Raw genomic sequence first — 56,200 nt, forward strand, 5'->3', positions numbered from 1 at the left:
GATACGCACGCACTCTCACCGCCTGCCTGACCCTGACCCTGCTCGCCGCCCTCACCTCCTGCACCGGTGGCGAGGAGGACGTCACCCTGCGGGTCCTCGCCAGCCCCGAACTCGCCGACCTGGAACCGCTGTTGGGCCAGTTGAAGGACGACACCGGTGTCGAGCTGGACATGGACTACCGGGCGACGGCCGATCTGGCGGGCACCCGGAGCTCGACGTACGACCTGGCCTGGCCCGCCTCCGACCGCTCCTACCTGCTGCGGCTGGAGGACCAGGGCGAGCGGGCCGAACGGCCCGAGTCGACGCCGATCATGCGCTCGCCGGTGGTGGTCGGCCTCACCCCCGAGGTCGCCGGCACACTGCGGGCGAAGGCCCCCGGCGGGCGCCTGTCGTGGGCGGACATCGCGGACGCGGCCGCCGACGGGACCGTACGGTTCGGCATGGCCGACCCGCGCAACAGCGACACCGGGCGCGCCGCCCTCGTCGGCGTCGCCACCGCGGCCGCCGGAACCGGCAGCGCGCTGCGCGAACAGGACGTCTCCTGCGACCGGTTGCGCGGCTTCCGCTCCGGCCAGACCCTCACCGGCGCCAGCTCACGAGAGCTGGTCGGGACCTACACCGGCCACCAGGACCAGGCCAACGCGCTCATCGCCCACGAGTCGGAACTGCTCTCCCTCAACGCCACCGACAAGCTGCGCGAGCCCCTCCAGATCGTCTACCCCGACGACGGCATGGTCCTGTCCGACTTCCCGCTGCTGCTGCTCGACCCCGGCGAACGGACCGCGTACGGGAAGGTGGTCGACTGGCTGCTCGGGGCCGATGTGCAGCAGACGCTGATGCAGCGCACCTGGCGCCGCCCGGTCAACCAGGACGTCACACCGGCCGAGCCCCTGCGGGCGGCGGTCGGCAACGCCCTGTCCTTCCCCGACCGGCTGTCCATCGTGGAACAACTCGTCGCCGACTACGGCGATCCCGCGAGCGGCACCACCGACCTGGTGGTGTTCCTGCTGGACTTCTCCGGCTCCATGCGCGGCAAACGGATCACCGACCTGCGCGCCGCGTTCGCCGGGCTCAGCGGCGCCGACCCCACCTCCACCGGCAAGTTCGCCCGCTTCTACCGGGGCGAGCACCTCACCGTCGTACGGTTCGGCGGCCGGGTCCTCCAGGAGCGCACGGTGACCGTGCGCGGCGACGGAGACCTCCGCACCCTCGGCAAGGTGGTGGCCACCGACTCCTTCGACGACTCCACCGCCGTCTGGTCGGCCCTCGACCGCGGCTACCGCATCGCCGCGGCCGCCGTGCGGGAGGCACCCGAACGGCCCGTGTCCATCGTGCTGATGACGGACGGAGAGAGCAACGCGGGCCTCACCTACGAGGAGTTCCTCCGCCGCTACAAAGGTCTTGGCGCGAACGCGCGCCAAGTACCCACCTTCCCCGTCCACTTCGGCGAAGCCGACGAGGCCGCTCTCGCCAAGGCCGCCACCGCGACCGGCGGTCGCATGGTCGACGCCGACCTTTCCTCACTGTCCGACGCATTCAAGGAGATCCGTGGGTGTCATTGACAGTCAGTGGTGGAGCATGCGGTGGCCGTGGATGGTCGTCTGGCTCCTGACGGCGACCTGCCTCGCCGTGGTGCTCCAGTACGTGCTGGCGCGCTGGGTGGCCGCCCGGCGCAGACAGCGCCGCGGCGGCGGCCGCATGGTCTCCGGCATGTGCATCTACCTGCACGAGACGCGCGTCGAGGGTGTCGCCGACATCCTCGGCATACCGAAGGCGGACGTGAACGTCTCCCACGAGACCAGCGTCTCCAACGCCTTCGGGCTGTTCGGCAGACTCACCGTCGGCGCCAGGGCGGAGCGCGACTCCAGCACACAGACGCGCAGGGAGTACTGGGAGCCGAACACCCCCATGAAAACCATCCGCCTGATCATGGACAGACTGCGCGAACGGGACATGGTGGTCGACGCCGACCTGGCCACCGGCCAACTCGTCCTCACTCCGACTCTCGCCGACGAACTGCGGGACACCGAGGCCGCCGGCACACCGCTGACCGCGGTCATGAGGACCTACGTCTCGGTCTCCGGCCTCTTCACCGTCCGCAGGGCCGACGGCGGAGACGTCGTGCTGCGCGCCCGCTACGGCGGTGGCGAGCCGCCCGCCCAGGTGAAGATCACCTGCGAGGAGTCCTGGGTCCGCGAGGAGTTCCGCGTCGACAGCTACTCCCAGGACGAGGAGTTCCCGGCGACCTGCCTGGGCAGAGTGCGCACCTGGAACGGCGCGACGGGCGAACTGACGCTGGACCCGGTCTCGATCTTCCAATAGATCTACCAGATCTACGAGTTGAGCTCGGCCAGCACCTGCAAGGAGTGCCGGTCCGGTGACAGCGCCAGCAGATCCGTCACCGGCCCCTTGCGCCACAACTCCAGCCGCTCGGCGATGCGTTCACGCGGCCCGACGAGGGAGATCTCGTCGGCGAAGGCGTCCGGGACGGCGAGCACGGCTTCCTGCCTACGGCCGTGCAGGAAGAGGTCCTGAATCCGCCGCGCCTCCTCCTCGTACCCCATCCGTGCCATCAGGTCGGCATGGAAGTTGCGGGAGGCATGGCCCATGCCGCCGATATAGAAGCCGAGCATCGTCTTGACGGGGAGGAGCCCTTCGGCGACGTCGTCACAGACCTGGACCCGGACCATGGGGGCGACGAGGAAGCCCTCCGGGAGGTCGGACAGGGACGCCTCGTACGCTTCGTACGCCTCGGGGCGGGTCGGCGACCAGTACAGCGGCAGCCAGCCGTCGGCGATACGGGTCGTCTGAGCGACGTTCTTCGGCCCTTCCGCGCCGAGCAGGACGGGGAGGTCGGAGCGGAGGGGATGGGTGATGGGCTTGAGGGGTTTGCCGAGCCCGGTGCCGTCCGCGCCACGGTAGGGGTGGGAGTGGAAACGCCCGTCGAGCTCGACGGGGGCTTCCCGCCTGAGGACCTGCCGCACGACATCGACGTACTCGCGGGTCGCGGTCAGCGGCGACTTCGGGAACGGACGGCCATACCACCCCTCCACCACCTGCGGCCCGGACAGCCCGAGGCCGAGCATCATCCGCCCGCCGGAGAGATGGTCGAGGGTGAGCGCATGCATGGCGGTGGTGGTGGGCGACCGGGCCGCCATCTGCGCAACGGCCGTCCCCAGCTTGATCCTTGAGGTCTGCGCGGCGATCCAGGTGAGCGGCGTGAAGGCGTCGGACCCCCACGACTCCGCCGTCCACACAGACTCATAACCGAGCCGCTCGGCCTCCTGGGCGAGCGGCACATGATCCGCGGAGGGGCCGCGCCCCCAGTAACCGAGTGCGAGACCGAGCCGCATGCCACGCTCCTTCTGACGGTATGTCAGTCACGATTGCGGGCTGCGACTGTACGACAACGGCCCCTCACCGGGAAGGGCGAGGGGCCGTCGTACGACTACCGCGAAGGCTCAGCCGCGCTGAATCCCCGACGTGTCCTGAAGCACGCCCCGCCGACCGTCCTGCGTCTGCGCGACAAGACCCGGCCCGCGCTGCTCGACGGCCAGGTACCACGTCCCCGGCGCCAGTTCGGCGATCGGCGTCTGCGAACCGTCCTCCGCGAACAGCGGCCGCGGCACAGGCACAGCGAACCAGAACGGCGAGAAGTCCCCGGCGGGCTGAGCCTGCGGCGTCTGCGGCTGCTGCGGGGCGCCATAGGCCTGCCCCGGCTGCGGCTGACCACCGTAGGGCTGCCCCGGCTGCCCGGACTGACCCGGCTGCCCCTGCTGCGGGGCGCCCGGGTAGCCGTAGCCGGTGGGGGGCTGGGCGCCGTAGGGCTGGGGCTGCGGCGGCTTGGGGGCCGGGAGGAGGGCGGCCTGGAGGGCGGGGACCAGGGGGGTGGCAACGGCGGCGCCGGCCATGAGCAGGGTCGCGACGAGGGCCAGGATGAGGCCGGTGCCCGGGCTGGGACCGTCGCTCGCACTGCCGACGTTGTCCACGCCGCCGATCGGGTCGAAGATGTTGCCGAGGGCGCTCCACGCGGCGAAGACCGTGAAGGCGGCGCCGAACTGGGCCAGATCGAGCCCCACGATCTTGCGCGGCTGAGGCAGCGCGCGGGTGACGACGACGAGCGCGGCACCGATCAGCCCCGCCAGCACCACACCGAGCATGACCGGCCCGCTCCCCCAGAGGCTCGGGAGGTCGCTGCTGTCGGATGCGCCGTCGATCGAGTAGAGGTCGAGGAACGACGCGATCAACAGCAATACCGCTGCTCCGATCACCACGCCGTCGCCTCGAGTGAGGGAGCGGATATTCACTTCAGGTCCTTCGTCAGTCGTCTCATCATCGGCATCGCTGGAGGCGTCGCTGTCACCATGTCGCCCTGAGGCCTTGGTGTGAAGCGTGGGGGTGGCCCCTCATCGTAGGGATGACACTATCGTCCGTTTGACCGGGGTGTCCGTGGGGATCAACCCGGCGATGACCACCCCCGCAGGAAACTCACGATTCCGTTACTCAAGTCTTAGCGACTCTCAGCATTCCAGGCGTTTCCGTCTGGAAGGTCCGTGGCGGTGTCACCGAAGCGTGGGTTGCGCTTCGGTGTCCTGACGACGGTCTCCCGTTTCCTTCTGCCGCTGGTGCGGCAGGGCTGCGCCACCTGCCCGCCCGTCCCGGCCGGTGTTCCGGCCGGGGCGTTGGCTGCGGGTCTTACGGTCGGCTCCACGGGGTTTGGACACGCGGGGCGTGTCCTGGTCTCCGGCCACTCCGGTACCAGTGGTGCAGGCCGCCGCGAGGGCGACCAGGTTGCGGGCTGCGTTCTCGTCCCGGTCCATCACAAGCGGGCACTCGTCGCAGTCGAAGACTCGGACGTGCAGCGGCAGCTTGGCTTTCACCGCGCCGCAGTTCGAGCAGGTCTTGGAGGAGGGGTACCAGCGGCCGGCCACGATGGTGCGGCAGGCGTTGCGTCGGCCCTTGTAGGTGAGCTGGCGCCGGATCTCCCCGAACCCGGCATCCGATACACGGCGGGCCAGCTGTTTGTTGCGGAGCATTCCGGCGACGTTGAGGTCTTCGACCACCACCGTGCCGTACTCGGCCCTGATGCGAGTGGTGAACTTGTGAAGTGCGTCGGTGCGCAGGTTCGCCACTCGGTGATGGATCCTGTTGCGCTCGGCGTTGGCCTTCTCCCATCGTTTCGACGGTTTCCGGCCGGTCCTGCGGTCGGGTCCCTGTCGCCGGGAGACTCGGCGGGATTGGAACCGCAGCAGCTTGAGGGCGCCGTCCAGATGCTTCGGGTTCGGCTCGTAGCGGATCTCGCCCGAGCTGTCGGCCAGGACCGCCAGGTGTTTCACACCCAGGTCGATTCCGACCACCGTGTCCGGCCGGTCGACGCGGGTGATCTCCCGGGTGGTTTCGACCTGGTAGGAGACGAACCAGCGTTCGCGCTCATGCCGGACGGTCGCGGACAGGATGCGCGCCGTTCCGGCCTGGATGCGGGCCAGGAGCTTGGCCGTGGGTTCGTGGGTACGGATCGTGGCCAGCCGGGGCAGGGTGACGTGCCGGCCGTCCGGCTCGACGCGGATCGTGCCGGTGGTGAACCGGCAGGCCAGGCGCGCTTTCCGCTTCGGCTTCCGGCGCGGGATGCCCACCCTGGCGCCCTTGCGTCTGCCCTGCTTGGACTTGGCGTAGGCCTCGAACGCGGCGGACGCGTTCGCGAGCCCGGTGTTGTAGGCCTCCTTGGAGTTCTCCTGCCACCAGTCGGCGAATCTCGGGTCGGTGGTCTTGATGCGGTTGAACTCCTTGCGCAGCGCGGGCAGCGACCACGGTCGCCAAGGGGTGCCCTCCTCCTCACGAATTCCGTAGGTGGCTTCGGCCTTGCGCTGCCACCACGAGGCGGTCACCCAGGACACGGCCCAGTTGTAGGCGGCGCGCGCGGCACCGCAGTGCGAGCGCAGCGCCTGCTCCTGCCCGGCGTTCGGATCGAGAGCGAACCTGTAGGCCTGCACCACGCGCCCGGGCCGCGCTCTGAACTTCCCGCTCACTCGGCAACCTCACCCCCAGCCTCGAAGATGCCCTCACCGTGCCCAACGAGCATCCCGCGCGATGGTCATGCATTCGACGAGGGAACACCCGTTTCCATGCGCAGACCGAGAGAGGCTGAGACGTACTGACGGGTTGATGAGCGGCCGTTCTCTACCGCGTCAGGAAGCCTGCAATGCCGTCCGAGATTCCCTGCGCCGCTTTCTGCCGCCACGCGCCGCTGGTCAGTAGTGCCTCGTCCTTGCTGTCGCGCATGTTGCCGCACTCGATGAACACCTTGGGAACCGTTGACAGATTGAGACCGCCGAGGTCGTCACGGGTGTCGAGTCCGGTGCCGTCGCCGATGTAGTTGGAGGGTGCGCTGCCGGTGCGGCGTACGAAGTGGCCCGCGATGCGTTCGCCGAGGTCGCGGGAGGGGGCGACGATCGGGCGGGTGTCGGCGGCGCCTTCGTCGACGGAGGCCGGGAGGATCACGTGGAAGCCGCGGTTGCCGGTCGCGGAGCCGTCCGCGTGAACGGAGACGACGGCGTCGGCGTGGGCGTCGTTGCCGATGCGGGCGCGTTCGTCGACGCAGGGGCCGTAGGGCCGGTCGCCGTCCTGGGTGAACTTCACGGTGGCGCCCTGCTTTTCGAGGATCCGCCGCATGCGGTGGGCAACGTCGAGCGTGAACCTGGCTTCCGTATAGCCCGAGTTGGTCGACGTGCCCGTCGTGTCGCATTCCTTCCGGTCCGTCCCGATGTTCACCTGGCGGTTGATCTCGGTCGTGTGCTGGAAGTTGCCGGGGTTGTGGCCCGGGTCGATGACGACGACCTTGCCCTTGAGGGGGCCGGAGGCGGCGGGTGCGGAGGAGGTCGCCGAGGGGGAGGGGTTCGGCTTCTCGTCGTCCGTGCCGGACGCCGCCGTGCTCGACGTCACGGACGCGCGCGGGACGGCCGTATCCGAGCCGTCTCCGTCGCCGCCGGTACCCCCCACCGCCTCGTACAGCAGCCACCCGAGCAGCGCGCCCGGCACGAGGGCGGCGACGGCGATGGTCAGGGGCCCGCGCCTGGGGCGGCGGGGGCGGGGCGGTTCGAAGTCAGGGCCTACGTACGACACGTCTGCGACTCTAACCGGGCCCTCAGATCCCTGCTCCCGTTCGCCGCAGCACGCGCAGCGAGTCGGTCACCGAGACCTCCGTGAAGGCACCGGACGCGAGAGCGCGGAGGTAGACGCGGTAGGGGGCCTGGCCGGTGAACTCGTCGGCCGGGTCCGGGAACACGTCGTGGATGAGGAGGAGGCCGCCGTCGGCCACATGGGGGGCCCAGCCCTCGTAGTCGGCGTTGGCGTGCTCGTCGGTGTGGCCGCCGTCGATGAAGACCAGGGCGAGGGGGGAGTTCCAGATCTTCGCGATCCGGGGGGAGCAGCCGACCAGGGCTACCACGTGCTCCTCCAGCCCGGCGCGGTGCAGGGTGCGGCGGAAGGCGGGCAGCGTGTCCATCACGCCGAGCTCCGGGTCGACCGTATCCGGGTCGTGGTAGTCCCAGCCGGGCTGCTGCTCCTCGCTGCCGCGGTGGTGGTCGACGGTGAGTGCGGTGACACCTGCCTCGCGGGCCGCGTCGGCCAGCAGGATCGTGGAGCGGCCGCAGTAGGTGCCGACCTCCAGGAGGGGGAGGCCGAGGTGCCCGGCTTCTACGGCCGCCGCGTACAGGGCGAGGCCCTCGTCCACCGGCATGAACCCCTTCGCCGCCTCGAACGCGGCGAGGATCTCGGGCTTGGGTGCCGCGGGCATGGGGGTTCCCTCTCGGTCATACGAGCATGGCAAGCATGTGGTGGGCCCCTATGCTGCCGTACCCCCTGGTCGGCGGTGACCAGGGGGTACGGGGTGTGGGTCGGGGTGCCTAGGTGAGGTCCAGCTTGTTCGTCATGATGCGCGTGGTGTCGAACTCCCAAACGACCCAGAACTTGCCCGGCGCGTACTCGTCGCCCATGGCGTAGGTGTCCCAGCCCTTGCCTGTGCCGGCGGGTGTCTCGTCCTCGTCGAGCTCGAAGCCGTCGGCGAAGAACGAGGTCTCGCCCCAGGCCGCCGCCCCGGGGGCCTTCTCCCGGTAGTTGAGGATGTCGCGGTACTCGGGGGCGGTGTTGGGCATGGGGGTATTGAAGATGTACAGGTACTTGCCGTTGCCGTCTTTTGCGAAGAAAGCCTTGGACGTGTTGGCGCTCGGCAGGTCGGGGTCCGCGGTGAAGGGCTCCCAGGTGACACCGCCGTCGGGGCTCGTGGACTTCATGGCCTGCGCGTTCTCGGCGCGGGCCACCATGACCAGCTCGTTCCCGGTCCTGCCTTCCGGGGCGAGGGCGATCTGGTTCTCGCCGGCCTTGACGTCCGGGTCGTTTCCGTTCTTCACGGAGCCGGCCTTCCTCCAGGTCGTCAGGTCGTCGGAGACCAGCACCCCGTTCTCCCGCCCGGTGGCCCAGTACGGGATGGCGTGGTTGCCGTTGGCCAGCTTGAGGGGGCGGCCGGCGAAGACCAGGTTGCCGATGCTCGGGAAGCTGGCGGGGTGGTCCTGCCAGGTGTGGCCCCCGTCGGTGCTGCGCTTGACGACGGTGCCGTTGATCGGCAGGCCGTTGTCGTTCAGGCCGTCCCCGTCCGGCTCGCTGTCATCGGCCATCGGGGTGCGCCCCATGAACGCGTAGATGTCGCTGCCGACCTGGTAGAGGATGACGTAGTGCCAGGCGTACTCGCTGGTCTCCTGAGCCAGCGTCTGGGGCCGGCTCCAGTGGGCGCCGCCGTCGGTGGTGTACGCGTACCGGATGTACCCCATGTCCACGCTGCCGGGCCTGAAGCCCTCGCGCCAGGCCACGACCGCGTCGGTCTCGCTGGTGGCGATGATGTCGGGGGTGCGCGGGCCGTCGCCCCCGGAGACCAGGTTCGTGTAGGCGGTCGACTGGCTCGTGATGTTGCCGGCGGAGGCCTGGCCAGGCAGAAGCAGGCCGGACACCAGAGTGAGGGCGAGTGCGGTCAGGAGGACGGGCCATGCCCGTCTGTGGGTCACCACAGCCATTGCTGGCTCGCGCTCTCCGAGCAGGTCCACTGAATGGCCTCCGTTCCGGCGGTCTGACTGGCACTGGGGATCGCGAGACACAGCCCGCTGTTCTTGTTCTGCAGTCGGTCGGGGCCGTTACGGACCCAGACCTGCTCGTCACCGCTGCCGCACGGCCACTGGATGACCTTGGCGCCGTTCACGGTGGTCGCCCCCGCGAGGGCCAGGCACTTGCCGTTGACCTTGTTGACCACGCGGTAGCCGCCGGTCACGGGCTTGAGCGCCCAGTAGTTGCTGTCGCTGCTGCTGCACGACCACTGGACCATCGCGATGCCGTTGGTGTAGCTGGAGCCGGGGTTGGCCAGGCACTGGCCGGTGCCCATGTTGTAGAGACGGGCGTAGGTGGAGGTGTCCTCGGACCACACCCAGCGCTGGTCCAGGTTCTCCGAGCAGGTCCACTGGATGACCCCGAGGCCGTTGGCCGTGCTGGAGTTGGGGACGGCCAGGCACTTGTCGCTGTTCAGGTTCCGCAGCCGGTTCCAGCTGTCGTGGACCCAGACCTGCTCGTTGCCGGCGGCGTTGCACGGCCACTGAACGGCCTGTGTCCCGTCGGCCAGGCTGGAGTTGGGCATGGCGAGACACTGGCCGCTGTTGCGGTTGCGGACGAGATAGCGGTCTCCGTTGCCGCCCGCCACCTGGGTGAACGTCCAGTCCTGGTCGAAGTTCTCGGTACAGGTCCACTGGACCAGGCCGGTGCCGTTCGCCGTGCTGGAGTTGGGGACGACCAGGCATCTTCCCGCGTTGAGGTTGCGGAGGTTTCGCCAGTCGTCCGCCGCCTTTGCCGGAGTGGAGGAGGACACCGTCCACACCACTGCGGCGGCGACTGCGCACAGTGCGGTGAGGGCGGCCGCGAAAACGCGGGTCATTTTTTTCATATGCATGACATCGAGCAACCTCTCTGTTTCCGTCGAGGGACGGTCCTGCAGCGACTTGATCAGGATGCGATGCGGCTGATGGGGAAGTCGTTAGCGGTGAGTCCACTGAGACTTGGCTGTGGATCTACTCCCGCACGGTGAGTGCCTGGAGCCGGTACTCCTTGGGGGACATCCCGTATGCGCCGCGGAAGGTCCGGGTGAAGTCGGAGGCGCGCGGCAGGCCCCAGCGGGCGGCGATCGTGTGGATCGGTGTGGCGCGCAGTGCGGGGTCCGCCAACTCGCGGCGGGCGCCCTCCAGTCGCTGACGGCGAATGGCGGCCGCGACGGTCTCACCCTGCGCCTGTTGCTGGAAGAGCCGGTGCAGATAGCTCAGAGAGATGTGATGTGCGGCGGCGATCACGGGCGGCGTCAGCTGAGGATCGTGCAGGTTCTGCCGGATGAACGCCCGGATGTGCATGGTCAGTGCGCGCTGCCGGGTCTCCGGTGGCAGGGCCGCCTCCGCCTCCTGGAGCTGAGCGATCCAGGCCGACAACAGGTCGAGCAGGACCGTCCCCAGGCGCGACGCGTCGGACGGTCGGAGGGTGTCGGCCTGCCGTTCCAGGCCGGTCAGGAAGTCCGAGAGCAGGGCTCCGACGCCCTCACGCCCCGACAGCCGTCTGCCCAGCAGGTCTCGCGGCGGCACCGGCAGCAGGGCCTTGGGGACCTCCACGGCCACACCGCTGACGACGCCGCGCTCCCGGTCGTCGTACGACCGTATGTCGCCCGGCCGTGAGCTGTCGGCCAGATAGAGGTCGCCCGGGCCGTAGGTGTCGATCCGCCCGTCGTGGTCGACGGCCAGTCCGCCGCCGAGGACCAGCCTCAGGTGGTACAGCTCGGGGTCGGACTGCCGCACCATCCTGGCGTTCCGGCGAAACCGCGTCGGCAGGAACGACGCCGACCAGACGGTGACCGGTCCCAGTCCCAGCAGTCGCTGCCGCGCCCAGAAGTCGGCGGCGTGATCACTGGTGACCTCGGCGGGTGCCACGGTTCGGCCGACCCGCTCCCGCCAGTGGTCGAACCTGTCCTCCGCAGGCACGTCCTCGCTGCGGAACACCGTCCCGATCATCCCCCACCCCGCTCCACCCGTCCCCGCATCCCCGTAGGACGGGGATCACAGGGACGGATGATGCGTGGGCAAACCCGTCTCGGCGTGAACGCCGGGTGTATTCAAGGAGAAGCAATCTCCCGTCATGCTCCGGGCGCGGAGGTGGCGACCGCCTCACCCGGCAGCGGCAGGTCCACGTCGACCGGGCGGTCGTCGCCCGCGTGGGTCGCCGCGGAGGCGAGCGGGGCGTGTCCCGTGGCGCGGGCGGCGAGGACGTAGGCGCCCTGGGCCGGGACGGTGAGGGTGTAGCTGCCGTCCTCGGCGGAGAGGGTGGCGCCGGCCTGGCGGCCGCGGCGGTCGATGAGTGTCACCTTCGCGCGGGCGACCGGTGTGCCCTCGGCGTCGAGGACACGGCCGCGGAAGCCGCGGAGTGCCTCCTCGGCGAGGGCCAGGTTCTCGTCCTCCTCGCTGCTCGCGCGCAGCTGCGGCGCGCGGTTCGGCTTCGGCAGGAACAGGGCCATCAGCAGGCCGACGGCGACGGCGCCCGTGGCGATCAGGAAGGAGACGCGGAAGCCGTGCATGGTCGGGACGGCGATGCCGTTCACGTTGTTCGCGGTGTTGGCCAGGACCATGCCGATCACGGCGCTCGACACCGACGTACCGATGGACCGCATCAGGGTGTTCAGGCCGTTGGCCGCGCCGGTCTCCGACGCCGGGACCGCGCCCACGATCAGTGCGGGCAGGGACGAGTACGCGAGGCCGATGCCCGCGCCCAGGATCACCGCGATGACGAGGCTCTGCCAGGCGGCGCTCATCAGGCCGAGTCCGGCGCTGTAGCCGATCCCGATGATCACCATGCCGAGGATGAGGGTGACCTTGGGGCCGTACTTCGCCGACAGACGGGCGTAGACGGGGGCCGTGAACATCATCGTCAGGCCCAGCGGAGCCACCAGGAGACCCGCGACGACCATGGACTGGCCGAGGCCGTAGCCGGTGGCCTTGGGCAGCTGGAGCAGCTGGGGCAGGACGAGGGAGACGACGTAGAAGGAGACGCCGACCATGATCGACGCGAGGTTGGTGAAGAGCACCGCGGGACGGGCGGTGGTGCGCAGGTCGACGAGCGGGGCCGCGATGCGCAGCTCGTAGACGCCCCACAGGAGCAGGGTGAGCGCGGACGCGCCGAACAGGCCGAGTGTGGTGCCGGCCGTCCAGCCCCAGTCGCTGCCCTTGGTGATGGGGAGGAGGAAGAGGACCAGACCGGCGGACAGGCCCAGTGCGCCCGGCAGGTCGAAGGAGCCCTCGGCGCGCATCGGGGACTCCGGTACGACGAGGAGGGTGAGGGCGATCGAGAGGACACCGAGGCCGGCGGCGCCGTAGAAGAGGGCGTGCCAGTCGGCGTGCTGCGCGACCAGGGCCGCGGCGGGCAGCGCGAGGCCGCCGCCGACGCCGATCGAGGAACTCATCAGAGCCATCGCCGAGCCGAGCTTCTCGCGGGGCAGCATGTCGCGCATCAGGCCGATGCCGAGGGGTATCGCGCCCATCGCGAAGCCCTGGAGCGTACGGCCGACGATCATGGGGAGCAGGTCGTTGGTAAGGGCGCTGACCAGCGCGCCGACGACCATCACGGCGAGGCTGAAGATCAGCATCCGCCGCTTCCCGAACAGGTCACCGAGCCGGCCCATGATCGGCGTGGCCACGGCTCCCGAGAGAAGCGTCGAGGTCAGGACCCAGGTGGCGTTGCTGGGCGTGGTGTCCAGCAGCTGCGGCAGATCCTTGATGACCGGGACGAGCAGGGTCTGCATCACCGCGACCACGATGCCCGCGAAGGCGAGCACCGGGACGACGGCCCCGTTCGCTCTCCGGACGGGCTGGTCGGTCGGCGTGTGCGTCATGGAAGGAGGCCTCCAGGCCTGAGCAGAGGGAGGGGCGAGCTTTCGGGATACGTGCAACATGAACCCCGTGCGCCTGAGCAACTATTCCGATGCTTTGGCGTACTAACGAATTCTTGACCGTCCCATGGGGATCTGATCGCCCGTCAGCGGTCCTGGCGGTCCTGGCGGTCCTGGCGGTCCTAGGACCTACGGCCGAGATGCGCGTGGCGCGAAATCCCGATGCAAGGGGTGTAACCGGGTTGAGAGCATGACGCCCATGCTCCGAGCCGCTGACACCACCCCGATACCGAGCCGTACCGCGCCTCCTGTCTGGCTGGTGGTGGCGCTCGCGTGTGCCGGGCAGTTCCTCGTCGTGCTCGACGTGTCCGTCGTGAACGTGGCGCTGCCCTCGATGCGCGCCGATCTGGGGCTGAGCGCTTCGGGCCTCCAGTGGGTGGTGAACGCGTACGCCATCGCCTTCGCCGGGTTCATGCTGCTCGGCGGGCGGGCCGGCGACCTCTACGGGCGCAAGCGGATGTTCCTGGTGGGACTCGGCCTGTTCACCCTGGCCTCGCTCGGCGGCGGCCTGGCCCAGGAGGGCTGGGAGCTGCTGGCGGCGCGTGCCGTGCAGGGCCTGGGGGCGGCGGTGCTGGCGCCCGCGACGCTGACGATCGTGACGTCGGCGGTGCCGGAAGGGGCGGCGCGGGCGCGGGCGATCGCGACATGGACGGCGGTGGGCGCGGGCGGGGGAGCGGCGGGCGGGCTCGTCGGCGGGGTGCTGGTGGACGCGTTGTCGTGGCGGTGGGTGCTGCTGATCAACGTGCCGGTGGGTGCGGTGGTGCTGCTCGGTTCGCTGCGGTGGTTGCCGGAGAGCCGGGCTGGCGACCGACGGCGCCTCGACCTGCCGGGCGCGCTGCTGGTGACGGCGGGGCTGGCGAGTCTGGCGTACGGAATCTCGCAGACGGAGGCGTCGGGGTGGACGGCGACGGCCACGCTCGTACCCCTGCTCGCCGGTTTTGCGCTGCTCGGGCTGTTCCTGCTCGTCGAGGGGCGTACGGCGGCTCCGCTGATGCCGCTCGGACTGCTCCGGGTGCGGTCGGTGGCCGCGGCGAACGTGGCGATGTTCCTGAGTGGTTCGGCGATGTTCGGCATGTGGTTCTTCATGACGCTGTACGCGCAGAACGTCCGGGGTTACTCGCCCCTGGAAGCGGGTCTCGCACTGGTGCCGAGTTCCCTGGCCGTGGTCCTCGGCTCGAAGCTCGCGCCGCGGTTCATGCCGCTGCTCGGGGCGCGGAACCTGGCGGTCCTCGGCACGCTGTTGGCGGCCGTCGGCTACGGCTGGCAGTCCACGCTGAGCACGGACGGCCCCTACCTCACCGAGATCATGTTCCCGGGCATCCTGATGATGCTCGGCGCGGGCCTCGCCATCACCCCACTCGCCTCCCTTGCCACGGCCGGCGCGGAGCCCGGAGAGGCCGGGCTGGTCTCCGGTCTCGTCAACACCTCCCGCACGATGGGCGGTTCACTGGGGCTCGCGGTCATGTCCACGGTCGCGGCGGCGCATTCGGCGGGGAGCGATACGCCGCGGGCGCTGACGGAGGGGTACGGGCTGGCGTTCCGGGTGAGTACGGGGGTGCTGGTGGTGGGGGCGGTGCTGATGGGGGTGTGGTTGCCGGGGAGGAAGTCTGCGGGGCGGTGAGGGGGTGGGAGTGGAGGTGGGGGTGGGGTGGGGTGGGGTGGGAGTGCGGCCGAGGGTTGGGGACGCCCGGGGTTCGGCCGGCCGACGGGTTCGGAGAGCAGGGGCCGACGGGTTCGGAGCGCAGGGGCTGACGGGTTCGGAGCGCAGGGTCCGACAGGCTCGGAGCGCGGGGGCTGACAGGTTCGGGGAGCCGGGAGGAAATCCTGCGCGGGTGGGGCAACGGTTCGGGTGGTCCGTGGACTCCTTCTTGTATCTAGGAGGTGCCCATGGGGGATCGCAAGGAGGCTCGGGACACGGAGTTCCAGAGCTTTGTCATCGGCCGCTGGCCGCGGCTGATGCGGACGGCATTTCTCCTCACGGGGGAGCAGCACGCCGCGGAGGACCTGGTCCAGTCGACCCTGGAGCAGGTCTATATGGCCTGGCGCAGGGTCGGATCGGCCGATGAGCCGGAGGCGTATGTACGGCGCGTGATGATCAACGCGCATGCGCGGAGACACCGTCGGCGGCTGAAGGAGTTCCTGGCGCCGAAGGACGACTCGGGCCTGGTGCGCGAGGTGCCCGACAGCGGTGACCGAATCTCCCAGGCCGAGGACCGCAACGCCTTGCTGAAGGCGCTCGCCCAACTGCCGCCCCGGCAGCGGGAGGCGGTGGTCCTGCGCTACTGGGAGGACCTGACCGAGACACAGACCGCCGAGGCGATGGGCTGTTCCGTCGGCGCGGTGAAGAGCAACACGGCGAAGGGGATCGCGAAACTCCGGGCCATACCGGGACTTGCCGAGATGGTGACGCAGGGAGGGCGGAAGTGATGAGCGCGGACCGGGAGACGAACCACGACATGACGAACACCGACATCGCCGTCCTGCTGGCCGACGCCGCGGACGAGGTCGAGATCGGCATAGCCCCCTACCAGTCGGTGATCCGCGGCGGGCGGCGGCGCAGGGCGCGGCGCTGGGCGGTGGTGGCGGCGACGGCACTGGTGCTGACGGGCTCGGCGGGGACGCTGGCCATCGCGGGGATGCCGGGCGGGGACCGGGACCGGGGGGCGGTGGCGGCGAGCCCGACGCCGACGACCGAGCCGCGCAACGTGGTGGCGCCTCAGCGGACCATGCTCGCGACCGGCTACGACCAGGGCAAGGACTGGCAGATCACCATCGATGTCTGGGAGGCGCCACGCGACACGACGGAGGCGCAGCTCCAGGTGAACGCGATGACCGAGTACGAGGAGTTTCCGACGGGCCTGCGCCAGGACTCCGAACTCGTAGGCAAGAGCATGTACTTCGTGCACCGGGTGATCGGTGACGGCGACCCGGAGCTGATCATGGAGGGTGAGTTCACCAAGGCCGACACCAAGTCGGGCACGGACATCGAGTTCGGCGCGATCCGCCTGGGAACCGACTCCAGTGACGCCCACCGCCTGGTCGTCGGCCAGGTCGCCCCCACTGTCCAACACGTCACCTGCACCTGGGACGACGGCACGAAGACCGACCTCCGCCGAGTGCCCAAGGGGTACGACGTCAACACCGACGACGAGGTGATCCGCCCGGCGGACGGTTCTCCCGACAACTGGTTCGTGTGCGTGGCGCCGGCGGGCACGGCCAACAAGGGGGCCGAGGTGACGAAGTAGGGGACAGGCCGGGAGAGCCGGGCCGGGTGACCCCCTGCCCGGCGCGTGAAGCACCTGGGCGCAAAAGGGCGGCCGGCTGCGGGCTGAGTAGTGCCGAGGTGGCCTTGTGACAGGGGGTCGCCGGTCTTTCTCCCCACCCCCGAGTCCCTGCGCTGGATCTTCTCGGAGCTGACAGAGGTCGAACTGCGCCGGATGCGGGACGAACCGGAGGGGTCGGCGTGGTTCGGGGAGGGGTTCTTGTGGACGGCGTTGTTCCGGCGGGACGCGGCGGACATGGCAGGCATGGTGGGCGCGGCGGGCGCGGTCTAGAGCCACCCCTGTTGACGGGCCTCCCGCAGTGCCTCCATGCGGTTTCTGGTGCCCGTCTTGCCGATCGCCGAGGAGAGGTAGTTGCGGACCGTGGACTCGGAGAGATGGAGCGTCGCGGCGATGTCGGCGACCGTCGCTCCGTCCGCGGAGGCCTTGAGGACGTCGCACTCGCGGGCGGTGAGCGGACTGGGGCCGGCGCTGAGTGCGGCGGCGGCGAGGGCCGGGTCGATCACCGTCTCTCCGGTGAGCACCCGGCGGATGCAGGCGGCCAGTTCCTCCACCGGACCATCCTTCACCAGGAAACCGGCGGCGCCCGCCTCCATGGCCCGCCGCAGGTATCCGGGGCGGCCGAAGGTTGTGAGGATCAGGACCCGGCAGTCGGGCGCCTGGTCACGCAGCTCGGCGGCGGCGTCCAGGCCGCTCTTGCCGGGGAGTTCGATGTCCAGCAGGGCCACGTCGGGGCGGTGGATGAGCGCCGCGTCCACGATCGTGTCCCCGGCCGACACCTGCGCCACGACCTCGATGTCCGGCTCCATCCCGAGCAGCAGGGCGAGGGCGCCGCGCATCATGCCCTGGTCCTCTGCGAGGAGGACGCGAATGGACTTGGCCGGCCGATGATCCCGCGGCATCTCGTTCACGGGGCAAGGGTAGGGCGCGCACGGGTCACGCAGGTTGTTCGGCGGGTGTCGGCGATGGGTCGCGGGGGGTTGCTCCGCCGGTGCCTGCCATACGTCACGCAAGCTGTTCCGCCGGTGTCGGCAGCGGTGCCGTCGGCACATCCACCGGCAACTCCGCCGTCACCACGAAGCCCCCGCGTGCTCCCGGGCCCGCCGTCAGGGAGCCGCCTGCGTTGGCGAGGCGTTCCGTGAGGCCCTTGAGACCGGTGCCGCCGACGCCCGCGCCGAGGGTGCCCGTCTTTGTCCCTGGCCCGTCGCCCGCCCCGTCATCCGTCACCGTCAACCGAACCCGTTCCCCCGCCCCCGCCCCCGACACCGTGATCTCGCAGCGGCCCGCGTCGGAGTGCCGTACGACGTTTGTGACGGCCTCGCGTACCACCCAGCCGAGGAGGGCCTCCGTCTGTGGGGGGAGGGGTGGGCCGGAGCGGTGGACTGTGGAGTCGACGCCGGCGGCGGTGAGGGCGGAGCGGGCGCGGTCGAGGTCCGTTGTGAGGCTGCCCTCGCGGTAGCCCGTCACCGCCTCGCGGATCTCCGTCAGGGCCTGGCGGCCCACGGACTCGATGTCGGTGATCTGGAGCAGGGCCGCGTCGAGGTCGCGTGCGGCCAGGCGGCGGGCCGCCTCCGACTTGACGACGATCACGGAGAGGGTGTGGCCGAGCAGGTCGTGCAGGTCGCGGGAGAAGCGCAGGCGCTCCTCCTCGACCGCGCGGCGGGCCAACTCCTCGCGAGCGGCGCGCAGTTCGCGCACCGCCTCGGACAGGGAGAGGATCGCCGCCGTCACCATCGTCGAGATCCAGGTGGCGTACGCGATGTCGAGGCCGCCCCAGCCGTCGCGGTGGACGGAGACCACGCCGGCCAGTACGGCCACCAACGTGCCGGCCCACCGCAGGTGCGGCATCCGTACGACCGCACCCGTCGCGAGGCCGAACAGGGGGAGGAAGAGCAGCCAGGTGTCGCCGTACCCGATGGCCAGAGCGCAGGTCACCAGGCCCATCAGCACCAGGGCCACCCGGGTGGAGGTCGCCTCCCGGGTCTCCCGCCTGAAGGCGCGGAACGTGACGTAGATGTAGAGGGAGTTGAAGGTGAGCAGCCCCAGGCCCGCGAGCCAGGGGTTCGAGGCCTCGCCCTGGAAGAAGTTGGAGAAGGAGCCCATCCCCATGAACAGCCACGGCAGGAGGGTGAAGCCGGTGGGCGGTGGACCCGTCTTCGCCGGGACCTTGCCTTCCTCCAGGGCGGCCTTGTGCTCGGCCTTGAGGTGGACCTTGTTGTCCTTCCAGTACTGCTGACTCTCCTGCGCGTGCTGATACGCCAGCTGCCACGCGTCCATCCGACACGACATCTTCCGCATCCAGGACATGCCCTGCCCCCGATCAGACGGTCCCGGCGCTGTGCCGGTACGACAAGAAGAGCCTACGGATGCGGGGCGGACGCCCAGCAGATGCGCTTGTACGGATTCACCCGGGACAAATGTCATGGCCCGCATGGCCCGCATGGCCCGCATGGCTCCCGGCATGTCTGACACCCTGTCAGGAGCCTTCACAACTGCGGAGCCCTCGGCTATACAGATGGCGCCGGACTGGAACGCGTTCTAGGTCGGCCAGTGAACGACCTCGGTGCGGCCGACGGTGCGGACGGCCGCGCCGAGGTTCTCTGCCCGGGAGAGTCGTCAGGAGTCCTCAGCCCTATGCCCATCGACGCAGCCAAGGCGCTCGCCGCCGAACCCCGTTCCGGCGAGATCGCCTGGGACCACAAGGACGTACAGCTCTACCACCTGGGGATCGGCGCCGGCGCGAATCCTGACAAGGACACCCCCGCCACCGACCCCGACGAACTGCGCTACACCCTGGAGTCCCGGCTGCACGTCCTGCCGAGCTTCGCCACCGTCGCGGGCAGCGGCGCGCCCGGCGTGATCAGCGGGCTGTCCCTGCCCGGTATCGAGGTCGACCTGGCCCGAGTCCTGCACGGCGGCCAGACGCTGACCGTCCACCGTCCGATCCCGCCCGAGGGCACGGCGACGAGCGTCGGCCGTATCGCCGCCGTCTACGACAAGGGCAAGGCCGCCGTCCTCGTCATGCGCACCGAAGTCGCCGACGCCGAGGGCCCGTTGTGGACCAACGACGCGCAGATCTTCGTACGGGGAGAGGGGGGCTGGGGCGGTGACCGCGGGCCGTCCGCGCGTCTCGAACCGCCCGTCGGCGAGCCGGACAAGGTCGTCGAGCGGCCGATCCGCGAGGACCAGGCCCTCCTCTACCGCCTCTCCGGCGACTGGAACCCGCTTCACGCCGACCCGGAGTTCGCCAAGGTCGCCGGATTCGAGCGGCCCATCCTGCACGGGCTGTGCACCTACGGCATCACGCTCAAGGCGGTCGTCGACACGCTGCTCGGCGGCGACACCGCCCGGGTGCGGTCGTACGCCACACGGTTCGCCGGGGTCGTGTACCCGGGCGAGACCCTGCGGATCCGCATGTGGCGCCAGGAGGACGGCGTCCGGGTCGCCGTGAGCGCAGTGGAAAGGGACGACGCGCCCGTCCTCGCCGACACCATCGTCCAGCACTCGTAAGCCCAGAGCCTTCCGATCAGAGCCTTCCGAGGGGAGCCGCACCATGCGCGCAGCCGTACTGCACGAGATCGGCCAGGACAAGCTCGATGTCCTCGACGACGTCGAGGCGGTGGGCTTCGGCCCCGGACGGGTCAGGGTCCGGGTGCGGGCCACCGGGCTCTGCCACTCGGACCTGTCCGCGATGAGCGGTGTACTGCCCCAGCCCGCGCCCTTCGTGCCCGGGCACGAAGGCGCCGGGGAGATCCTTGAAGTGGGGGAGGGCGTACGGAACGTGAAGCCGGGGGACCGGGTCGTCGTCTGCTGGCTGCCCGCCTGCGGCGCCTGTCCCGCCTGCAAGCGCGGCCAGACCGAGCTGTGCCTGGCCGGGTTCATGAACGCGGGCACCCCCAACTTCAAGCGCCCCGGCGGCGATGTGTTCGGCTTCGCGGGCACCGGAACCTTCACCGAGGAGGTCGTGGTCGACGCGGGCTGCGCGGTACCGATACCCGACGACGTCCCCTTCGACATCGCGGCGCTGATCGGCTGCGGCGTCACCACCGGGCTCGGTGCCGCGCTCAACACCGCGGACGTGGAGGCCGGTTCGTCGGTCGCGGTCATCGGCTGCGGCGGCGTCGGCATCTCCGCCATCCAGGGCGCACGACTCAAGGGCGCCGCCGAGATAGTCGCCGTCGACCCGGTCGCCTCGCGCCGCGAGTCCGCGCTCAAGTTCGGTGCCACGAAGGCCGTTTCACCGGACGAGCTGCCCGACGCCAAGCAGCAGATCACCGCCGGCGAGGGCTTCGACTACGTCTTCGAGGTCGTCGGCAAGTCGGCGACCGCCCGCACCGCGTACGAGTACACCCGGCGCGGTGGCACCCTCGTCGTCGTCGGCGCGGGTGCCATGGACGACTTCCTCCAGCTCAACATGTTCGAGCTGTTCTTCGACGAGAAGCGGATCCTGCCGTCCATGTACGGCGGCGGCGACGTCCTGCGCTCCTACGAGCGGACGATCTCCCTGTGGCGGGCCGGCCGGATCGACCTGGAGGGGCTGATCACCCACCGCGTCCCGCTCGCCGACATCAACGAGGCCCTCGACCAGATGCGGACGGGAACCTCGCTCCGCACGTGCATCGAGATCTGACCCCCTTCGCGAAAGGACCTTGATGTCACTGCCACTTCAGGGACTGTCGGCGATCGTCACCGGCGCCGGACGGGGCCTGGGCCGGGTCGAGGCACTGGAACTCGCCCGGCTCGGCGCCGCCGTCGTCGTCAACGACTACGGACAGCCCGGCCGCGACGGCTCCGGCGAGGCGTCCGCCGCCCCCGCCGAGGAGGTCGCCACCGAGATCCGCAAGGCCGGCGGCACGGCACTCGCCCACACCGGGGACGTCGCCGACTTCCACCAGGCCCGCGCGCTGGTCGAGTCGGCGATCGAGGAGTTCGGCAAGCTGGACATCCTCGTCAACAACGCGGGCATCCTGCGCGACCGCATGGTCTTCTCCATGACGGAGGGCGAGTGGGACTCAGTGATACGGGTCCACCTCAAGGGCCACTTCAACACCACCCGCTTCGCATCCGCGCACTGGCGCGAACGGTCCAAGGCGGCCGGCGAGCCGGTGTACGGGCGGATCGTGAACACCTCCTCGGAGGCCTTCCTCGCCGGCTCCGCCGGACAGCCCAACTACGCGGCCGCGAAAGGCGGAATCGTCGGCCTCACCACCTCCACGGCCCTCGCCCTGGCCAAGTACGGCGTCACGGCCAACGCGATCTGCCCGCGCGCCCGCACCCGGATGACCGAGGACGTCTTCGCGGGGTTCGGCCAGCCCGACACGGGCCTCGACCCCCTCGCCCCGGAACACGTCGCCCCCCTCGTCGGCTACCTGGCCTCCCCGGCCGCCGCCCGCGTCAACGGCCAGCTGCTCGTCGTGCACGGCGGCATGGTCGCGATCGTCGAACGACCGCATGTCCAGGCCCAGTTCGACAGCAAGCAGAAGGCCTTCACATACGAGGAGCTGGACGCCGTACTCACCGCGCACTACGCGGACACGAAGGGCGAGACGTTCGCGGCGACGGAAGTGCTGGGTCTCAAACGTCAGTAGGCCGTGCGGGGAGGTGCTGGGACTCAGACGTCAGCAGCCCGCCCGTTCAACGACATCGGCCCCGCCCGTCCACTGGACGGGCGGGGCCGATCGACGTACCGTCAGGCAGCCGTCTCGGTCTGCTGCTCCACCGGCTTGCGGTGACGGCCGAGTGGGGCCGTCTCACCCTCGTGGGACGAGACCGGACCCCGGTGCTTGCCGTGACCGGCGGACTCCTGGGCCTGGGCAGGCTGCTGGGTCGTAGTGGCGTCGCTCATCGGAAGAAATTCACCCCGTCAACATGATCCTTCTTACAGCCGGGCGAGTTTAACCGGCACACCACGCACCGAATCCAGCCGCACACGCCAACCGCCACCACTTCGTTACGTGGCCGCCATACGTCCCTTGAGCGGAGCCTCCTGCAACGGGATCGGACGTTGTGGTTCCGCCGGTGGTGCCGGGTTCTGTTGGTGGTTCTCTGCCGCGCCGTCGTGGCTGGTCGCGCAGTTCCCCGCGCCCCTTTGGGGCGCTTCGCACTGCGCCAAGCCGCATGGCACCGTCTGGGTCGCGTACGGCAGTTGCAGCACCCCGTCCGGAGTGAACAACCCGGCCCCCGCCAACCACCCCTCCGGCGCCGGAAGATGACGTACCTGTCGTTCGGCGGGTTGCCACAGACCCACCCAGCTGCTCACCGGACCCTCGATCCGCAACGCCACCGCACAGTTCTCCGGCATCAGCATCTGCCCCGGCTGGACGGCGAACGGCGTGACCGCGCAGTCGTCCACCCGCAGGACGTCCGGAAACCGCACCGGCCGCGTACTGCCCAGCACACCCCAGCCCAGCCGGGCCCGCCCCGGCGAGGGCGCGTCGGAGCTGATCAGCAGCAGCCCGCTGTCCGGGTCGGCAAGCAGCAGCCGGTCGTCGCTGTCGGCGGCGATCTGGAGCAGCGGTGACACCTCACCGCCGCGCTCCAGGTCGACCACGACGGTCTTGGTCCGCCCGCCGACCTCCCGGTCGAGGGCCAGCATCCGCCCCGTACGGTCCAGCCACACCCCGCCCGAGCAGCGCCCGGGGATCTCGGCGAGATGCTCGGGCCCGAAGGCACCGCCCGCCACCAGCCACACCGCGCTGGAACGCCGGCCCACGGCGAGGGCGTACGCCTTGTCGCCGCCCGGCGCGGGTGGCAGCAGCCGCAGCCGGGTGCCGGGGTCCGGGCACTCGACCGCGCCCAGCGGCAGCTCACCGGTGCCGGGCCCGGTCGGGTACAGCAGCGAGAAGACGTGCCGTCCGTTCGACAGGCGCCGGATCAGGACCCGGCCGTCGCCCATCGGCTGCACCTCGGTGCCGGGCTCCTCGGGCTGGTTGCCGGGCAGCGGCACGGCGTACGGCTCCGGCCCGTCCAGGGTCCAGCGCTCCGGGAACAGGGAGTCGCCGTCCTGGGCGAGGCGTGCGGCGTAGCAGCCGTCCACGGTGATCGCACAGCCCGCCGGCGGGGTCGGGGCGTCCTCGTCCTCCGCGGTGGGTTCGATCGCACAGGCCGTCATCGGTCGATCACCTCCAGCGACGAAGCTAGTTTTCGTACGCACAGGCGGGGGACCGCGGGGCATCCGCTTCACACATAAGGGTGGCCACGGTTCGATTCGCCTGAGGAAACGGAGGCGGATGTGCTGAGCGGGGACAGCGCCCCAGGTGGTGCTTCGGAGCAGGTTCAGCGGCAGAGAACCTCCAGGTAGCCTTTAGCGCGTGCCCCGTCTGTCTGAAGTCATCGCCGCGCTGGAGAACCTGTGGCCCGCCGAGCGGGCCGAGTCCTGGGACGCGGTCGGCACCGTCGTGGGCGACCCCGATCAGGAGGTCGCAAGGGTCCTCTTCGCCGTGGACCCGGTCCAGGACATCGTCGACGAGGCGGTGAAGCTGGACGCCGACCTGCTGGTCACCCACCACCCGCTCTACCTGCGCGGTACGACGACGGTCGCGGCGAGCCACTTCAAGGGCCGCGTGGTGCACACCCTCATCAAGAACGACATCGCGCTGCACGTCGCCCACACCAACGCGGACACCGCCGACCCGGGAGTCAGCGACGCCCTCGCCGGGGCCCTGGACCTCCGTGTCGTACGACCGCTGGTGCCGGACCCGACCGACCCGTCCGGGCGTCGGGGCCTGGGCCGGATCTGCGAGCTGGACCACCCTGTCCCCCTGCGTGAGTTCGCTCAACAGGCCGCCGAACGGCTGCCCGTCACCGCGCAGGGCATCCGCGTCGCCGGCGACCCCGAGGCGGTCGTACGGACGATCGCCGTGAGCGGCGGTTCCGGCGACGGCCTCTTCGACGAGGTACGCGCGGCCGGTGTCGACGCCTTCCTCACCGCGGACCTGCGCCACCACCCGGTATCCGAGTTCATCGCGGATCGCGCCCACGGCAGCCCCCTCGCGCTGCTCGACGCGGCGCACTGGGCCACCGAATGGCCCTGGTGCGAGCTGGCCGCCGCCCAGCTCGACGAAATCTCCGACCGCAACGGCTGGGACCTGCGCGTCCATGTGTCCAAGACGGTCACCGACCCCTGGACCAGCCACTCCCCTTCACCTGGAGCCCCCAACTGAACGCCGCGCCCGCCGACCAGATCCGACTTCTCGACGTCCAGGACCTGGATGTCCGCCTCCAGCAGCTCGCGCACAAGCGCCGCTCGCTGCCCGAGCACGCCGAGATCGAGTCGCTGACCAAGGACCTCACCCAGCTGCGCGACCTGCTCGTGGCCGCGCAGACCGAGGAGAGCGACTGCGCCCGCGAGCAGACCAAGGCCGAGCAGGACGTCGACCAGGTGCGCCAGCGCGCCGCCCGCGACCAGCAGCGCCTCGACTCCGGCGCCGTCACCTCCCCGAAGGACCTGGAGAACCTCCAGCGCGAGATCGCCTCCCTCGCCAAGCGGCAGGGCGACCTCGAGGACGTCGTCCTGGAGGTCATGGAGCGTCGCGAGTCCGCGCAGGAGAGGGTCGCCGAGCTGACCGAGCGGGTCTCCTCCGTCGAGTCGAAGATCGACGACGCGACGGCCCGCCGGGACGCCGCGTCCGAGTCGCTCGACGGCGAGGCGGCCGCGGCGACCAAGGAGCGCGAGGTCATCGCCGGCACCGTCCCCGCCGACCTCCTCAAGCTCTACGACAAGCTGCGCCAGCAGCAGGGCGGCATCGGCGCGGCCAAGCTCTACCAGCGCACCTGCCAGGGCTGCCGCCAGGAGCTGGCCATCACCGACATCAACGAGATCCGCGCGGCCGCACCCGACACGGTGGTGCGGTGCGAGAACTGCCGTCGCATCCTGGTGCGCACGTCCGAGTCGGGTCTGTAAGGGGCTTACGCCGTGCGGGAGTTCATCGTCGAGGCCGACGGCGGGTCACGGGGCAATCCGGGGCCCGCGGGCTACGGAGCCGTGGTGACCGACGCGGCGACGGGAGAGACGCTCGCGGAGGAGTCCGAGTACCTCGGCGTCGTGACCAACAACGTCGCCGAGTACCGGGGGCTGGTGGCGGGCCTGCGCGCCGCCCACGCCCTCGACCCCGCCGCCACGGTCCACGTCCGCATGGACTCCAAGCTGGTCGTCGAGCAGATGTCGGGCCGCTGGAAGATCAAGCACCCTGACATGAGGCCCCTGGCCACGGAGGCGGGGCGGGTGTTTCCGCCCGGGCGGGTGACCTACGAGTGGATCCCGCGGGAGCAGAACAAGTACGCGGACCGGCTGGCCAACGAGGCGATGGATGCGGGGACTTCGGGCGCCGGGAAGCCCGGGGCTGCTGCGTCGGCCGCCGAGAAGGCCGCTGCCGACATCCGGGCCGCGCGCAATGTGGCGACGCCGACCGTCGGTTGGGGTGGTGCCGACCTCGGTGCGCCCGCCACCTTCGTGCTGCTGAGGCACGGGGAAACGCCGCTGACGCCGCAGAAGCGTTTCTCGGGCAGTGGCGGCACCGACCCGTCCCTCTCGGACGTCGGCAGGGAGCAGGCCGAGCGGGCGGGGGCGGCACTCGCCCAGCGCGGGACGATCCAGGCCGTCGTCGCGTCCCCCCTCGCCCGGACCCGCGAGACCGCCGGAATCGTCGCCGCCCGGCTCGGCCTCGACGTGGCCATTGAGGACGGGCTCATCGAGACGGACTTCGGCGCGTGGGAGGGCCTCACCTTCGCCGAGGTGCAGGAGCGCCACCCCGACGACCTGACCGCCTGGCTCGCGTCCCCGGACGCCCAACCGACCGGCGGCGGCGAGAGCTTCGCGGCGACCGGCATCCGGATCGCCGCCACGAGGGACAAGCTGGTGGCGGCGTACGCGGGCCGTACGGTCCTGCTGGTCACGCACGTCACGCCGATCAAGACGTTCGTGCGGCTCGCCCTCGGCGCCCCGCCCGAGTCCCTGTTCCGCATGGAACTCTCGGCGGCCTCGCTGTCGGCGGTGGCGTACTACGCGGACGGCAACGCGAGCGTACGGCTGCTCAACGACACGTCGCACCTGCGCTGAGCGCCGCCGCCTCGCGGGCCAGCGACTCGATCCGCGCCCAGTCCCGCGCGGCCACCGCATCCTCCGGCAGCATCCAAGTCCCGCCCACACAACCGACGTTGGGCAGCGCCAGGTACTCGGGAGCCGACGCGAGCCCGATCCCGCCGGTCGGACAGAACCGCGCCTGCGGCAACGGCCCGGCCAGCGACTTCAGATAGGCCGTACCGCCCGCCGCCTGCGCCGGGAAGAACTTCATCTCCGTCACACCGCGCTCCAGCAGCGCCACCACCTCCGACGTGGTCGACACCCCCGGCAGGAACGGCACCCCGGACGCCCGCATCGCCTCCAGCAGTACGTCCGTCCAGCCCGGGCTCACCAGAAAACGCGCCCCGGCCGCGACCGACGCCGTCACCTGCTCCGGCGTGATCACAGTGCCGACCCCGACCACCGCGTCCGGCACCTCCGCGGCGATCGCCCGGATCGCGTCCAGCGCGACCGGCGTCCGCAACGTCACCTCGATCGCGGGCAACCCACCCGCGACCAGCGCCCGCGCCAGCGGAACGGCGTCGGCGGCGTCCTGCACGACGACCACGGGGACGACGGGGGCGAGATCAAGGATGGAGGCGCTCATGCGGAACATCGTGCCGTCAGGGAGCAGCATGCGCAAAGGTCATTGCGCATGCTGCAATCGACGCCTCTCAGTGAACCTCGTCCACCAGCACATCCAGCGCCCAAGCCGCCCCCGCCCTCACCGGCGGCTCGACCTCCACCACGTACCCGAGGTCCCGCAACGCCTCCACCAGCGCAGCCGGCCCCTTCGGCGCCACCCCGGCCGACAACAGACTCCGTACGATCCGCCCCTTCGTCGCCTTGTTGAAGTGGCTGACCACCTTCCGGGTCGGCGCATGCAGCACCCGCACGGTCGCCGTCCGCCCGGCGACCTCACCCTTCGGTTTCCAGGCGGCCGCGTACGCGGAGGACCGCAGGTCCAGCACCAGCCCACTGCCGGCCACCTCGGGAAGCGCGTCCGCCATCGGCGCACGCCAGCGCGCACCCAGCGCCCCGAGCCCCGGCAGCTTCACGCCCATCGAGCAGCGGTACGAGGGAATCCGGTCCGTGACCCGGACGGCACCCCAGAGCCCGGAGAAGACCAGGAGGGAGCGCGACGCCCGCCGCTTCGCGGCCGCATCGAGAGACGCGAGATCCAGAGCGTCGTAGAGCACCCCCGTGTAGATCTCCCCGGCGGGCCGCGCCCCGGCCGTCCGCAGCTCCACGTTCTTGGCGACCTCGCCCCGCAGCCCCTCGCTCAGTCCGAGTACCTCGCACGCCTTGTCCTCGTCGGCCGCGCACAGCTCGACGAGTTCGTCGAGGACGGCGGCCCGCGTCTCCTGGAGCGCGGGCAACGACAGCGACTCGAGCTTCAGCGGGGCGCCGCGGCCGGCGGAGGCCTTGCCTTCGGAAGGCGGCAGCAGGACGAGCACGGGTTCTCCTTCTGTTCGGGCTTCGCGACAGCGTACGGCGTGCTGGGGTTGGGCTCCGCAACGGCGTACGGCGTACTTGGGCAGGACTCCGCAACGGCGTACGGGCCGGATTGTGCCTAGGCTCGGGGGTATGCCCCGCCGCCACATCCGCGTGACCGGCGCCCCCGAAGCCCCTCTCCGGGCCGCCCTCACCGCGCTGCGTACCGAACTCGGCGTCTCCGAGCGCTTCCCGCCCGAGGCCGTCGCGGCCACCCCCGCCGTGCCCGACCACGACGCCACGGACATCCCCCTCTTCACCATCGACCCGCCCACCTCCACCGACCTCGACCAGGCGATGCACCTCTCCCGCCGCGGCACCGGCTACCGCGTCCGGTACGCCATCGCCGACGTCGCCGCGTTCGTCGTACCCGGGTCGCCGCTGGACGCCGAGGCCCACCGCCGGGTGACCACCCTGTACTTCCCGGACGAGAAGATCCCCCTTCACCCGCTGTCGCTGAGCGAGGACGCGGCGAGCCTGCTCCCGGACCGGCCCCGCCCGGCCGCCCTGTGGACCATCGACCTCGACGCGGACGGCCGTACCCTCGCCGCCGACGTCCGCCGGGCCCTCGTCCGCAGCCGCGCCAAGCTCGACTACGCGGGCGTGCAAGGGCAGATCGACTCCGGTACGGCCGAAGAGCCGCTCGCGCTGCTCAAGGAGATCGGGGAGGCACGGGAACGCCTGGAGATCGAGCGCGGCGGCATCTCCCTCAACGTGCCGGAGCAGGAGATCGTCGAGCACGACCACACGTACGAGCTGAACTACCGCGCCCCGCTGCCCGCCGAAGGCTGGAACGCCCAGATCTCCCTGCTCACGGGCATGGCGGCGGCGGACAGCATGCTCGCCTACGGCACGGGAGTCCTCCGCACGCTCCCCGCCGCCCCCGACGGCGCCGTAGGCCGTCTCCGCCGTACCGCCCACGCCCTGCACATCGACTGGCCGCACCACGTCTCGTACGCGGCCCTCGTCCGCTCCCTCGACGCGCACCGCCCGCACCACGCGGCGTTCCTGTTCGAGTGCACGACCCTGCTGCGCGGCGCCGGCTACACCGTCTTCCGGGACGGACTCCTCCCGGACATCACCACCCACTCCGCCGTGGCCGCCCCCTACGCCCACTGCACGGCACCGCTCCGCCGCCTCGCCGACCGCTACGCCTCCGAGATCTGCCTGGCCGCGACAGCGGACCGGACACCGCCCGACTGGGTACTCGCCGCCCTCGACACCCTCCCCAAGGAGATGGCCGACGGCACCCGGCGCGCGGGCCAGGCCGAACGCGCCTGCGTCGACATCGTCGAGGCGGCGCTGCTCAAGGACCGCGTCGGCGAGTTCTTCGACGGCTACGTGGTGGAGGTGGAGGAACGCCGACCCACGGTGGGAAAGGTGCAGTTGGACTCCCCGGCGGTCGTAGCCCCCATCGAGAGCACCACGGACCCACTACCCCTCGGCGAACGCCTCCGCGTCCGGCTCGTCCAAGCGGATCCGGGGGCGGCCGCGAAGGTGCGGTTCGCGCCTGCGTGATCGCCTGCGTGATCGCCATCGGATGCGCAGAGCACCGATGTCCTCATCGGTCCGCCCCGGTCACGATCCGCAGCGCACGGCGGATGGCCTCCGCCTGGGCGGGGGCGAAGTCGGCGTAGAAGGCGCGCAGGAAACTGTCGTCGGAGTCGATGTCGGAGTCCCCGGGGGCCAGCTCCCGGGGGATGCAGTCGGCGAGGGCACGGGCGGCCTCGTCCACGCGCGGGTCGTCGGTGGGGGCGTCGGAGAGGGCGTCGAGAAGGGCGTAGACGGACAGCACGCGCTCGACGCCGCCCGGCGTGGCGACAATGCCGCCGAGCAGCCCCAACAGCCGTTCCCGTTCCGCCGGATCCGCCGCAGTGTCGATCAGCGCGAGCACTTCGCGGTCCTTGGCGGCCATGGGAGAGTCACCGGGGATGTGCGCCATCTCGGCGAACAGCGCGGCCAGTTCGGGCGAGACGGGCCCTTCGGCGGGCAGGCACTCCTCGGCGTCGAGCAGGGCACGCAGCCGGGCCCGCCGCTCCCGGATCGCCTCCTCCTGCCGGGCAAGATCCTCGTCCAGCTCGCTGAGCACCTCGATGAGGTCCCGCCCCGCGTCGTCCGCAAGCACGTCCCGCACCTCCCCGAGCCCGAGCCCCAACTCGGTGAGCCGCCGAATCCGGGCCAGCACGACGGCGTGCCGCAGGGTGTAGTTCCGATACCCGTTCGACATCCGCTCCGGCTCCGGCAGCAGGCCCAGGTGGTGGTAGTGCCGCACGGTCCGCGTGGTGACGCCGACGGCTGTGGCGAGCTCTCCGATCCTCATGCTCCTAGTAGAAACGTTGACGTTGCGGCAGGGTCAAGCGACCACGATGGAGCGAACGGTTTCCGATCTCAGCGAATGCCTTCCGATCTCGCGGACACCTCGGATTTTCTCCGAGCTCCCCGGCGTTGCAGGCGTCAAGGGGGTACGAGGTGAGCGCACGTGAACACGCTGAACACGCCCGCTGGACCAGGGCCCGGCTGGGCCGCGGCGGGCCCCCGCTCGACCTGCTGACGGCCCGCTTCGCCCGGCACGTCTACGCCCCGCACGCCCACGAGGAGTACACGGTCGGCATCTGCGTCGGCGGAGCCGAGGTCATCGACTACCGGGGCGGCCGCATCCTGCCGGGCCCGGGCTCCATCGTCGTACTGGACCCCGGAGAGGTGCACACGGGCGGCCCGGCCGCGTCCGACGGCTACGCGTACCGGGCCCTGTACGCCGAGCCGTCCCTCCTCACGGAAGGGACATGCGGTGGCGTCCCGTACTTCCGGGAACCTCTGCTGGACGACCCCGAACTGGCCGCCGCCCTGCACGCCGCGCACACGGATCTGAGCGCCTGCCCCGATCCGCTGGAGGCGGAATCCCGCATCCCCTGGCTGCTCACGGCCCTGGCCCGCCGTCACTCGACGGCACGTCCGACGGACGACAGGGTCCCGGGCGCGCAGCAGGTGGCTCGCGCGGTACGGGACCGCCTGGGCGACGAACTCCAGACCCCACCCTCCCTCGCCGAACTGGCCGCCGAGCTGGACCTCTCCCGCTACCAGCTCCTACGTGCCTTCCGCACGGCGACGGGCATGCCGCCGTACGCCTGGCTGGCCCAGCACCGGGTCCACCTGGCCCGCGGCCTCCTGGACTGCGGACTGCGACCGGCCGAGGTGGCGGGGATGGTGGGCTTCGCCGACCAGGCCCACCTCACGCGCTGGTTCCGACGCGTGCTCGGGGTGACCCCGGCCGCGTACCGCAACAGCGTTCAAGACGGCAGGCGCTGACGCGCCCGAGACTGCGCGCATGACTGCACGCGGCTGGATCCTCTTCTCGGTGATGAGCGTGGTGTGGGGCATCCCGTACCTGTTGATCAAGGTGGCGGTGGACGCGGACCTGTCGCCGTCCGTGGTCGTCTTCACCCGCTGCGCCTTGGGCGCGGCCCTCCTGCTGCCGTTCGCTCTGCGCCAGGGCGGCCTGACCCGGACGGTTCGCGCGCACTGGCGCCCCATGCTGGCCTTCGCGTTCATAGAGGTCATCGGCCCGTGGTGGACCCTCACGGACGCCGAACGCCATCTGTCCAGCTCAACGGCGGGCCTGCTGATCGCGGGCGTACCGATCGTCGGGGTCGCTCTGGCCCGCTTCTTCGGGGCGGGGGAGCGGATGGGGATACGGAGGGTGCTGGGCCTGACGCTGGGCTTGGCGGGCGTCGCGGTCCTGACCGTCCCGCACCTGACGGGCGGCGACGCGCGGTCGCTGGGGGAGGTGCTGCTGACGGTGCTGGGGTACGCGACGGCGCCACTGATCGCGGCGAGGTGGCTCAGGGACGTGCCGTCGCTACAGCTGACGGCGCCGTGCCTGGCGCTGGCGGCGCTGGTGTACGCGCCGGCGGCGGTGATGGGCCGCCCGCCTTCGGTCCCGTCGGCACCGGTGCTGGCTGCCTTGGCCGCCCTCGGGGTGGTGTGCACGGCGGTGGCATTCGTGGCGTTCCTTGAGCTGATCAAGGAGGTGGGCCCGACGCGGGCGACAGTGTTCACGTACGTCAACCCGGCGGTGGCGGTGGCGGCGGGTGCGATCTTCCTGGACGAGGCGCTGACGGCGGGCGTGGTGGCGGCGTTCGCGCTGATCCTGACCGGATCGGTACTGGCGACGGCGGCTGCCGGACCGAGGAAGGCTGCACGCCCGGTAACATGGTCGACACGGCAGACGAGCCGGGCGGACGGCCGCGTGGAGGTTCCTATGGACCTCCCCGAGGAACGTCCGGGCTCCACAGGGCAGGGTGGTGGCTAACGGCCACCCGGGGTGACCCGCGGGACAGTGCCACAGAAAGCAAACCGCCCAGCGTTCAGGCGCTGGGTAAGGGTGAAACGGTGGTGTAAGAGACCACCAGCGCCTGAGGTGACTCAGGCGGCTAGGTAAACCCCACCCGGAGCAAGGTCAAGAGGGGACGCCTTCTCGAAAGAGGGGCATCCCTGCGCGGACGTCCGAGGGCTGCCCGCCCGAGTCCGCGGGTAGACCGCACGAGGCCGGCGGCAACGCCGGCCCTAGATGGATGGCCGTCGCCTTCGGGTCCGCGAGGACTTGGGGGAACAGAACCCGGCGTATAGCTCGGCTCGTCTGCCTCTATGGCCCTGACCTGGAGGTTTCCTCGGGGCAGGGCCGTTTGTCGTCGTGGTGGGTGTGCCCGGCCGACCTGGGGTGTTCCCGGGAGTTCCCGCATGTTTGTGCAACGGGGCACCGGAACGGCGGTGCCCCGTGCTCGGAATCAGGGGGAAGGGGAGGCCGGCGGTGACTATGCCGCTGATGTAAAGGCCGGCCTCGCCGGGCGCTTCTCCGTGGACTCCGGGATGCCGATCACCTCCACGCTGATGCCGGCCTGCTCCAGGGTCCGGGTGGTCTGGGCGAGGGTGATCTGGGAGAAGGGAAACAAGGTCTCCGGCGTCAGCGTCGCGCCGTTGCCCAGCTTGATGGCGAAGACGACGCGGCGCGGGACGAAGTCGGCGGGCAGGGAGAAGCCGTCCTTGCCCTTGTCCTTGGCCTCCGCAGCAACACGCTCGGTGAACTGGCGGCGCACCTCAGCGTCCTGCTGGAGCAGCTGGATGGCGACGATGCTCTGGTTGAACAGGTGGCTGAGCGGCCCGGAACCGCCGTGGGCGGGCTTGACCAGGATCAGGGTGCCGTCCTTGGTGAGCAGGTCGCAGACCTCGAACTGGCTCGAACTGGTACCGACGGGGTTGCGCGCGTTCTTGCGGTCCATACAGAGCAGATGCGGGTGGGTGTCGCGGACACTCTCGTTGTACTGGCGCTCGGTCTGACCCTTGTACCAGGTGGGCAGATCCACCGAGGGGTGCGGCGGGAAGAGCCTGGCGATGGTCGCGCGGATCGTCTCCACGAAACGCGCGCCGAGCTCGTACCACTCGCCGTCGGTGAGGCAGAAGCGGCGGGATCCGACGGAGATCTGGGCCTCGATCCAGCGCAGCGCGGAAGTGGTGAACAGGCGCTCCTGGCCGCCGCCCTTGGGATAGAGGTAGCCGGTCACCGTGCCCATGCGTACGGCGTCCAGGCGCGTCCCCTGGCGGTGTACGCGGGCGCGACCGAGGAGATAGGGCAGGTCGAAGTCGTCATGGCGGCCGGGCTCGCTGCTGTCGATCCTGATGTGGAACATCCGGGCTGCCTGGTACGGCTGCCAGAGTTCCGTGGGGACGGCGGAGATGATCCGGCCGTCGGCGGGCTCACCGAGGGCGGCATCCAGGGCGACGTCGAGGAGTTCGAGAGTTGCGGCGTCCTTGACCGGCGTGATGTGTTCGACGAATTCCAGCTCCGGCTGCGGCTGCTCGTCCCGGAGGACGCGTCCGATCTCGCGGAGGTCGGCGATCAGGTCCTCGCGCTCGACGCCGAGCGGGATGCGCAGCCCCGCGCCGCCGTCCGCGCCGAACTGTTCCACGCGGCCGAGGTGGGAACGGGTGAGCTTGAGATCCTTGAGGTAGGCGCCGAGCCGGTCGACATGCTGAGCGTGCTCGCGGACGGCGAAGCTGAGCACCGGCTTTCCCGCGGGCGTCAGCGCGATGTCGGTGCGTGCCTCGCCGATGGTGCGGGACACGAGCCCCCGCAACTGGTAGGGATCGCCCGCGCGCAGTACGAACGCGAGCCCGAACCGCTTGTTGACATAGCTGTCCTCCAGCATCCGGTAGCCCATGTCGGCGCCGAGGGCGTACACCATGCCGTCGACGGCGAGCAGGTGCAGGGCGGCGGGGCGACTGGAGGAGATGGTGAAGGACTCTCCGTAGCCGCTGGAGAAGACATCACCCCAGCCCACCTGTTCCCTGTCGTGGGGGACGACGACCGCGATCTGCTGGATCGGTTCCTCCGGCGCGGAGACCCTCAGTACAGCGTACGGGGTGTTCAGGTACTTCTGGTTCACGGCCTCCAGCATGGCCTCGACGGTCGGGGCGACGCCGGGGAGCTGGTAGACGGTGCGGGTGCAGGTGTGAGGGACCATGCGTGCCTCCATGCGGCAGGGGAGCGCGATGCGCGCGAGGTGGGGTAACTAGGGCGTGCCTTAGGGGTGTTGAAAGACGTGGCGAGCGGTGAGGTCGACGTGATGCGACGTGGTCAAGCCACGGACAGGTGCGGTACGTGTCCTGTCCTGCTGAGTGCGGTGAGGACGCGGTTCGCCCGGTGGTTCGTGGTCCGGGCGGCGAAGTCGTTGGTCAGGCGCAGGACGAGGGTGGGGGTTGCGGACATGGCGCGGCTGTCTCTCTTGCAGGAATGGAAGGGATCCGGGACCGGAATGGTGGTGCCCGCGGCTTGGGAGACGTCGGTGTGTCTCCCTGGCCGATGGGCCTCGGCGTGAGCTCGGGGCCTGACGCATCCAAAGTGGCAGACAGGCCGTTGAAAGCGGAGTCAAAGGCCTGATAACCAGGGTTATCAGGTGACCGAGCAGCTCAGTTTCAGATCGGCGATAGAGTCTGTGATGCCTGCAGATGAGCCGGCGACGTCAGGACGTACGAGCCGTGCGTGATCCGCCTGCGGAGAGGAGTGAGACCAGATGCCCACTGAGCACGAGGCGACGACTCCCATCCTGCCGGACCAGACGCCCTGGCGGATCACGTACACGGAAATCGGGACTTTGGCTCAGGTTCAACGTCCCGTCGTCACCACCTGGGCCCGCCGATACTCCGACTTTCCCGCGCCAGTGGAGCACGACGGCACCCGCCCGCTCTTCGACGGTCACGCCGTCGTCCGATGGCTTCTGGACACCGGACGAGGCAACGCCGACGCCCGCCACCTGCGCGGCGAGCTCGCCCTCCACACCCTCGCCGCATGGAGCGAACGGCTGCCGGGAGCGGCCCTCGTCGACACCCTGACGTCACTGATCTGCCTGCGTCGTCATGACGACATGCCGCTTGCCGCCGATGGCTGGCCCGAACTGGTTGAGCGCGCCCGGTACTTCGACGAGGAAGATGCCTTCCTCGCCCGTGAGATCGAGGCGGCCGCCCAGGCCGGGGCGCAGCTCGACGGCCTCCGGGCCGTGGCCGACGAACTGGTCGAGACCGCGTACTCGCCAGCTGAACCGTTCACCTGGATCCTCGACGCGCGCCGCCGCCTGGGCGCCCATCACCTGGCGGAGGATTCCGTCACCCCCGCCATGGCCAAGTGCATCGCCCAACTCTCCGGCATCGAGGAGATGGAGGACGGCCGTGTCATCGGTATCCCTTACGTGCGGACCGGCGACCTCCTGACGGCCCTGCACGACAAGGACGTCACCGATACAGGACACCTCTACCAGGCCTGTGACCCGGACCCGTCCTTGGTGCGCCTTGTCCGGCGCCGGGCCCTGGTCCACGACATCGCGGAATACGAACTCGACATCATTGAGGGCGATGAGCTGCCCACCGAAGCCTTCGACGGGCCCGACCTCATCACTGCCGTGCTCCCTTACGAGGCGGGTGAGGACCGGGACCCGCTGGTTGTGCTGGAGCGCATAGAGGCCCTGACCGACCTCCTCGCGGATGGCCGTATGGCGGTGGTCCTCGGCCCCGCCGATGCCCTTGCCCAGGCACTGCCCCCGCGAGGGGAGGCGGACCGGTTGCGCCGTTTCCTGCTCACCTCTGGTCTGGTCAAGGCCGTCGTCAACCTTCCCGGTGGGGTCATGCCCTACCGGCCCGCCTACCGCACCGCCCTGTGGGTGTTGCACCGCACCCCGCAGGAGCAGCGACGAGGACGCGTCCTCCTCATCGACCTCTCCCCGCAGGACCTCACCCACCGCACCCTCGACGCGCTGTGCGAGGACGTCGACATCTGGCGCACGGCCAACTGGGACGACGACGGCCACCACGAACCGCGTCACGGCGTCATCCTGCCGATCCAGGTTCTCGACGACCGGCCGGGGATCGCCTTCACCCCCCAACACCGTTCCCACGTCAGCCGCTACACCAGCGCGGTGATCGACCGTCCCGCCCTGATCTCGGAACTCGAAGTACGCCTGAGCCGGCTCACCGACGCCGCGCACCGCCAGCACGATCAACGCCCGGAACTACGCACCCACGCGGCACTCCGCCCTTCCGACCGGCCCATACGGCGCACCACGGTCACCCGTCTCCTCAAGGAACGTCGCCTGCGCAAACTGCCGGGCCACCGCATCGACGCCGAGCACGTTCGACCCGAGGGCCGTTACGACGTCCTCACTCCTGCCGAGATCACCGGCACCGCCCCGGTCGGCACGCACCGCATCGACCGCGCGGTGCTGATGACGGCATACGAGCACGCGCAGTTCACCGAACCCGGCGACGTGGTCATCACCGCCACCCCCCGCTTCGGGGTCTACGTCGACGAGGAGGGCCTGTCGGTCGTTGCGTATCCCGCCCGTGTCCTACGTGTCCGCCCCGGCGCCGAACGTCCGCTCCGCCCACGTGTGTTGGCCGCACTCCTTCGTGCGGCGGCAGCCGAACACCGCCGCGCCAGTGGAGCCGTCCGGGCTGCCCGACGCATCGAGGACATGGCGATACCGGATCTGGATCCCGACGAAGCCGCCCGCTGTGACGCCCTGCTCGTCGAGATCGCCCGGCGTGCCGCACTCCTACGCGAACAGGCTGCGGCGCTGGCGGACTTGAGCCGTCTGACGGCCGCCGGCCTCACCGACGGCACCCTCACGATCCTCGCCCCCGACTTTCCGAGCCACGCACTCTGACACCTCGAAGGAGCCCTGCACCTCATGCCTCCCGGTAAGAAGAAGCCTGCCCCGCAAGGGGAGTTGTTCTCCGCGTCCACGCCCAAGGAGATCCAGGACATCCTTTGGAAGGCCGCCGACAAACTGCGCGGCTCCATGGACGCCGCTCAGTACAAGGAGTTCGTTCTCGGCCTGATCTTCCTCAAGTACATCTCGGACGCCTTCGACGAGCGTCGCGAAGCCCTCGCCAAGGAGCTCGTGGATGAGGGCATCGAAGAGGAGCGCCAGGCCGAACTCCTCGAAGACAAGGACGAGTACACCGGCGAGCACGTCTTCTGGGTCCCTGAGACCGCCCGATGGGGTTGGATCGCGGCGAACGCCAAGGCCAAGGGCGTCGGCCTCCTCCTGAATGAGGCCATGGACGCGATCATGGGCGAGAACGCCGGGTTGAAAACTGTACTTCCGAAGATCTTCAACAGCGACAATGTCGACCAGAAGCGCCTGGCCGAACTGGTCGACCTCATCAGCGACGCCCGCTTCGGCGGCAGCGGCGACAAGCCCGCCCAGGACGTGCTCGGCGAGGTGTACGAGTACTTCCTCGGCAACTTCGCCCGCGCGGAGGGCAAGCGCGGCGGCGAGTTCTACACACCGCGGTCCGTCGTCCAGCTTCTGGTGGAGGTCCTGGAGCCGTACGAGGGTCGGGTGTACGACCCGGCGTGCGGCTCGGGAGGCATGTTCGTCCAGGCCGGCAAGTTCATCGAGGCGCACCGGGGTCGCGACCACAAGTCCGACATCGCGGTGTACGGCCAGGAACTCAACGAACGCACCTGGCGCCTGGCCAAGATGAACCTCGCCATCCACGGCATCGACGGCAACCTTGCCGGGCGCTGGGGCGACACCTTCGCCGAGGACAAGCATCCGGACCTCAAGGCCGATTACGTCATGGCCAACCCGCCCTTCAACATCAAGGACTGGGCGCGCAAGGAGTCCGACCCGCGCTGGAAGTACGGCGTCCCCCCGAGAAGTAACGCCAACTACGCCTGGCTCCAGCACATCATCGGCAAGCTCGGCGAGAACGGCTCCGCCGGTGTCGTCCTCGCCAACGGCTCGATGAGTAGCCAACAGAGCGGCGAGGGCGAGATCCGCAAGGCGCTGGTCGAGGCGGACCTGGTGGCGTGCATGGTGGCGCTGCCGTCGCAGTTGTTCCGGACCACGCAGATTCCGGCGTGCTTGTGGTTCCTGTCGCGCAATAAGTCGCCACAGGGCGCGAAGCGCCTTGACGATCGGCGCGGGGAGATCCTCTTCATCGACGCGCGTGCGATGGGCGAGATGATCGACCGCACGGAGCGTGTGCTGACGGAGGCCGACTTGGCGAAGATCGCGGGCACGTACCACGCGTGGCGAGGGACGAAGTCCGCACGAGAGGAAGGGCTTTCGTACGCGGACGAGCCCGGGTTCTGCTTCACGGCTGATCTGAAGACGATCCGGGAGCACGGGTATGTGCTGACCCCGGGGCGGTACGTGGGGGCCGTCGAGGCGGAGGAAGAAGCCGCGGAAGCGGTCGCGGAAAGGATCGCGCGACTGACGGGGGAGTTGTACGAACTTTTCGACAAGAGCGATGAGCTGACGAAAACAGTCCGCAAGCAGCTGGGGGCACTCGATGTCTGACTGGAGCGAGCGCACGATCGGCGATGTGGCGACTGTATTTGATGGGCCACATGCTACCCCTAAGAAGACCACTGATGGGCCTTGGTTCCTCAGCATTTCAAGCCTTGACCAGGGGCGACTGCGCCTCGCAGAGTCTGCACACCTGAGCGAAGAGGATTTCGCCAAATGGACGCGGCGAGTCACCCCGCAGGAGGGAGACGTTCTCTTCTCTTATGAAACTCGACTTGGCGATGCAGCCTTGATGCCAGATGGAATTCGGGCTTGCCTGGGGCGACGAATGGGTCTCCTTCGACCGAAACGCGATCAGGTAGATCCAAGTTTCTTGCTCTACGTCTATCTTGCGCCAGAATTCCAGGCGGTTATCAACAGTCGGCAGATTCGAGGGGCAACCGTCGATCGGATTCCGCTCGTCGACCTGCCGTCATGGCCGATCAGGCTGCCAGACCTTGGTGAACAGAAGGCGATCTGCTCCGTGCTCGGGGCACTGGACGACAAGATCGCCGTCAACGAGCGCATCGCATCCACATACGAAGCGTTGCTCCAGTTGAGGTTCGCTGAGCTGGGGATGGCTGACGAGCCTGACGAGGCACGGGTTATCCCTCTGACGGATCTGATCGCCTTCAATCCCAAGCTGGGAAAGCCTAGCGGGGAAGAGCCTGTCTATGTCGACATGGCCGCACTCCAGACGAACCGAGCGGGGATTCCTTCCTGGAGCCGACGCGCTCCGAAGTCTGGGCCGCGATTCATGAACGGCGACACCCTTCTGGCACGCATTACTCCGTGCCTGGAGAACGGCAAGACTGGCTACGTCGACTTCATGAGTGACGAGGAGATCGGGCTCGGATCCACTGAATTCATCGTGATGCGCTCCCGGCCGGGATTCCCCAGCGAGTTGAGCTACTTCATGGCACGTGATGCGCGATTCCGGGCTCACGCCATTCGTAACATGGCTGGCACATCGGGGCGCCAGCGTGTCAGTGCGGCAGATGCTTCCAACTACCTGGTGAACGAGCCCGACCCAACTGCGCTCGGAGGTTTCGGGCAGCAGGCATCGTCGGCATTCGCGCACATGAAGTCTCTGCAGGGCGAGTCCCGCACCCTAGCCGCTCTCCGCGACACCCTCCTCCCCCAACTCATGTCCGGCCGGCTGCGCGTCAAAGATGCCGAGAAGATTGTGGAGGACCAGGCATGACGAACGACGGTCAGGACAACCATGGCGATGGCACGTACGATGCTCACGCCGCCGAGAACTTCGCCAGCGGCAACTACCGCCCCCTGGAAGTCGACTGGGAGCACCTCGCCCTCGACGAGCTAGTAGAGCTCGATTGGCCGAAGGCCGAGGGCAATGAACGCGCCCCCGGTTCCGGTCACCGCGCCTCCTGGGACGACCTCGTCCTCTACACCGATCTCCGCGACGCGATCGAGCGACTGAACCCCGACCTGCCCCCGGACGCCATCCGCGACGCCCTCGCCACCGCCGCGACCCCCGCCTCGCAGGACGCGTACGAGGAGAACCGGACCGCGCACGGCTTCCTGACCGCCGGCATCCGCTCCGTCACCTACACCGACACCTTCGGCGCGGAACACAATCCCACCGTCCGCGTCATCGACCTCACCGACCCCGACGCGAACACTTACCGTGCTGTCCGCCAGGTCATCGTGATCGACGGTGAGAAGAATCGCCGCTTCGACCTCGTCCTGTACGTCAACGGCCTCCCCCTCGCCGTGATCGAACTAAAGCGCGCCGGTGACGAGAGCGCCACCCTCGAAAGCGCGCACGCGCAGATCAGTCGGTACGTGGAGGAGTTCCCGACGGCGTTCCGCTACAACGCGCTGGTGTTGCTGTCCGATGGGATAACCGCCAAGTACGGCACCCCGTTCACGCCGTACGAGCACTTCGCCCCATGGAACACCGACGAGTTCGGCGCCCGCGTGGACCCTCTCCGAGGCGAGGGCATCGTCGACTCGGCTCAAAATCTCGCCCTGCACGGCCTGTTCACCCAGCCTCGGTTCCTCTCCTTGATTGGCAGCTTCATCAACTTCGTACCGTCGAAGAAGATGAAGCGCATCGCCAAGCCGCACCAGTACTTCGCCGTCACACGCGCCGTCGACAAGGTGAGGCAGGCCGCGGCCAGCGACGGCAAGGCGGGCGTGGTCTGGCACACACAGGGCTCGGGCAAGTCCGAGGAGATGGTGCTCACCAGCAACCTCGTCTCCCGCGACCCGGCCCTGCAGAACCCGACCATCGTCGTGATCACAGACCGGAACGACCTCGACGACCAGCTGTATGGCACCTTCCTGGAGAGCGAGGTGTTGCCGGAGAAGCCCCAACAGGTCCTCACCCGAGCCCAGTTGCGCGAGGAGCTCGCCGCCAAACGCACCGGCGGCATCCTCTTCACGACTCTGCAGAAGTTCGGCAAGACCAAGGAGGAGAAGGAGTCGGGCACCGATCACCCGCTGCTCTCCGACCGCCGCAACATCATCGTCATCGTCGACGAGGCCCACCGTAGCCACTACGACAACCTCGACGGATACGCCCGCCACCTGCGCGACGCACTTCCGCACGCGACCCTGCTCGCGTTCACCGGAACCCCGATCTCCGAGTCCGACCGCGACACCCGTGAGGTCTTCGGCGACTACATCGACGTATACGACCTGAAGCGGGCCGCCGACGACGGCGCAACCGTGAAGGTCTACCACGAGAGCCGCGTGGTGCAGCTCGTCCTCGACCGGGACGTCGACCCGACGTCCATCGACGAGGAAGCCGACCGGATCACCGACGGTCTCGATGACTCCGAGCGCTCCCGCATCGAGCAGGCTGTGGCCACCATGAACGCCCTGTACGGTGCCCCGGCCCGGATACGGGATCTCACCCGAGACCTGGTCGAGCACTGGGAGGCGCGGCGCGCACGAATGCAGCCGTTCGTCGGCGCCTCTGAGAGCGGCGGTGCGCCCGGCAAGGCCATGATCGTGTGCGCCACCCGCGACATCTGTGTGCAGGTCTATGACGAGTTGCGCACGCTGCGCCGCGAGTGGCACAGCGACGACATTGACAAGGGCGCGATGAAGATCGTTTTCTCGTTCAACAGCCGTCAGGACAAGGACCACCTCAAGGCTCACGCCCTGCGCGACAGCCAGCGCAAGGCTGTCATCAACCGGGCCAAGGACCCCGACGACGAGCTGGAGCTGCTCATCGTCCACAGCATGCTCCTGACCGGATTTGACGCACCGCCGATCCACACCATGTACCTGGACCGGCCCCTGAAGGGGGCCAACCTGATGCAGGCCCTCGCCCGTGTCAACCGCCGCTATCGGATGAAGGAGGACGGCCTCCTCGTCGGCTACGCCCCGCTCACCGAGAACTTGCAGCGGGCCATCGCCGAGTACTCGGAGTCCGATCAGAAGGACCGTACCCTCGGCCAGGACATCGACCGGGCCCTGGAGGAACTGCGAAACGAGTACAACATCCTCGACGAGATGCTCCACGGCTGGGACTGGCGGGAGCGGCTCGCCCGGCCTACCCGGACGGCGTTCATCGACGCCGCCCTGGGCACCGCGAACTACCTGCGCAGTCCGCAGACTCCGGGCAACAACCCCGAGGAACTCGACAACCCGGAGGAGACACTCGCCCGCCGCTTCCGTAACCACGCTCATCGCCTTGAACGCTTCTTCGCGCTCGCCGGCTCGTCGGCGGACATCGGGGCGTGCTTCGAGGATCAGCCGTACTGGAAGCGGGACATCCAGTTCTTCGTTGAGGTCCGGGCGTACATGGCGAAGCTCGACGCCATGGAACGCGAGGCACGGGGTCTGCCGATTTCTCGCGACGTACAGCTGTACCTCTCCCAGCTGACTTCCGCGGTCGTCGAGACGGGAGGTGTGACGGACCTCTTCGCCGAAGCCGGTCTGGAGACCGCAGACTTGACCTACCTCAACGACGCGCTCGTCGCGAAGCTGCAGGGCAGCGAGACCCCGCACCTGGCTGCGGAAGCCTTGCGCCGCCTCGTCGAGCAGAAGATGCGCGAGGTCACCCGGCACAACATCGTCCGTCAGACGGCGTTCTCCGACCGCCTGCAGGAGCTGATGGTGCGTTACATGCGTCAGCAGCTCACGAGCGCCGAGATCATTGCCAAGCTGGTCGAGATGGCCAAGGAGATTGCGAACGACGCCAGGCGAGGCGAACAGTTCACGCCCGCCCTCGACAACAACGAACTCGCCTTCTATGACGCCGTGGCTGACCTCGGCAGCGCCCGCGAGCTCATGGGCGACGAGACCCTCGCGGAGATCGCCCGCGAACTGGTTGTGCAGATCCGTCAGCAGCTCAAGCCGGACTGGATATCCCGTGAACCCGTCCGCGCCAAGCTCCGCACCACGATCAAGCGTCTTCTCGCCCGCCGCGGCTACCCGCCGAAGCAGGCCCCGGCAGCCATCGAGCTTGTGCTGAAGCAGATGGAACACTTCGCCAACGAGTGGTCCACGGACGGCACTGCCACGCGCTGACCGACCGCCGGTCCAGGGCCTTTCACTCAGGAGATGCCCTGGACCGGCTGCTACGCCTACACCTCGGAGAACGCGACCTCGCGGGCGAGCCCGCCGTAGGGCGCGAGCAGGCCAGTCGTCTTGTCCGCCCAGAACACGACGGCTCCCGCCCGGTTCGCGAACTCCTCCGCGGGACGTGTCATGCCCCCCGTTCGCAGCAGCACCATCAGCCGCTTTTTCGCGATGGAGGCATCCGCATATAGGTGTTTGACATCCGCGAGACCAAGCGCCTTGGGACGCGCTGTCGAGGCGATGGACAAGCTCTCCGACGTCAGGGATGCGGATTCGGCGTCGCCCTCGATGGCCACATCCGCGAAGCCCAGAGCGAGCAGTTCCCTCATCGTGACCTGCAGCGCCTGGTGTGGACTCAGCGAGTCGCTTCGGTCGCGGTCTGCCGCTATGCGCGGCCGATCTCCTTTACGTGGGGGCGATTTGACCACGTTCTCGGGTGGTCCGTCCCATACCGCGGCCTCGATGACCTGATGGAGCTTGCCGAGGACTTGGTCATCCTCGGTATAGCCGGGAAGGCTCCCGGCCCCCTTGCCCAGGAGCCAGTGGAGGTCGATGCGCCACTGCACATCCAGTTCCGGGTCGTGCACGTCCGCGAGCCAGCCGATCTCCTTCTTCCGGGAGATCCGCACCGAGTGGTGTCCGACCCTGAACTCCAGGAAGTCCCCCTCGTGCTCTCGAAAGGGGAACGCCTCGACACCGTCCACCGTCTGCGTCGTACGGATCCGATTCCCGGACACGACGAGCCGGATGTCGAATGAACTCTCCGCCAGCGCGTCAGCCAGCCTGATGATCGACGCCTGCCCGTCCGGCTCGTCCCATCGCCACGGACTCGCCTCTACACGCTGTTCCTCGAACGCCCGGACACGCTCCCGGACTGCGTCGGCCAGGACTTCGGGGCTGGTCACGGCGTCCCACATGCGAGGCAGGCCCTCGTCATCGGGACCGACGATCAACCAGAAGGGATAGAAGTCGTGCGGGCGGGCGAAACGCGTCAGCCACAGCAAGACTCTGCGGTCGCCAGAAAGCCGGACGGAGAGCATCGCAGGCAGCGAGCTCAACGGCGAATGCATCTCGATCCGGTCGCTCAACTCGGGATGCCGTGCGTGCAGCGCCGCCTCGGCACGTTGGTACGCGAGGAGGTGTCCCATTCCTGAGGACTCGCTGCTCCACGGATACCGTTGCAGATCCATCTGTCAATCCCCTCGCAGCGTGGAGACGATCTATGCGGCCAGTCCCTCGGCGAGGGTGGCTCGGTAGTCACGTTCGTAGTCGATCGGGCTCTTGAACCCGCACACGCTGTGTAGCCGTCTGGCGTTGTAGAAGTCGGTGGTCCAGGTGGCAATTTTGATGCGGGCCTCGGTGCGGGTGCGGAATGTGTGGCGGTGGACGTACTCGACTTTGAGGACGCTGTTTACGCGGAAGGCTGGGGGTTTTCGGAGGGCGGCGGCAGGGGGTCGACCACGAAGGTCCCCAGCCCGACCTCGCCCCGCGTCCAGCCCTCTTCCCGTACATGCCGCATGGCCTTCGCCGCTGTCGCGTTCACCACGCCGAACTCCTGGGCGATTTCCAGAGTGGAGGGCACGCGGCTGCCCGGCGGGTACGTGCCCTCCTTGATCCGCCGGATGATTTCCGCCGCAATCTGCCGCCATAGCGGGCGTGTGCGATCTAGCTCCATGGGCTCAGCGTGGGTGACCATGGCATTCTGTGCATCCGTGGTTATCTGTAGTTATCCGCGGTATCTTGGGTTCCAGACACAGAACGGCCCCGACGGGAAGCGGCTACTTCCTCACCGGGGCCTGAGCCGACTGACAAGGAGTCGACCTATGCGCAGCCTACTGGCCGCGGTCCTGAGCCTCTTCCTGCCTGCCCGCGGAGCGCACCGTGCCACTGGAAGGCCACCGTCCCTCAGCTCCAATCCGCCTATTCCCGCGCACCAGCCCGCCCGTACCGCCCGGCGAACGCGGGCGTACCCCGCGGACATCGTCCTCGCTGATGGCCTCCCCCTCGTCCGGCCCTACCTCGGCGTATGGGAACGCGAGCGGGACGAACAAGACCACAGGCGCCTCCAGCGGGACCGGCGCCGAGCAGCCGTTCTCGCGACCCTCGGTCAGGACTACATCCCGGCGGAGGTCGCATGAGCGCGAGGCGTTTCCGCAGCGTCGGTGTCGATCCGGCCACCGGTAAGGAGGCGTTCGTGGCCGCGCAGCCGGGTGGTTTCCTTGAGGAGCTGGCCGATGCGCACGCCCTCAAGGCCGCCGCCGTCCTGGCGACCGTCGTTGGTGCCGTACTGGAGGGAGGCAAGGCGTCGGATGTTGAACTCGCCGCCTTCGTGCCGTCGTTGCATGCGGCGCTCGAAGAGTGCGTCGGAATCATGGTGGCTGACAGAACGTAACGGCGCATAGGCGTCCCGCCGTGGCGCCGGTGGTCGGATGCGATCTCGTCGGAGAAGCCTCAAGGCCTCGCAGAGCCAAGGTCGCACCCGGCATTCGCCATACTGCTATGGCGGCCACCGCACCCGTGTGGGGATGGCGAGCCATGCCACTCCACAGGCCTGTGAGTGAAGAACGCGGGGAAGCACCCGGTTGTGGACCCCTTTACCCACCGGCGACGGGTACGGCCTGGTCCGGCTCGTCCAACCAAAGCCGCTGTCCGTCCGAGTCAACAGTGAGACCGAACCGCTCGCGCCCCGGCTGGCCCTTGCCCTGCCACCAGGCATGTGCGGCCTCCACCGTCTCCCACAGCTTGCAGTGGGCCGGTCTGCCGGGCACGGCCCTGCTCGACGCGGGCCCAGGAGCAGTCTCTGCCCCATAGGGGGCAGCAGATGATGTTTCCTCCCTCGTCGAGGTCCGATGCCTGGGCTGTGCCGGGCAAGGCGAGGGAGAGCAGGAACGGGAACGTGTCTGTACCGAACAGGACAGACACGTCCAGGGCCGTGCATCGCTCGTCGAGGGCGTTCGGGACTTCGGGGTAGGGCACCGCGCCCGTCTCATCGGCGGCCCGGACGCTCATAAAGATGCTGTACGGCAGCTCGTTATCCTCGCCGAGCAGGACTCCCGTCTTTTGGCGCGTATGCAGGGCGAATGCTTCGACCGGTCGCCGGTTCACACCGGCGGTGTGGGTCAGCCGACCCGTCAGCCGGCGGATAAGCCGAACTCAAGGCACAGCTCGAAGTGCTCGGGGTCGAGCAGGCTGGCGACGTGTTCGACGAGGGAGTCGTCGGCTGCGCGGCTGGTGCGTCGGACGTCCAGGAACCAGTCGCCCGGGCTGCGCCGCAGGATCTCTGCCTCGGGTGCGTTGATCCGTCGTCCGGTCAGGCTCTGTTGGCCGTGGTCGGCGTGCAGGCCGGACTGGCGCATCACCTCGGTCAGGGACAGGTCGTCGAGGGCGGCGTGCTGGGGCAACTCGCGGGTGCCGGGGACGCAGGGCAGGAAGCTTCGTTCGTACGTGATCACGGAGCCGTTCTCGACCAGCTCCCGGGTTCGTTCGACCGTCACGAACGCGGTTTCGTCCAGGGCGAGTTGATCGGCCAGCTGGTCGTCGGTGACCTCGCGTACCGCGAGGGTGCGTACGCGGGTGTCGATGCCCTGGAGAGCCAGGGCGCGGGCCCAGCCGAGGCGGTTGTCCAGCGGGCGGCCGTCGAAGAGGACGTAGGAGCCCTTGCCCGTGCGGGTGGTGATCAGGCCTGTCTCGTTGAGCTCGGCCAGTGCCGCTCGGACCGTGGTGCGGCTGACCCCGAAGCGCTGGGCGAGGGCGTGTTCACCCGGCAGCTGCTCGCCGGTCGGCAGACGTCCGCTGCGGATCTCCCGGGCGAGTACCTCGGTGATCTGCTGGTGCTTGAGCCGGACGCCGGTCATGACGGGGCCCCGGTGAGAACTTCGTCCGATGTGACTACCCGGATCAACGGCCGGTACAGGTCCATCGTCCGCAGCGCCATGGCATGCGACGCGTCGTCCACTCCCGCGCACGCATCGGCGACCACGACCACCTCCACTCCCGCGTCGGCGGCAGCGAGGGCGGTCGACAGTACGCAGCAGTCCGTGCTGACCCCGGCCAGTACCAGCCGTCCGTCGGAGCCGACGCGCTCGGCCAGTTCGGGGGTCCACTTGCCGAAGGTGGTCGCGTCCACCAGGTCCGGGGCCAGGGCCTCGAATTCGTCCGTCAGCCGCCAGAGTGAGGCCCCCGGTGGCCGGAGCGCGAAGGGCCACTGCTCGTAGTACGTCCGCCACGCACCGACGGGCTTGTCGGGCGCGAGGAACCGGGTGAAGGTGACGCGCTCCCCGAAGGCCGGCAGCAGCCGGCGTACGCCCTCGGCCGCTTCGTCGAAGCGGGGGGTCGCCCAGGGGCTGTCGGGCTCGGCGAACACGCGCTGCATGTCTATGACGGCCAGCAGACCGCGCCGTGCGTCCTCATCCGACCGGACCTCCCGTACACCGCCGTCTGTATTCATCCGCGCAGCACTTCCTCCGTCGTCAGCGGGCTCGGCGCCCCCAGTTCCTGCGCCTGTACCCGCCCGCGGCCGAGGGCCAGCGTGCCGAGGAAACCGAGTACGAGTGCCACCAGCACGCCCAGGTTCGCGTACGCCCACGCGCCCGACTTCCCGCCGAGGCCCAGCGGGCCGAGCAGATAGCCCTGCCACTCCAGCCAGCTCGCGGCCGCGTTGGTGACCAGTCCCCAGCCGAGCGCGGTCGCGGCCAGCGTGAGCAGCAGGGGCTGGAGCGGTACGTCGCCGTATCGCCCGCTGCCGCGGAACAGGTCGGCCTCGTCGTAGTCGCGGCGGCGCATCGCCAGGTCGGCCAGCATGATCCCGCACCAGGCGGCCACCGGGACGCCCAGCGTGGTGAGGAAGCCGATGAACTGGCCGAGGAAGTTGTCGGTGAAGAACACGATGTAGATCGAACCGGCGATCATCAGGACGCCGTCGAAGAGCGCGGCCACGTAGCGCGGCACCCGCAGGCCCGCGGCGAGCAGCGCCAGGCCGGAGGAGTAGATGTCGAGCACCGCGCCACCGACCATGCCGAGGACGGCGACCACGGCGAAGGGGACCAGGAACCACTTGGGCAGGATCGTGGTCAGCGCGCCGATCGGGTCGAGGCCGATGGCCTTGCTGAGGTCGCCGGAGGAGCCCGCCAGCAGTAGGCCGAACACCAGCAGAAGCAGTGGTGCCACCGAGCCGCCGAAGGTGGTCCAGCCGATGACACCCCGGCCGGCGGAGGCGCGCGGCAGGTAACGGGAGTAGTCCGCGGCCGCGTTGACCCAGCCGAGGCCGAAGCCGGTCATCATGAAGACCAGGGCGCCGATGAACTCCTGCGTGGAGCCCGCCGGTACGGCGCTCACGGTGTGCCAGTGGATGTGGTCGGCCACCAGCGCGATGTAGACGACCGTGAGTACGCCGGTGACCACGGTGATCACCGTCTGAAGGCGCATGATCAGGTCGAAGCCCATCACCCCGCCGATCACGGTCAGCGCGCTGACCAGGATCAGGGCGATCACCTTCGTCTCGGTGCCGCCGCCCCAGCCGAGCTGGTCGAAGACGGTGGCGGTGGCCATGGTGGCGAGGGAGACGAGCACGATCTCCCAGCCGACCGTCAGCATCCACGAGATCGCCGAGGGCAGGCGGTTGCCGCGGACGCCGTACGCGGCGCGGCTGAGCACCATCGTCGGCACGGACCCGCGTTTGCCCGCCACCGCGATGAACCCGCAGAGCAGGAAGGACAACACGATGCCGAGCGATCCGGCCACCAGTGCCTGCCAGAAGGAGATGCCGAAGCCCAGCGCGAAGGCGCCGTAACTCAGGCCCAGAACCCCGACGTTGGCCCCGAACCAGGGCCAGAACAGCGTGCGCGGCGTGCCCTTGCGCTCGGCGTCCCCGATCACGTCGAGGCCGTGCGCCTCCACCTGGAGCTGCTGCCTGCCGACGTGATCGGGGACGCCGTCGTTTCTGCTGCCGGGAGATTCCGTCATCTTCGACCTACCTGTCTAGACGTGTTCAGCGGAGGTTAGGTGGAGGGCCCTGGGACGTCAACCGTGTTGACCGTCAGAACTCCCCGGGCACGGTCTCCCAGTGGTCCGCGAGTCGGGTCAGCATCGCCATCAACTGCTCGCGTTCGAGCGCCTCGTACGGCCGGAGGAGCTTTTCGTCCAACTGCCGTGCCCGGTGGTTGGCCTGCTCCAGCACGCTCCGTCCTTCGTCGGTCAGGTAGAGCAGCTTGCGGCGGGCGTCGGACTCCGGCGTCTGCCGCCTGATCAGTCCGCGATTCTCCATCCGCCGGACGATGTCCGTCATCGTCGATGCGTCCAGCGAGACCGCGGAAGCCAACGATCCCTGGTCCTGTCCCGGGCTCGCCCCCACCGCGGTGAGCGCCGCGAACTGGGGACCAGTCAACGAAGAGTCGACACCGCGTACCCATGCCGATGTGTATGCCTGGTACAGGCGCCTGACCAGGAAGCCGGGGGCCTCGAGCAGGGCCGGCGGGCTGGCCGGTGGGGCCGATGGGCTGGCGGGCGGGTTGGCCTGCGGCGCGGCCTTCGAATCTGCGGAGTCACTCATGGCGCCAACCTCCCGATTCCGCCGCATCCCCCGTTGGACGCCGCAAGAAGACCCTAGGCAGGACTGGCGACAACTGATATACCGGACACCAATAATCCGTGTCCGGATTAGTTTCCGGGTGGGTCGTCTCCCGCTCGGACTTCACTTGGTGGCCGTCGGTTCTGCGAACTGGAACGGGGGCCCTGTAGCAGGGCCGTCAGCTCTGTCTCCCTCCTCACTCCGGCGAACCAAGGAGTCCCGCCATGCGTCAGACCGCCCAACCGGGCCCCGCCATACCCCAGATGGAACGCAACGGCGTCAATCCCATCCCCGACGACGAACGCCACGGCACACCGCGTGGTCTGTTCGGCGTGTGGTTCTCCTGGAACGTGTCCATCCTCGGCGTCAGCTACGGCATCTACGTGTTCGGCGTCGGACTCAACGCCTGGCAGGCGGTGCTGGCCGGGCTGCTCGGCTACGCGCTGTCGGCGGTCCTCGTCGGGATCCTGGCCGTCGGAGGGCCCCGTACGGGACTGCCGACACTGACGCAGACCCGGATGGCCTTCGGCTTCCACGGCAACAAGTTCCCGACGTTCTTCGCCTATCTGTCGAACGTGGGATGGAAGGTCACCATCATCACCCTGGCCTCCACGACCGGGGCCAACCTCTTCGCCCGTCTGTGGCCGGGGGCCTTCGCCGGTGAGGACGGCAAGGGGACGACGGCCGCCGTGGTGGTGTGGTTCGTGGTCGTCCTGGCGGTGACCGTGACGGTCGCGGTCCTGGGGCACGCCGTGATCGTGCGGGTGGAGCGGTGGATCGCGTGGCTGACCTCGGTGATGACCGTGATCTTCGTGGCGCTGATGGTTCCGCACATCCACTGGAGCCGTATCGGTGACGCGTCCGCCGGTTCGTTCGGCCAGTTCGTGGGCGGGATGATCCTCGCCATGACCCTGGTCGGCATCGGGTTCCTGAACTACGGCGGCGACTTCGCCCGTTATCTGCCGCGCCGTACGCCGGCCCCGGGCGTGGTGGGCTGGACGGCCGGCGGGATCACCCTGCCCGTAGCGGTGCTGCTCGTCCTGGGTGTCCTGCTCGTCGCAGGTGATCCCGAGCTCGGTTCCGCCGCCGCGGCCGACCCGGTGGCGGCGCTGACGGAGCTGCTGCCGATGTGGTTCTTCGTGCCGTTCAGCATCGTCATCGTCATCTCGCTGGTGGCCGCCGCCATCACCGGACTGTACTCCTCCGGCCTGGCACTGCTGGCCCTGGGCGTCCCGGTCTCGCGGGCCGGCACCACGGTGATCAACATGGTGGTGATCTCGGCCGGCGCCTTCTACCTGCTGTTCATCTCCACATCCTTCCTCGCCACCTTCCAGGCGTTCCTGGCGCTGATCGCCGTGGTCCTGGGCACCATGGGAGCCATCCAGCTGCTCGACTTCATCCGGCAACGCCGCCAGGGATGGCCGGTGACACCGGCGCTGCCCGCCGGGCAGGGGGGCCGCAGTGTCCGCTGGACGGCGCTGGTCTCCCTGCTGGCTGCGACGGTCATCGGTCTGGGCATGGTGACCTCCTCCGACCCGAACATCGGCAAGGCGGTCGGGTTCCTGCTCACCGACGACCAGAAGACCGGGCTGATCGGGACGACCAACATCGGTGTCCTGGTCGCCATGGGAGTCGGCGCCGCACTGTACGCACTGCTCACCTTCGCGCTCCGGATCGACCCGAGCCGCGAGCACGCACCCGGGTCCACGGATACCGCCATCGGCAGCAAGCGCACCCAGGTCGGGGCCGCGCAAGGGGATGGCTCCACGGGGACGACCGTATAAGCCACCCCGCCCGAGCGACCCCAGGCACACAGCGACCCAGGCACACAGCGACCCCACCACAGCGACAGGACGCCGCCATGAGCTTCGCCGACCCAGACCACTGGCACGCGCCGGCCACCTACTGGTTCTGGCAGCGTGTCCCCACCGACCAGGAGATCCGTGAGCAGCTCGATTCGCTCGCGGCGGCCGGGTTCCGGTCGTTCCAGATCCAGGCTCGGCTGTCCTTTCCCCGCCGGGAGTACCTCGGGGAGGCCTACCTCGCCGCCTACCGGCGCACGGCCGAGGAGGCGGCGGAGCGCGGGCTGCTGATGGGGATCTACGACGAGTACAACTGGCTGTCCGGTCACGCGGGCGGACGTACGGTCGAGGGGCGGGACGAGCTGCGGGAGCGGCACATGTTCTTCTCGTCCGCCCGCGCGGGATCCGGCGGCGCACCGGTGGAGTGCGCGGTCGACTCGATCACCGCCCAGGACGTGGAGTATCTGCTCCAGCCCGGCAAGGAATGGGTCTTCGACGGCGGCTCCCCCCGCTGGGAGGACTGGGAGATCGTGGCGGCGCTGGCCCACCCCATCGGCGCCATCACCGACGAGACGTACATCGTGGATGTGACCGACGAGGCGCGGCTCGTGCGTACCGGCCCGGACGGCTGTGTGGTGTCCGTGCCCGCCGAGGCGGTCTCCCGGGCCGGCCTGGACGCCGAGGTGACCGTGTTCACCGCGGCCCGGTGCGCGTCCAGCCGAATGATCAACTACCTGCTGCCGCAGGCCGCCGAGCGCTTCCTGGAGGTGGGCTACGAGCCGCTGGCCCGCGTGCTCGGGGGACACCTCGGCACCACGGTCAGGTATGTCTTCTTCGACCAGCCGCACGGCTGCTTCTACCACTGGCGACAGCTCCACGAGGACCTGCGCGCGCCCGAACGCCGGGCGGAGACGGGGCATGTCACCGCCTCGCTGATGTACGCGCCCTCGATCGTGCCCGAGGACCGCCGGGTGCTGCTGTCCCTGTCCCGCCGGGTGGGCCCGGATACGGAGGCATGGCGGTGCGCGTTCTTCGAGCGGTACGCCGACGCCGGCATCGACGCCTTCTTCGGCACGCTGTCGGCCTGGTGCCGTGCGCACGGTGTGGCCCTGTCCGGCCATGAGGTGCTCGGCTATGTCTCCTCGTGGGATCCCACCAGCACCATCATCACCGACGACCCGCGGACGAACTTCGGCACGGACTACTTCGCTCTCGACCGTTGGCGGGACATGACCGCGGTGGACGCCCGCAACGACCATCCGCAGCTCGCGGCCAAGTTCGGCGACTCCCTCGCCCGGGCGCACGGCAGGTCCGGCTGCCTGGTGGAGCAGTACTTCGCCAGTACGACGGCCGGATCGCACTTCGCCGAAGGCGCCTGGGAACTCACCCTGGGACGGCTGCGCGCGGCAACCGTGCGGCACCATCTCCTGGGCGCACGCCAACTGCTCATGCACGCGTTCTGGCTCACCGACGCCCCCTCCCTCCCCGACGGCGAAGGGCAGGTCTTCACCGACCCGCGGCTGGACTTCCCCCCGGGCGTCAACCACGAGCCGTGGTTCACCCATCACCGCTCATTCGCCGAGGAGTCCGGCCGTCTGTCGGAATTCCTCGACGCCGCCGAGCCGTTGCCCGGCATCGCGCTGCTCTACCCCCTGCGCACCAGCTGGGCGGGTGGCCCCGGACACCCCTACGGCAAGCACTTCGCGTTCTGGGCCGAGTACCTGGCACGTGCCGGGCGCGACTTCCGGATCGTCGACGAGCAGCAGATCCGCAGCGGCCTCGCGCCCGGCACCAGCGCGCTGATCCTGCCGGGCGCGGAGGTCATCGAGGACATGGCCACGATGGACGCGGTGGAGGACTTCGTCCGGGCCGGCGGCACGCTCCTGGCGTCGGGGCCGCTGCCCCGGCTGCTTCAACACCGTGACGGCGGCGACAAGTTGACGCAGCGGGTGCAGGCGCTGGTCACCGGAGTGCGCGGCGCACACTGGCCCCAAGTGCCTCCGACCGCCGAAGCCGACAGCCGCCTGACCGCGGTGCCCGGTCCCCGGGCCGCGACCGCCGACGCCGTACCCGGCGTGTGGACAACGCGCCGCACCCTGGCAGGCGAGACCCGGCTGGCGCTGTTCAACGACACCGCCGAGCGCCAACTGGTCACCGTGCGCCCGACGACACTTCCGGCCGCCATCACCTGGTGGGATCCCGCGACCGGACGTACGAGCGAGCCGCGCCCGCTGACCGAAGCCCTGACGCTCGCGCTGCACCCGGCCGAGCTGTCCTGCGTGAGCATCACGGCCGGCCCGGGAGCACAGGACGTACCGGAGACGAGGGTGCTCGACACCGGCTGGACACTGAGCCTGGCCGGCCGTGAACTGACCGGCGTCGACGTCCGGCGAGGGTGGGAACGCCAGGGCTTCCCGGACATCGCCGGAGAGGGCATCTACACAACCCGGTTCACGCTCGGCCCGGAGGAGCTGGAGCACTGGCCCGTCTGGGAACTCGTGCTGCCGGGCGTCGGCAGCAGCGCACGCGCGGAGGTCAACGGACAGCAGGTCGGCGACTGGGGATGGGGGCCGTTCAACTGCCCACTGCCCGCCGGAGTGCTGACCGGCGGCATGAACACCCTCACCATCACCGTGGCATCCACGGCGGCGAACCGCTACGCGCCGGACCGTGGGGAACCGAGCGGACTCCTCAGCGCTCCTCTGGTTCGGCCGCGCCTGGCGCAGTCGTACGCATAGCGACAACCCCCGTCACCACGGCCGTGACGACAAGGACCACCGCCCACGACAGCCAGTAATCCCGAGGCAGCACAGTCGAGTTGGCCGGACTCCCCGGCCGAAGGAGCAGCGGCAAGGCGAGCAGCGTCAGACACCCCCCGGTCAGCAACCCACCCCGCCACACCGCCCGCAGCCGCGACCGCCCGATGAGCAGGCCCAGTACCAGAACAGCCGGCACCAGAAGTCCGTCATGCAGCACCACCGCCCCGCCCAGCCACAGCGCCAGATCCCCTACGTCCGACAGGTCGGGGTGGGTCCGTACGACGAACTGCTGGACGCCGAAACCGACGGCCGCCAGGCCGGGTACCGCAAGCAGCAGACGTAGCAACGTCGTTGAGGTCATGCGAGTACCTCCAGTCTGGTGACCCACTTGGTCTGCAGCACACCGGGCCGGTTCGGCGCGATGATGCGGGCCGGGTGGCCGTGGTCCGGTGCGAGGGGCTCGCCGTTGAGGCGGAGGGCGAGGAGGGTGAGGTCGTCGCGGGTGTAGGGGTGGTCCATCTCGGTGATGCCGTAGCCGCCTCGGCGTTGCAGGGAGACGATGCGCAGACGGGCGCCGTCGGGGAGGCCGGCTCGGGCGAGGAGGTCCTTGATGCGTACGCCCTCCCAGTGGGCGGACTTGGACCAGCCCTCGACGCAGGCGATGGGGAGTTCGACTCCGTGCTGCGGCATCGCGCGGAGTTCGTCCAGCGTCAGCTCGTAGGGGTTGGGCCCCTCCACCCGCAGCCGCCAGTCCCGTACCGCCTCCTCCGTGATGCCCGCCGCCCTCGCCGTCCGGTTCACCGGGAGTCCCTGCGGGCCGACGTCCGGGTCTCGCGGCGCCAGCAGGGCCAGGTCCTTCAGCGGTGTGACCGACTGGCCCGCGGTGAAGAGGGTGACGGCGCCGACCGCGGTGCCGAGGCCCCGCAGCAGGGAGCGGCGGTCGACGGAGTCCCGTAGTTCCAGGTCCGTCAACTCGCCTGACGCGCGGCGCCAGTTCGCCAGGATGACCGGTGCCTTCACCGCCACGTGCAGCAGCAGCGAGCCGATGATGACCCAGGCCAGCGCCCAGTGCACCTGGCGGAAGGAGAACGGCCAGGCGTACCACTGGATCGTGTTGAGCAGGCCCATGAACAGCTCAAGCAGGGTGGCTGCCACCAGGACCGCGATGGACAGGCGCTCCAGGGCGTGGGCGATCGAGCGGACAGGGGGCCATTCGAAGAGACGGGGGTAGACCGTCCACAGCTTCACCAGCAGCAACGGCACCGCGCCGATGCCGCTGATCACATGCAGGCCCTGCGTGACGCGGTAGCCCCACGCGGGGCGCGTCGGCAGGTGCGGGGACAGCCAGGCGGGCGGCTCCTGGAGGTAGTGGCTGATCACGCCGGACAGGAAGCAGACCAGGAGGGCCAGGCCCAGGAGGCGGCCGACCACGGTTGCCGTGCGCGGGTCGTGCAGCCTGCCTCGGAAGCGGGGGAGCAGGGCGGGTGCGGACATGCTGCCATTCCACGTGCGCGGGGCCGCCGAGCGGAATCAAATCCGTCTTACGGAACTCTGACGCACGCCGTCCACGGTCGAGGCGGTGCAGCGGCGGGTGCCGTGCCGCTGAGGACGTGGACGGCTCAGGAGGGGCCCAGTGAGCGCTCCTTGACCCGGTCCAGGTGCCGGGTGAAGACCTCTCGGGTGTCCGGCGTCAGTGTGCGCAGCGCGACCAGCGCCGTGATGACGACGTCGCACAGTTCCGCCTGGACGTCGTCCCAGGTGTGGGTCGTCCCCTTGCGCGGGTTCTGGCCGGTCGCGCCGATCACCGCCTGGGCGACCTCGCCGAC

General features: G+C 69.5%; 49 protein-coding genes, 1 other RNA gene and 2 pseudogenes (2 of these 52 only partly in view). 24 read left to right on the forward strand and 28 right to left on the reverse strand.

The window, feature by feature from the left end; translation table 11 throughout:
• Together ACIHFB_RS09285 and ACIHFB_RS09290 are read left to right on the forward strand one after the other, a co-directional pair.
• Nucleotides 1-1,562, forward strand: the 3' portion of a protein-coding gene (locus tag ACIHFB_RS09285) for a substrate-binding domain-containing protein (protein WP_400126149.1). Its footprint begins 7 nt before the window's first position; the window shows 1,562 of its 1,569 coding nt (coding positions 8-1,569); its start codon lies beyond the left edge, outside the window; the stop codon is at nt 1,560-1,562.
• Complete coding sequence (locus ACIHFB_RS09290; RefSeq protein ID WP_400126151.1) at nt 1,549-2,322, forward strand: hypothetical protein; 774 nt, start codon at nt 1,549-1,551, stop codon at nt 2,320-2,322. The genes ACIHFB_RS09285 and ACIHFB_RS09290 overlap by 14 nt, the downstream gene beginning before the upstream one ends.
• Nucleotides 2,323-2,333: 11 nt before the next feature.
• On the opposite strand, the gene ACIHFB_RS09295 is transcribed toward ACIHFB_RS09290, so the two are convergent.
• The 9 genes from ACIHFB_RS09295 to ACIHFB_RS09335 all read right to left on the reverse strand — a co-directional run bounded on the left by ACIHFB_RS09295 (nt 2,334) and on the right by ACIHFB_RS09335 (nt 12,952).
• Nucleotides 2,334-3,353: an LLM class F420-dependent oxidoreductase gene (locus ACIHFB_RS09295; RefSeq protein WP_400126154.1), complete on the reverse strand. Its 1,020-nt coding sequence runs from the start codon at nt 3,351-3,353 to the stop codon at nt 2,334-2,336.
• Between the two features lie 108 nt (nt 3,354-3,461).
• On the reverse strand, nt 3,462-4,307 hold the full coding sequence (locus ACIHFB_RS09300; RefSeq protein ID WP_400126156.1) for a DUF5336 domain-containing protein: 846 nt from the start codon (nt 4,305-4,307) through the stop codon (nt 3,462-3,464).
• A 255-nt stretch (nt 4,308-4,562) separates the two neighbouring features.
• Nucleotides 4,563-6,026: an IS607 family element RNA-guided endonuclease TnpB gene (tnpB, locus tag ACIHFB_RS09305; RefSeq protein WP_400126158.1), complete on the reverse strand. Its 1,464-nt coding sequence runs from the start codon at nt 6,024-6,026 to the stop codon at nt 4,563-4,565.
• A gap of 151 nt (nt 6,027-6,177) precedes the next feature.
• Nucleotides 6,178-7,119 carry an N-acetylmuramoyl-L-alanine amidase gene (locus ACIHFB_RS09310; protein WP_400126160.1) on the reverse strand — a complete coding sequence of 314 codons (942 nt, stop codon included), beginning with the start codon at nt 7,117-7,119 and terminating at the stop codon, nt 6,178-6,180.
• Nucleotides 7,120-7,141: 22 nt separating this feature from the next.
• Complete coding sequence (locus tag ACIHFB_RS09315) at nt 7,142-7,792, reverse strand: class I SAM-dependent methyltransferase (RefSeq protein WP_400126162.1); 651 nt, start codon at nt 7,790-7,792, stop codon at nt 7,142-7,144.
• A 109-nt stretch (nt 7,793-7,901) separates the two neighbouring features.
• Nucleotides 7,902-9,053: a sialidase family protein gene (locus tag ACIHFB_RS09320; RefSeq protein ID WP_365288227.1), complete on the reverse strand. Its 1,152-nt coding sequence runs from the start codon at nt 9,051-9,053 to the stop codon at nt 7,902-7,904.
• Complete coding sequence (locus ACIHFB_RS09325) at nt 9,050-9,967, reverse strand: RICIN domain-containing protein (RefSeq protein WP_400126164.1); 918 nt, start codon at nt 9,965-9,967, stop codon at nt 9,050-9,052. The genes ACIHFB_RS09320 and ACIHFB_RS09325 overlap by 4 nt, the downstream gene beginning before the upstream one ends.
• A gap of 133 nt (nt 9,968-10,100) precedes the next feature.
• Nucleotides 10,101-11,081, reverse strand: a complete 981-nt coding sequence (locus ACIHFB_RS09330; protein ID WP_400126166.1) for a helix-turn-helix domain-containing protein — start codon at nt 11,079-11,081, stop codon at nt 10,101-10,103.
• Nucleotides 11,082-11,203: 122 nt separating this feature from the next.
• Nucleotides 11,204-12,952, reverse strand: a complete 1,749-nt coding sequence (locus tag ACIHFB_RS09335; RefSeq protein WP_400126168.1) for an MFS transporter — start codon at nt 12,950-12,952, stop codon at nt 11,204-11,206.
• 247 nt (nt 12,953-13,199) lie between these two features.
• Between ACIHFB_RS09335 and ACIHFB_RS09340 the strand changes: the two genes are divergently transcribed.
• From ACIHFB_RS09340 to ACIHFB_RS09355, 4 genes and pseudogenes are all read left to right on the forward strand, one after another.
• Nucleotides 13,200-14,630 carry an MFS transporter gene (locus tag ACIHFB_RS09340; RefSeq protein ID WP_400126170.1) on the forward strand — a complete coding sequence of 477 codons (1,431 nt, stop codon included), beginning with the start codon at nt 13,200-13,202 and terminating at the stop codon, nt 14,628-14,630.
• 266 nt (nt 14,631-14,896) lie between these two features.
• Nucleotides 14,897-15,436, forward strand: coding sequence for a SigE family RNA polymerase sigma factor (locus tag ACIHFB_RS09345; RefSeq protein WP_365288237.1), 540 nt, complete (start codon nt 14,897-14,899; stop codon nt 15,434-15,436).
• On the forward strand, nt 15,436-16,254 hold the full coding sequence (locus tag ACIHFB_RS09350) for a hypothetical protein (protein ID WP_365288239.1): 819 nt from the start codon (nt 15,436-15,438) through the stop codon (nt 16,252-16,254). Before ACIHFB_RS09345 ends, ACIHFB_RS09350 begins: the two co-directional genes overlap by 1 nt.
• Nucleotides 16,255-16,389: 135 nt before the next feature.
• Nucleotides 16,390-16,563, forward strand: a pseudogene (locus tag ACIHFB_RS09355) (SAM-dependent methyltransferase); the annotation flags it as partial.
• Here ACIHFB_RS09355 and ACIHFB_RS09360 read toward each other — a convergent pair.
• Nucleotides 16,560-17,192, reverse strand: a complete 633-nt coding sequence (locus ACIHFB_RS09360) for a response regulator transcription factor (RefSeq protein ID WP_365288251.1) — start codon at nt 17,190-17,192, stop codon at nt 16,560-16,562. The pseudogene ACIHFB_RS09355 and the gene ACIHFB_RS09360 sit on opposite strands and share 4 nt — an antisense overlap.
• Nucleotides 17,193-17,295: 103 nt before the next feature.
• On the reverse strand, nt 17,296-18,567 hold the full coding sequence (locus tag ACIHFB_RS09365; RefSeq protein WP_400126172.1) for a histidine kinase: 1,272 nt from the start codon (nt 18,565-18,567) through the stop codon (nt 17,296-17,298).
• A 357-nt stretch (nt 18,568-18,924) separates the two neighbouring features.
• Between ACIHFB_RS09365 and ACIHFB_RS09370 the strand changes: the two genes are divergently transcribed.
• From ACIHFB_RS09370 to ACIHFB_RS09380, 3 genes are read left to right on the forward strand one after another with little or no spacing between them, the layout of a single operon-like run.
• Nucleotides 18,925-19,800, forward strand: coding sequence for a MaoC/PaaZ C-terminal domain-containing protein (locus tag ACIHFB_RS09370; RefSeq protein ID WP_365288243.1), 876 nt, complete (start codon nt 18,925-18,927; stop codon nt 19,798-19,800).
• A 43-nt stretch (nt 19,801-19,843) separates the two neighbouring features.
• A complete protein-coding gene (locus tag ACIHFB_RS09375) occupies nt 19,844-20,920 on the forward strand; it encodes a Zn-dependent alcohol dehydrogenase (RefSeq protein ID WP_365288245.1) in 1,077 nt (358 codons plus the stop codon).
• A 22-nt stretch (nt 20,921-20,942) separates the two neighbouring features.
• Nucleotides 20,943-21,878: a 3-oxoacyl-ACP reductase gene (locus ACIHFB_RS09380; protein WP_400126173.1), complete on the forward strand. Its 936-nt coding sequence runs from the start codon at nt 20,943-20,945 to the stop codon at nt 21,876-21,878.
• A gap of 101 nt (nt 21,879-21,979) precedes the next feature.
• Here the strand turns inward: ACIHFB_RS09380 and ACIHFB_RS09385 are convergent, their stop codons facing one another.
• Both ACIHFB_RS09385 and ACIHFB_RS09390 read right to left on the reverse strand, forming a co-directional pair.
• Entirely contained in the window at nt 21,980-22,135 is a 156-nt protein-coding gene (locus tag ACIHFB_RS09385; protein WP_400126175.1) for a hypothetical protein, read from the reverse strand.
• 105 nt (nt 22,136-22,240) lie between these two features.
• Nucleotides 22,241-23,401: a hypothetical protein gene (locus ACIHFB_RS09390; protein ID WP_365276854.1), complete on the reverse strand. Its 1,161-nt coding sequence runs from the start codon at nt 23,399-23,401 to the stop codon at nt 22,241-22,243.
• Between the two features lie 199 nt (nt 23,402-23,600).
• Here ACIHFB_RS09390 and ACIHFB_RS09395 point away from each other — a divergent pair, with 199 nt between their 5' ends.
• Genes ACIHFB_RS09395 through ACIHFB_RS09405 form a run of 3 tightly spaced genes read left to right on the forward strand, consistent with a single transcriptional unit; the run spans nt 23,601 to nt 26,347 of the window.
• Nucleotides 23,601-24,452 carry a Nif3-like dinuclear metal center hexameric protein gene (locus tag ACIHFB_RS09395; RefSeq protein WP_365276856.1) on the forward strand — a complete coding sequence of 284 codons (852 nt, stop codon included), beginning with the start codon at nt 23,601-23,603 and terminating at the stop codon, nt 24,450-24,452.
• Nucleotides 24,449-25,192, forward strand: coding sequence for a C4-type zinc ribbon domain-containing protein (locus ACIHFB_RS09400; protein WP_365278255.1), 744 nt, complete (start codon nt 24,449-24,451; stop codon nt 25,190-25,192). The genes ACIHFB_RS09395 and ACIHFB_RS09400 overlap by 4 nt, the downstream gene beginning before the upstream one ends.
• Before the next feature lie 12 nt (nt 25,193-25,204).
• Nucleotides 25,205-26,347 carry a bifunctional RNase H/acid phosphatase gene (locus ACIHFB_RS09405; RefSeq protein WP_365276859.1) on the forward strand — a complete coding sequence of 381 codons (1,143 nt, stop codon included), beginning with the start codon at nt 25,205-25,207 and terminating at the stop codon, nt 26,345-26,347.
• Here the strand turns inward: ACIHFB_RS09405 and eda are convergent.
• Together eda and yaaA are read right to left on the reverse strand one after the other, a co-directional pair.
• The gene (eda, locus tag ACIHFB_RS09410; RefSeq protein WP_365276861.1) at nt 26,322-26,957 is read right to left on the reverse strand and encodes a bifunctional 4-hydroxy-2-oxoglutarate aldolase/2-dehydro-3-deoxy-phosphogluconate aldolase; all 636 of its coding nucleotides are present in this window, start codon (nt 26,955-26,957) and stop codon (nt 26,322-26,324) included. The two genes, ACIHFB_RS09405 and eda, sit on opposite strands and share 26 nt — an antisense overlap.
• Nucleotides 26,958-27,024: 67 nt before the next feature.
• On the reverse strand, nt 27,025-27,807 hold the full coding sequence (gene yaaA / locus ACIHFB_RS09415) for a peroxide stress protein YaaA (protein WP_365276864.1): 783 nt from the start codon (nt 27,805-27,807) through the stop codon (nt 27,025-27,027).
• Nucleotides 27,808-27,937: 130 nt separating this feature from the next.
• Here yaaA and ACIHFB_RS09420 point away from each other — a divergent pair, with 130 nt between their 5' ends.
• On the forward strand, nt 27,938-29,362 hold the full coding sequence (locus tag ACIHFB_RS09420; RefSeq protein ID WP_400126177.1) for an RNB domain-containing ribonuclease: 1,425 nt from the start codon (nt 27,938-27,940) through the stop codon (nt 29,360-29,362).
• Nucleotides 29,363-29,405: 43 nt separating this feature from the next.
• On the opposite strand, the gene ACIHFB_RS09425 is transcribed toward ACIHFB_RS09420, so the two are convergent.
• Complete coding sequence (locus ACIHFB_RS09425) at nt 29,406-30,164, reverse strand: MerR family transcriptional regulator (protein ID WP_365276870.1); 759 nt, start codon at nt 30,162-30,164, stop codon at nt 29,406-29,408.
• 149 nt (nt 30,165-30,313) lie between these two features.
• On the opposite strand from ACIHFB_RS09425, the gene ACIHFB_RS09430 reads away from it, so the two are divergent.
• The 3 genes and pseudogenes from ACIHFB_RS09430 (at nt 30,314) to rnpB (ending at nt 32,483) form a co-directional block, all read left to right on the forward strand.
• Nucleotides 30,314-31,150 (forward strand): helix-turn-helix domain-containing protein, encoded by an 837-nt coding sequence (locus tag ACIHFB_RS09430; protein WP_400126179.1) that lies wholly within the window; start codon nt 30,314-30,316, stop codon nt 31,148-31,150.
• A 19-nt stretch (nt 31,151-31,169) separates the two neighbouring features.
• A pseudogene (locus ACIHFB_RS09435) lies at nt 31,170-32,000 on the forward strand (DMT family transporter); the annotation flags it as partial.
• Between the two features lie 70 nt (nt 32,001-32,070).
• Nucleotides 32,071-32,483, forward strand: an RNA gene (rnpB, locus tag ACIHFB_RS09440) — RNase P RNA component class A.
• Nucleotides 32,484-32,655: 172 nt separating this feature from the next.
• On the opposite strand, the gene ACIHFB_RS09445 is transcribed toward rnpB, so the two are convergent.
• Both ACIHFB_RS09445 and ACIHFB_RS09450 read right to left on the reverse strand, forming a co-directional pair.
• Nucleotides 32,656-34,362 carry a DUF6119 family protein gene (locus ACIHFB_RS09445; protein ID WP_400126180.1) on the reverse strand — a complete coding sequence of 569 codons (1,707 nt, stop codon included), beginning with the start codon at nt 34,360-34,362 and terminating at the stop codon, nt 32,656-32,658.
• A 113-nt stretch (nt 34,363-34,475) separates the two neighbouring features.
• A complete protein-coding gene (locus ACIHFB_RS09450; protein ID WP_400126182.1) occupies nt 34,476-34,607 on the reverse strand; it encodes a hypothetical protein in 132 nt (43 codons plus the stop codon).
• A gap of 304 nt (nt 34,608-34,911) precedes the next feature.
• On the opposite strand from ACIHFB_RS09450, the gene ACIHFB_RS09455 reads away from it, so the two are divergent.
• The 4 genes from ACIHFB_RS09455 to ACIHFB_RS09470 are packed head-to-tail and all read left to right on the forward strand — an operon-like array spanning nt 34,912 to nt 43,197.
• Nucleotides 34,912-37,053, forward strand: coding sequence for an N-6 DNA methylase (locus ACIHFB_RS09455; protein WP_400126184.1), 2,142 nt, complete (start codon nt 34,912-34,914; stop codon nt 37,051-37,053).
• Nucleotides 37,054-37,077: 24 nt separating this feature from the next.
• Entirely contained in the window at nt 37,078-38,700 is a 1,623-nt protein-coding gene (locus ACIHFB_RS09460; protein ID WP_400126186.1) for a type I restriction-modification system subunit M, read from the forward strand.
• Entirely contained in the window at nt 38,693-39,892 is a 1,200-nt protein-coding gene (locus tag ACIHFB_RS09465) for a restriction endonuclease subunit S (RefSeq protein WP_400126187.1), read from the forward strand. Before ACIHFB_RS09460 ends, ACIHFB_RS09465 begins: the two co-directional genes overlap by 8 nt.
• Nucleotides 39,889-43,197, forward strand: a complete 3,309-nt coding sequence (locus ACIHFB_RS09470) for a type I restriction endonuclease subunit R (RefSeq protein WP_400126188.1) — start codon at nt 39,889-39,891, stop codon at nt 43,195-43,197. Before ACIHFB_RS09465 ends, ACIHFB_RS09470 begins: the two co-directional genes overlap by 4 nt.
• Nucleotides 43,198-43,253: 56 nt before the next feature.
• Here the strand turns inward: ACIHFB_RS09470 and ACIHFB_RS09475 are convergent, their stop codons facing one another.
• Entirely contained in the window at nt 43,254-44,438 is a 1,185-nt protein-coding gene (locus ACIHFB_RS09475) for a hypothetical protein (RefSeq protein ID WP_400126190.1), read from the reverse strand.
• Nucleotides 44,439-44,659: 221 nt separating this feature from the next.
• Entirely contained in the window at nt 44,660-44,923 is a 264-nt protein-coding gene (locus tag ACIHFB_RS09480; RefSeq protein ID WP_400126192.1) for a GntR family transcriptional regulator, read from the reverse strand.
• Nucleotides 44,924-45,071: 148 nt separating this feature from the next.
• Here ACIHFB_RS09480 and ACIHFB_RS09485 point away from each other — a divergent pair, with 148 nt between their 5' ends.
• Together ACIHFB_RS09485 and ACIHFB_RS09490 are read left to right on the forward strand one after the other, a co-directional pair.
• A complete protein-coding gene (locus ACIHFB_RS09485) occupies nt 45,072-45,386 on the forward strand; it encodes a hypothetical protein (protein ID WP_400126194.1) in 315 nt (104 codons plus the stop codon).
• Nucleotides 45,383-45,640, forward strand: coding sequence for a hypothetical protein (locus ACIHFB_RS09490; protein ID WP_400126196.1), 258 nt, complete (start codon nt 45,383-45,385; stop codon nt 45,638-45,640). Before ACIHFB_RS09485 ends, ACIHFB_RS09490 begins: the two co-directional genes overlap by 4 nt.
• Before the next feature lie 202 nt (nt 45,641-45,842).
• Here ACIHFB_RS09490 and ACIHFB_RS09495 read toward each other — a convergent pair whose 3' ends face one another.
• The 5 genes from ACIHFB_RS09495 to ACIHFB_RS09515 all read right to left on the reverse strand — a co-directional run bounded on the left by ACIHFB_RS09495 (nt 45,843) and on the right by ACIHFB_RS09515 (nt 49,795).
• The gene (locus ACIHFB_RS09495) at nt 45,843-46,016 is read right to left on the reverse strand and encodes a hypothetical protein (protein WP_400126198.1); all 174 of its coding nucleotides are present in this window, start codon (nt 46,014-46,016) and stop codon (nt 45,843-45,845) included.
• A 363-nt stretch (nt 46,017-46,379) separates the two neighbouring features.
• Entirely contained in the window at nt 46,380-47,102 is a 723-nt protein-coding gene (locus ACIHFB_RS09500; RefSeq protein WP_400126200.1) for a GntR family transcriptional regulator, read from the reverse strand.
• Nucleotides 47,099-47,695, reverse strand: a complete 597-nt coding sequence (locus tag ACIHFB_RS09505) for a cysteine hydrolase family protein (RefSeq protein ID WP_400126202.1) — start codon at nt 47,693-47,695, stop codon at nt 47,099-47,101. The genes ACIHFB_RS09500 and ACIHFB_RS09505 overlap by 4 nt, the downstream gene beginning before the upstream one ends.
• Complete coding sequence (locus ACIHFB_RS09510) at nt 47,692-49,209, reverse strand: purine-cytosine permease family protein (RefSeq protein ID WP_400126204.1); 1,518 nt, start codon at nt 49,207-49,209, stop codon at nt 47,692-47,694. Before ACIHFB_RS09510 ends, ACIHFB_RS09505 begins: the two co-directional genes overlap by 4 nt.
• A 73-nt stretch (nt 49,210-49,282) precedes the next feature.
• Nucleotides 49,283-49,795, reverse strand: a complete 513-nt coding sequence (locus ACIHFB_RS09515) for a MarR family winged helix-turn-helix transcriptional regulator (protein ID WP_400126206.1) — start codon at nt 49,793-49,795, stop codon at nt 49,283-49,285.
• A gap of 242 nt (nt 49,796-50,037) precedes the next feature.
• Here ACIHFB_RS09515 and ACIHFB_RS09520 point away from each other — a divergent pair, with 242 nt between their 5' ends.
• Both ACIHFB_RS09520 and ACIHFB_RS09525 read left to right on the forward strand, forming a co-directional pair.
• Nucleotides 50,038-51,597: a cytosine permease gene (locus ACIHFB_RS09520; RefSeq protein ID WP_365276895.1), complete on the forward strand. Its 1,560-nt coding sequence runs from the start codon at nt 50,038-50,040 to the stop codon at nt 51,595-51,597.
• Nucleotides 51,598-51,674: 77 nt separating this feature from the next.
• On the forward strand, nt 51,675-54,353 hold the full coding sequence (locus tag ACIHFB_RS09525; protein ID WP_400126209.1) for a hypothetical protein: 2,679 nt from the start codon (nt 51,675-51,677) through the stop codon (nt 54,351-54,353).
• Here the strand turns inward: ACIHFB_RS09525 and ACIHFB_RS09530 are convergent.
• The 3 genes from ACIHFB_RS09530 to ACIHFB_RS09540 form a co-directional block, all read right to left on the reverse strand.
• Entirely contained in the window at nt 54,307-54,735 is a 429-nt protein-coding gene (locus tag ACIHFB_RS09530; protein ID WP_365276901.1) for a hypothetical protein, read from the reverse strand. The genes ACIHFB_RS09525 and ACIHFB_RS09530 overlap by 47 nt on opposite strands.
• Nucleotides 54,732-55,868 (reverse strand): molybdopterin-dependent oxidoreductase, encoded by a 1,137-nt coding sequence (locus ACIHFB_RS09535; protein WP_365276903.1) that lies wholly within the window; start codon nt 55,866-55,868, stop codon nt 54,732-54,734. Before ACIHFB_RS09535 ends, ACIHFB_RS09530 begins: the two co-directional genes overlap by 4 nt.
• Before the next feature lie 125 nt (nt 55,869-55,993).
• Nucleotides 55,994-56,200: the 3' portion of a MazG-like family protein gene (locus ACIHFB_RS09540; RefSeq protein ID WP_365276906.1), read on the reverse strand. Its footprint extends 144 nt past the window's final position; only the last 207 of its 351 coding nucleotides appear in the window; the start codon falls outside the window, past its right edge; the stop codon is at nt 55,994-55,996.

Source organism: Streptomyces sp. NPDC051963 (genome assembly GCF_044593495.1).
Lineage (GTDB): Bacteria > Actinomycetota > Actinomycetes > Streptomycetales > Streptomycetaceae > Streptomyces.

Excerpts from the sequence above, each read along its gene's own strand:
- ACIHFB_RS09525 (WP_400126209.1), top strand. The coding sequence starts at position 51,675 with ATGAGCTTCGCCGACCCAGACCACTGGCACGCGCCGGCCACCTACTGG.
- ACIHFB_RS09460 (WP_400126186.1), top strand. The coding sequence starts at position 37,078 with ATGCCTCCCGGTAAGAAGAAGCCTGCCCCGCAAGGGGAGTTGTTCTCC.
- ACIHFB_RS09485 (WP_400126194.1), top strand. The coding sequence starts at position 45,072 with ATGCGCAGCCTACTGGCCGCGGTCCTGAGCCTCTTCCTGCCTGCCCGC.
- ACIHFB_RS09390 (WP_365276854.1), bottom strand. The coding sequence starts at position 23,401 with ATGACGGCCTGTGCGATCGAACCCACCGCGGAGGACGAGGACGCCCCG.
- ACIHFB_RS09385 (WP_400126175.1), bottom strand. The coding sequence starts at position 22,135 with ATGAGCGACGCCACTACGACCCAGCAGCCTGCCCAGGCCCAGGAGTCC.
- ACIHFB_RS09470 (WP_400126188.1), top strand. The coding sequence starts at position 39,889 with ATGACGAACGACGGTCAGGACAACCATGGCGATGGCACGTACGATGCT.
- ACIHFB_RS09295 (WP_400126154.1), bottom strand. The coding sequence starts at position 3,353 with ATGCGGCTCGGTCTCGCACTCGGTTACTGGGGGCGCGGCCCCTCCGCG.
- ACIHFB_RS09475 (WP_400126190.1), bottom strand. The coding sequence starts at position 44,438 with ATGGATCTGCAACGGTATCCGTGGAGCAGCGAGTCCTCAGGAATGGGA.
- ACIHFB_RS09450 (WP_400126182.1), bottom strand. The coding sequence starts at position 34,607 with ATGTCCGCAACCCCCACCCTCGTCCTGCGCCTGACCAACGACTTCGCC.
- ACIHFB_RS09365 (WP_400126172.1), bottom strand. The coding sequence starts at position 18,567 with ATGGACGCGTGGCAGCTGGCGTATCAGCACGCGCAGGAGAGTCAGCAG.
- ACIHFB_RS09490 (WP_400126196.1), top strand. The coding sequence starts at position 45,383 with ATGAGCGCGAGGCGTTTCCGCAGCGTCGGTGTCGATCCGGCCACCGGT.
- ACIHFB_RS09455 (WP_400126184.1), top strand. The coding sequence starts at position 34,912 with ATGCCCACTGAGCACGAGGCGACGACTCCCATCCTGCCGGACCAGACG.
- ACIHFB_RS09325 (WP_400126164.1), bottom strand. The coding sequence starts at position 9,967 with ATGACCCGCGTTTTCGCGGCCGCCCTCACCGCACTGTGCGCAGTCGCC.
- ACIHFB_RS09515 (WP_400126206.1), bottom strand. The coding sequence starts at position 49,795 with ATGAGTGACTCCGCAGATTCGAAGGCCGCGCCGCAGGCCAACCCGCCC.
- ACIHFB_RS09345 (WP_365288237.1), top strand. The coding sequence starts at position 14,897 with ATGGGGGATCGCAAGGAGGCTCGGGACACGGAGTTCCAGAGCTTTGTC.
- ACIHFB_RS09425 (WP_365276870.1), bottom strand. The coding sequence starts at position 30,164 with ATGAGGATCGGAGAGCTCGCCACAGCCGTCGGCGTCACCACGCGGACC.
- ACIHFB_RS09420 (WP_400126177.1), top strand. The coding sequence starts at position 27,938 with ATGCCCCGCCGCCACATCCGCGTGACCGGCGCCCCCGAAGCCCCTCTC.
- ACIHFB_RS09510 (WP_400126204.1), bottom strand. The coding sequence starts at position 49,209 with ATGACGGAATCTCCCGGCAGCAGAAACGACGGCGTCCCCGATCACGTC.
- ACIHFB_RS09445 (WP_400126180.1), bottom strand. The coding sequence starts at position 34,362 with ATGGTCCCTCACACCTGCACCCGCACCGTCTACCAGCTCCCCGGCGTC.
- ACIHFB_RS09520 (WP_365276895.1), top strand. The coding sequence starts at position 50,038 with ATGCGTCAGACCGCCCAACCGGGCCCCGCCATACCCCAGATGGAACGC.
- ACIHFB_RS09370 (WP_365288243.1), top strand. The coding sequence starts at position 18,925 with ATGCCCATCGACGCAGCCAAGGCGCTCGCCGCCGAACCCCGTTCCGGC.
- ACIHFB_RS09535 (WP_365276903.1), bottom strand. The coding sequence starts at position 55,868 with ATGTCCGCACCCGCCCTGCTCCCCCGCTTCCGAGGCAGGCTGCACGAC.
- ACIHFB_RS09360 (WP_365288251.1), bottom strand. The coding sequence starts at position 17,192 with ATGCCGCGGGATCATCGGCCGGCCAAGTCCATTCGCGTCCTCCTCGCA.
- ACIHFB_RS09465 (WP_400126187.1), top strand. The coding sequence starts at position 38,693 with ATGTCTGACTGGAGCGAGCGCACGATCGGCGATGTGGCGACTGTATTT.
- ACIHFB_RS09500 (WP_400126200.1), bottom strand. The coding sequence starts at position 47,102 with ATGACCGGCGTCCGGCTCAAGCACCAGCAGATCACCGAGGTACTCGCC.
- ACIHFB_RS09380 (WP_400126173.1), top strand. The coding sequence starts at position 20,943 with ATGTCACTGCCACTTCAGGGACTGTCGGCGATCGTCACCGGCGCCGGA.
- ACIHFB_RS09335 (WP_400126168.1), bottom strand. The coding sequence starts at position 12,952 with ATGACGCACACGCCGACCGACCAGCCCGTCCGGAGAGCGAACGGGGCC.
- ACIHFB_RS09375 (WP_365288245.1), top strand. The coding sequence starts at position 19,844 with ATGCGCGCAGCCGTACTGCACGAGATCGGCCAGGACAAGCTCGATGTC.
- ACIHFB_RS09330 (WP_400126166.1), bottom strand. The coding sequence starts at position 11,081 with ATGATCGGGACGGTGTTCCGCAGCGAGGACGTGCCTGCGGAGGACAGG.
- ACIHFB_RS09350 (WP_365288239.1), top strand. The coding sequence starts at position 15,436 with ATGAGCGCGGACCGGGAGACGAACCACGACATGACGAACACCGACATC.
- ACIHFB_RS09480 (WP_400126192.1), bottom strand. The coding sequence starts at position 44,923 with ATGGAGCTAGATCGCACACGCCCGCTATGGCGGCAGATTGCGGCGGAA.
- ACIHFB_RS09505 (WP_400126202.1), bottom strand. The coding sequence starts at position 47,695 with ATGAATACAGACGGCGGTGTACGGGAGGTCCGGTCGGATGAGGACGCA.
- ACIHFB_RS09315 (WP_400126162.1), bottom strand. The coding sequence starts at position 7,792 with ATGCCCGCGGCACCCAAGCCCGAGATCCTCGCCGCGTTCGAGGCGGCG.
- ACIHFB_RS09340 (WP_400126170.1), top strand. The coding sequence starts at position 13,200 with ATGACGCCCATGCTCCGAGCCGCTGACACCACCCCGATACCGAGCCGT.
- ACIHFB_RS09530 (WP_365276901.1), bottom strand. The coding sequence starts at position 54,735 with ATGACCTCAACGACGTTGCTACGTCTGCTGCTTGCGGTACCCGGCCTG.
- eda (WP_365276861.1), bottom strand. The coding sequence starts at position 26,957 with ATGAGCGCCTCCATCCTTGATCTCGCCCCCGTCGTCCCCGTGGTCGTC.